The 45225-nt window shown below is 71.0% G+C and carries 45 protein-coding genes and 1 tRNA gene; 14 read left to right on the top strand and 32 right to left on the bottom strand.

All coding sequences use genetic code 11. The features are described from left to right. Positions 1–589 precede the first annotated feature (589 nt). A complete protein-coding gene (locus H2038_RS12340; protein WP_292113639.1) occupies positions 590–1705 on the top strand; it encodes a restriction endonuclease in 1116 nt (371 codons plus the stop codon). 24 nt (positions 1706–1729) lie between these two features. On the opposite strand, the gene H2038_RS12335 is transcribed toward H2038_RS12340, so the two are convergent. Both H2038_RS12335 and H2038_RS12330 read right to left on the bottom strand, forming a co-directional pair. Next, the gene (locus tag H2038_RS12335) at positions 1730–3202 is read right to left on the bottom strand and encodes a site-specific integrase (protein ID WP_292113636.1); all 1473 of its coding nucleotides are present in this window, start codon (positions 3200–3202) and stop codon (positions 1730–1732) included. Positions 3203–3255: 53 nt separating this feature from the next. Beyond that, positions 3256–3332, bottom strand: a tRNA-Arg gene (locus H2038_RS12330). A gap of 129 nt (positions 3333–3461) precedes the next feature. Between H2038_RS12330 and H2038_RS12325 the strand changes: the two genes are divergently transcribed. Continuing rightward, complete coding sequence (locus H2038_RS12325) at positions 3462–4748, top strand: hypothetical protein (RefSeq protein ID WP_292113633.1); 1287 nt, start codon at positions 3462–3464, stop codon at positions 4746–4748. Positions 4749–4754: 6 nt separating this feature from the next. Here the strand turns inward: H2038_RS12325 and H2038_RS12320 are convergent, their stop codons facing one another. Both H2038_RS12320 and H2038_RS12315 read right to left on the bottom strand, forming a co-directional pair. Further along, complete coding sequence (locus tag H2038_RS12320; protein ID WP_292113630.1) at positions 4755–5537, bottom strand: SDR family oxidoreductase; 783 nt, start codon at positions 5535–5537, stop codon at positions 4755–4757. Further along, entirely contained in the window at positions 5537–5833 is a 297-nt protein-coding gene (locus tag H2038_RS12315; RefSeq protein ID WP_292113627.1) for a 4a-hydroxytetrahydrobiopterin dehydratase, read from the bottom strand. Before H2038_RS12315 ends, H2038_RS12320 begins: the two co-directional genes overlap by 1 nt. A 128-nt stretch (positions 5834–5961) precedes the next feature. Here H2038_RS12315 and H2038_RS12310 point away from each other — a divergent pair, with 128 nt between their 5' ends. From H2038_RS12310 to H2038_RS12295, 4 genes are read left to right on the top strand one after another with little or no spacing between them, the layout of a single operon-like run. Continuing rightward, a complete protein-coding gene (locus H2038_RS12310; RefSeq protein WP_292113624.1) occupies positions 5962–6666 on the top strand; it encodes a Crp/Fnr family transcriptional regulator in 705 nt (234 codons plus the stop codon). Between the two features lie 57 nt (positions 6667–6723). Continuing rightward, positions 6724–7500 carry a class I SAM-dependent methyltransferase gene (locus H2038_RS12305; RefSeq protein WP_292113622.1) on the top strand — a complete coding sequence of 259 codons (777 nt, stop codon included), beginning with the start codon at positions 6724–6726 and terminating at the stop codon, positions 7498–7500. Then, on the top strand, positions 7488–9092 hold the full coding sequence (ubiB, locus tag H2038_RS12300; RefSeq protein WP_292113619.1) for a 2-polyprenylphenol 6-hydroxylase: 1605 nt from the start codon (positions 7488–7490) through the stop codon (positions 9090–9092). Before H2038_RS12305 ends, ubiB begins: the two co-directional genes overlap by 13 nt. A gap of 22 nt (positions 9093–9114) precedes the next feature. Further along, positions 9115–9552 (top strand): hypothetical protein, encoded by a 438-nt coding sequence (locus tag H2038_RS12295; protein ID WP_292113616.1) that lies wholly within the window; start codon positions 9115–9117, stop codon positions 9550–9552. Positions 9553–9555: 3 nt separating this feature from the next. Here the strand turns inward: H2038_RS12295 and arfB are convergent, their stop codons facing one another. The 7 genes from arfB to H2038_RS12260 all read right to left on the bottom strand — a co-directional run bounded on the left by arfB (position 9556) and on the right by H2038_RS12260 (position 15409). Then, the gene (gene arfB, locus H2038_RS12290) at positions 9556–9960 is read right to left on the bottom strand and encodes an alternative ribosome rescue aminoacyl-tRNA hydrolase ArfB (RefSeq protein WP_292113613.1); all 405 of its coding nucleotides are present in this window, start codon (positions 9958–9960) and stop codon (positions 9556–9558) included. After that, positions 9957–10415 carry a YaiI/YqxD family protein gene (locus tag H2038_RS12285; protein WP_292113610.1) on the bottom strand — a complete coding sequence of 153 codons (459 nt, stop codon included), beginning with the start codon at positions 10413–10415 and terminating at the stop codon, positions 9957–9959. The genes arfB and H2038_RS12285 overlap by 4 nt, the downstream gene beginning before the upstream one ends. Positions 10416–10498: 83 nt before the next feature. After that, positions 10499–11851, bottom strand: a complete 1353-nt coding sequence (locus H2038_RS12280; protein WP_292113607.1) for an amidohydrolase family protein — start codon at positions 11849–11851, stop codon at positions 10499–10501. Beyond that, on the bottom strand, positions 11851–13335 hold the full coding sequence (locus tag H2038_RS12275; protein WP_292113604.1) for an amidohydrolase: 1485 nt from the start codon (positions 13333–13335) through the stop codon (positions 11851–11853). Before H2038_RS12275 ends, H2038_RS12280 begins: the two co-directional genes overlap by 1 nt. A gap of 82 nt (positions 13336–13417) precedes the next feature. After that, positions 13418–13687 (bottom strand): DUF167 family protein, encoded by a 270-nt coding sequence (locus H2038_RS12270; RefSeq protein WP_366926502.1) that lies wholly within the window; start codon positions 13685–13687, stop codon positions 13418–13420. A 28-nt stretch (positions 13688–13715) separates the two neighbouring features. Continuing rightward, entirely contained in the window at positions 13716–14645 is a 930-nt protein-coding gene (locus H2038_RS12265) for an electron transfer flavoprotein subunit alpha/FixB family protein (protein ID WP_292113601.1), read from the bottom strand. Beyond that, complete coding sequence (locus H2038_RS12260; RefSeq protein ID WP_292113598.1) at positions 14645–15409, bottom strand: electron transfer flavoprotein subunit beta/FixA family protein; 765 nt, start codon at positions 15407–15409, stop codon at positions 14645–14647. Before H2038_RS12260 ends, H2038_RS12265 begins: the two co-directional genes overlap by 1 nt. A gap of 105 nt (positions 15410–15514) precedes the next feature. On the opposite strand from H2038_RS12260, the gene H2038_RS12255 reads away from it, so the two are divergent. Beyond that, positions 15515–15850, top strand: coding sequence for a hypothetical protein (locus H2038_RS12255; protein ID WP_292113594.1), 336 nt, complete (start codon positions 15515–15517; stop codon positions 15848–15850). Here the strand turns inward: H2038_RS12255 and H2038_RS12250 are convergent, their stop codons facing one another. Together H2038_RS12250 and H2038_RS12245 are read right to left on the bottom strand one after the other, a co-directional pair. Continuing rightward, complete coding sequence (locus H2038_RS12250) at positions 15851–16423, bottom strand: cob(I)yrinic acid a,c-diamide adenosyltransferase (RefSeq protein WP_292113592.1); 573 nt, start codon at positions 16421–16423, stop codon at positions 15851–15853. 4 nt (positions 16424–16427) lie between these two features. After that, positions 16428–16631, bottom strand: a complete 204-nt coding sequence (locus H2038_RS12245; protein ID WP_292113588.1) for a twin transmembrane helix small protein — start codon at positions 16629–16631, stop codon at positions 16428–16430. A 99-nt stretch (positions 16632–16730) separates the two neighbouring features. Between H2038_RS12245 and H2038_RS12240 the strand changes: the two genes are divergently transcribed. After that, positions 16731–17852: a hypothetical protein gene (locus H2038_RS12240; RefSeq protein ID WP_292113585.1), complete on the top strand. Its 1122-nt coding sequence runs from the start codon at positions 16731–16733 to the stop codon at positions 17850–17852. A gap of 66 nt (positions 17853–17918) precedes the next feature. Here H2038_RS12240 and ahcY read toward each other — a convergent pair whose 3' ends face one another. After that, positions 17919–19310 (bottom strand): adenosylhomocysteinase, encoded by a 1392-nt coding sequence (gene ahcY / locus H2038_RS12235; protein WP_292113583.1) that lies wholly within the window; start codon positions 19308–19310, stop codon positions 17919–17921. A gap of 187 nt (positions 19311–19497) precedes the next feature. On the opposite strand from ahcY, the gene H2038_RS12230 reads away from it, so the two are divergent. From H2038_RS12230 to dapB, 5 genes are all read left to right on the top strand, one after another. Beyond that, positions 19498–20976, top strand: coding sequence for a globin-coupled sensor protein (locus H2038_RS12230; protein WP_292113580.1), 1479 nt, complete (start codon positions 19498–19500; stop codon positions 20974–20976). A gap of 39 nt (positions 20977–21015) precedes the next feature. Beyond that, the gene (gene bioB, locus H2038_RS12225) at positions 21016–22008 is read left to right on the top strand and encodes a biotin synthase BioB (RefSeq protein WP_292113577.1); all 993 of its coding nucleotides are present in this window, start codon (positions 21016–21018) and stop codon (positions 22006–22008) included. A gap of 222 nt (positions 22009–22230) precedes the next feature. Next, positions 22231–24138, top strand: coding sequence for a molecular chaperone DnaK (dnaK, locus tag H2038_RS12220; RefSeq protein ID WP_292113574.1), 1908 nt, complete (start codon positions 22231–22233; stop codon positions 24136–24138). A gap of 169 nt (positions 24139–24307) precedes the next feature. Further along, positions 24308–25483, top strand: a complete 1176-nt coding sequence (gene dnaJ, locus H2038_RS12215) for a molecular chaperone DnaJ (RefSeq protein WP_292113570.1) — start codon at positions 24308–24310, stop codon at positions 25481–25483. A 19-nt stretch (positions 25484–25502) separates the two neighbouring features. Then, positions 25503–26252 carry a 4-hydroxy-tetrahydrodipicolinate reductase gene (dapB, locus tag H2038_RS12210; RefSeq protein ID WP_292113567.1) on the top strand — a complete coding sequence of 250 codons (750 nt, stop codon included), beginning with the start codon at positions 25503–25505 and terminating at the stop codon, positions 26250–26252. Here dapB and H2038_RS12205 read toward each other — a convergent pair whose 3' ends face one another. The 3 genes from H2038_RS12205 to coaBC all read right to left on the bottom strand — a co-directional run bounded on the left by H2038_RS12205 (position 26253) and on the right by coaBC (position 28383). Next, complete coding sequence (locus H2038_RS12205; protein WP_292113565.1) at positions 26253–26609, bottom strand: hypothetical protein; 357 nt, start codon at positions 26607–26609, stop codon at positions 26253–26255. Positions 26610–26693: 84 nt separating this feature from the next. Continuing rightward, positions 26694–27143, bottom strand: coding sequence for a dUTP diphosphatase (gene dut / locus H2038_RS12200; protein WP_292113562.1), 450 nt, complete (start codon positions 27141–27143; stop codon positions 26694–26696). Positions 27144–27156: 13 nt separating this feature from the next. Further along, positions 27157–28383 (bottom strand): bifunctional phosphopantothenoylcysteine decarboxylase/phosphopantothenate--cysteine ligase CoaBC, encoded by a 1227-nt coding sequence (coaBC, locus tag H2038_RS12195; RefSeq protein ID WP_292113558.1) that lies wholly within the window; start codon positions 28381–28383, stop codon positions 27157–27159. 119 nt (positions 28384–28502) lie between these two features. On the opposite strand from coaBC, the gene H2038_RS12190 reads away from it, so the two are divergent. After that, entirely contained in the window at positions 28503–29006 is a 504-nt protein-coding gene (locus tag H2038_RS12190) for an S-type pyocin family protein (RefSeq protein WP_292113555.1), read from the top strand. A gap of 3 nt (positions 29007–29009) precedes the next feature. On the opposite strand, the gene H2038_RS12185 is transcribed toward H2038_RS12190, so the two are convergent. The 15 genes from H2038_RS12185 to H2038_RS12115 all read right to left on the bottom strand — a co-directional run. Next, positions 29010–29423 carry a helix-turn-helix transcriptional regulator gene (locus H2038_RS12185; protein ID WP_292113552.1) on the bottom strand — a complete coding sequence of 138 codons (414 nt, stop codon included), beginning with the start codon at positions 29421–29423 and terminating at the stop codon, positions 29010–29012. A gap of 111 nt (positions 29424–29534) precedes the next feature. Continuing rightward, positions 29535–31097: an apolipoprotein N-acyltransferase gene (gene lnt / locus H2038_RS12180; RefSeq protein ID WP_292113549.1), complete on the bottom strand. Its 1563-nt coding sequence runs from the start codon at positions 31095–31097 to the stop codon at positions 29535–29537. Positions 31098–31116: 19 nt separating this feature from the next. After that, complete coding sequence (gene ybeY, locus H2038_RS12175) at positions 31117–31569, bottom strand: rRNA maturation RNase YbeY (RefSeq protein ID WP_292113546.1); 453 nt, start codon at positions 31567–31569, stop codon at positions 31117–31119. Then, the gene (locus H2038_RS12170) at positions 31566–32561 is read right to left on the bottom strand and encodes a PhoH family protein (RefSeq protein WP_292113543.1); all 996 of its coding nucleotides are present in this window, start codon (positions 32559–32561) and stop codon (positions 31566–31568) included. The genes ybeY and H2038_RS12170 overlap by 4 nt, the downstream gene beginning before the upstream one ends. Beyond that, positions 32561–33934 carry a tRNA (N6-isopentenyl adenosine(37)-C2)-methylthiotransferase MiaB gene (gene miaB, locus H2038_RS12165; protein WP_292113540.1) on the bottom strand — a complete coding sequence of 458 codons (1374 nt, stop codon included), beginning with the start codon at positions 33932–33934 and terminating at the stop codon, positions 32561–32563. The genes H2038_RS12170 and miaB overlap by 1 nt, the downstream gene beginning before the upstream one ends. A 41-nt stretch (positions 33935–33975) precedes the next feature. After that, positions 33976–34452, bottom strand: a complete 477-nt coding sequence (locus H2038_RS12160; protein ID WP_292113537.1) for a Fur family transcriptional regulator — start codon at positions 34450–34452, stop codon at positions 33976–33978. Between the two features lie 27 nt (positions 34453–34479). Then, a complete protein-coding gene (rimI, locus tag H2038_RS12155; protein WP_366926501.1) occupies positions 34480–34917 on the bottom strand; it encodes a ribosomal protein S18-alanine N-acetyltransferase in 438 nt (145 codons plus the stop codon). Next, entirely contained in the window at positions 34914–35570 is a 657-nt protein-coding gene (tsaB, locus tag H2038_RS12150) for a tRNA (adenosine(37)-N6)-threonylcarbamoyltransferase complex dimerization subunit type 1 TsaB (protein ID WP_292113643.1), read from the bottom strand. Before tsaB ends, rimI begins: the two co-directional genes overlap by 4 nt. Positions 35571–35607: 37 nt before the next feature. Beyond that, positions 35608–35991 (bottom strand): helix-turn-helix domain-containing protein, encoded by a 384-nt coding sequence (locus tag H2038_RS12145; RefSeq protein WP_292113535.1) that lies wholly within the window; start codon positions 35989–35991, stop codon positions 35608–35610. Between the two features lie 69 nt (positions 35992–36060). Next, a complete protein-coding gene (locus H2038_RS12140) occupies positions 36061–36648 on the bottom strand; it encodes a helix-turn-helix transcriptional regulator (RefSeq protein WP_292113532.1) in 588 nt (195 codons plus the stop codon). A gap of 63 nt (positions 36649–36711) precedes the next feature. After that, positions 36712–37269, bottom strand: a complete 558-nt coding sequence (locus H2038_RS12135; protein ID WP_292113529.1) for a NifU family protein — start codon at positions 37267–37269, stop codon at positions 36712–36714. Positions 37270–37323: 54 nt separating this feature from the next. After that, positions 37324–37794, bottom strand: a complete 471-nt coding sequence (locus H2038_RS12130) for a universal stress protein (protein WP_292113526.1) — start codon at positions 37792–37794, stop codon at positions 37324–37326. A 39-nt stretch (positions 37795–37833) separates the two neighbouring features. Continuing rightward, positions 37834–42699 carry an NAD-glutamate dehydrogenase gene (locus tag H2038_RS12125; RefSeq protein WP_292113523.1) on the bottom strand — a complete coding sequence of 1622 codons (4866 nt, stop codon included), beginning with the start codon at positions 42697–42699 and terminating at the stop codon, positions 37834–37836. A gap of 328 nt (positions 42700–43027) precedes the next feature. After that, positions 43028–44161, bottom strand: a complete 1134-nt coding sequence (locus H2038_RS12120; RefSeq protein WP_292113520.1) for an AI-2E family transporter — start codon at positions 44159–44161, stop codon at positions 43028–43030. Positions 44162–44228: 67 nt separating this feature from the next. Further along, positions 44229–45225, bottom strand: a 997-nt coding sequence (locus H2038_RS12115; RefSeq protein WP_292113516.1) for an MltA domain-containing protein, incomplete at its 5' end; no start/stop codon positions are given.

The raw sequence follows: 45225 nt of genomic DNA, 5'->3' as shown, positions 1-45225 counted from the left end.
GCTCCTCGGCATCAACATCGGACGCAGGAACGAAGTGGTCCAGCTTCCACACGTTGACCTTCTCCCCGCTGAAATCAGAGCCTCGGCGCCTCTTTCGTCGCCAGCCGCAGAGCCGCTCTGCTCCCATGGCCGACATCGACGATCAAGACGCTCCGTGCCTCGGCCGAGGGAGACCGTCAGGAGAGCGTCGCCACCGGACGACAGGATCGGTCGCAAGCGTCGAGAGATCGCCCTCCAGAGCGTTGACTGAATCGCTCTCCTGACGATGGCTGGGACGCTCCAGAACGATGGAGCGCGCTCTTGACCGACGACACCCAAATCCCGCAGAGCCAAGCCCACGCCCGGTCTCGTGTCGGGTGCGCCACTCCTCCTCCAATCGTTGAAAACGCTGCGGATTTACCGTCCGCACGACCGTCTTTGGACGATTGCTCCACAACGCTGCTCCACAACCCGGTCGCCGACATCGCGCTAACCTCGTGTGATCGTTCGGAAAAGCGCAAGCCCAGCGTCTACACAGGCCGTCTACACAGGCCGTCTACACAACAGTCGCTAGAAAACGATACTGGAGTGAAGGCGAGTGGGGGCAGCCATGACCGTTAACGACCCGAACATCTACCCACCCTTCCGCTGGGAGCCTGAACCATCACCGTCGATGGACGCGGCGATCGCGGCGTGGATGATAAGCCATCCAGAGACCATTTCACTGGGGTTCCAGCGGAGCGGGGGGCGAGATGGAATGCAGCGAGTCGCTCAAGATGTTTCGGCTTCGGCTCGCGCTCGCCTAAAAGCATCGAAAGTGTTCATCGGCTTCGGCGGCGAGATGGATAGACTTGCGGCCGCATTGAGCAGCTACACAGCCGAAGAGTCGATTCGAAAGTATTTTTTGATCCAACCCATCATAAGGCACCCCGAGACATTCTGGTCCACATACGGCAGAATTAGAAGCGAGGCACATGCGATAATTGGAAAGGAGATCGAGAAATCTATCGGCGTCGCTCCATACAGCCTCTGGAACACCGGAGATGAACTCATTGGTTTGGCAGCCGAGCCGAGCCTTGAGCATCACTTCGGAAGGCGTTTTCCGCACGGCGGCCCCTTGCCGGATGTTCTCGGGGATCAGATCGATCTGGGCGTCAGAAGTCTGTTGAGGCCGTGGCTGGTCATAGCCGAGATCGCCGACTTCTATCGGAGGAATAAGCTTCGGATCGGGTCCATAGTGTCGCGCTGCCAGAGTGACAGCTTCTGGGGCGAGCCAAACCACGACGGTCTAGCAAGAGAACTCTCGCGGTTTGCGCGGAGAGAGGCAGGTGCCGAATGGGGAGATGAACTCGCGCAGCTTGCGCTGTTGGAACGGGCACCAACGGCCTTGTCTGGGGGGACAGCGTTTGAGCAGAGTTGCCTAGAAACGATCCGCTCGTTCGGCTACCCTGCCGAGATAACTTCCGCTTCTGCGGATAACGGCGTGGACATCCTTTCCACAATCAATGGAAAGTTGATCGCCTTCCAATGTAAGAACCATAGACGGCCCATTGGTGTCACAGCCGTCCAAGAGGTGTTCGCAGGAGCACGATTCTACGGGGCTAGTTATGGTGCCGTGATTTCATCAAGCGGCTACACCAAAGCTGCCGAGAACTTGGCAGCGAAAACCGGTGTCCGCCTATTGCGAGACACCGATCTCGGCACCGCTTCGCGGCTTTTCGCGTGAGATGGGCGAAGGGTCTCCAAGAGGTCACCCCCTGATGGAGTCTGGATCGAACCCCGGATAACTAACCCGGTCGATCGCCTCTTTAAGGGTCGGCACCCGATAGCCACTGCCGTAGACGTCCGACACCGAAGCTGAACCACTCGGGCCAGTCCACCCGCCCAAGGCCAAGGCGATGTCCCGGTCGATCCGAGCTTCGCGCATGGCGTCTCGAAAGCCATGCCTGAAGCTGTGGAAGCAGGTTTTTCGTGAGTTGGCTCCAGCCTTCATCGCGAAGCGACGGAACCACGCGGAAAAGGTGGTTGAGCGATAGCCCGTCGCCCCCATTCCTACCTCGACGAAAAGCTTGATCTCTCCAGCGCGTCGCCGCTCTTCCACGAAGTCCAAGAAGCCGAGATCGATCAGCGTAGCGTGGATCGGGACGACCCTCTCGCTGGCACTTGTCTTGAGCCGCTTGTCGTTATCTTCCTCATCCGACCGCTCGGTGACGACGAAGCAGTCGATGTCCTCGATGCTGCGGATGTCGGCTACGTCCAGTTGGCAAGCTTCATTGAGGCGCAGCCCCCCGAACATCGACACCAGAGGAATCCAGAACCGCGCGTTCTTCGGGCGGTGTGGACCGGGCACGGCATAGCCGTGCCCGTCGTCGCGACAGCCGGTGTAGAGCGGCGCCGAAAAAATGGCGGTCAGTTGGGCTGGGGAGAATGGCAGTCGCTTGTCACGACGCGCCACGAGATCGGGCACCCGCAAGCCCGCGCAGGGATTGCGGTCGATCACCTCCTCCTTCACCGCCCAATTGAAGGCGGCGCCAAGCTTATTCAGGTAGGTGTTTATGTTAGCCGCATTGATCAGGTCTGTTCGCCCCTCGGCCTTGGCGCGATCCGCTATGTCCATCGGTGTGCTGTTCGGGAAGAGCTTCGAGGCGTTGCGCGGTTGCCACCGCAACACCTCGATCATCTCCCGGCACATGGCGCGCGTGACGGCCCGAGCCGGGGTGTCGCGACCAAGGATCGCCAGAACGATCCGCATCGTGGTCTGGTAGGCCATGCGCGTCGTTGGCGACCAGTTCCGGGTCGGGTCAGACATATAACCCTCATAGAGGTCGCCAAGACTGATGCCCGACTGCGGCCCGATCGGTGCTATTGGCTTGGCTGGAAATCCGTTGAGCACGATCTGATCGACCGGAAGACCGGCGTGTGATCGAGCGACCTCGAACTCTTGTTCGATCTCCGCAGCAATTCTCAAGGCGCGACGCTTGGCCACCGTGAGGCTGTCCGTGCCTAACGATCTCCAGACTTCGTTCTTCCCTACGATCTCCCGAAGCGCGTCGGGCACCCGACGCCGGTAGTGAAAGCGACCCCGCTTTTCGACCAGATGAGAGCGACTGTTGTGTAGACGGCCTGTGTAGACGCTGGGCTTGCGCTTTTCCGAACGATCACACGAGGTTAGCGCGATGTCGGCGACCGGGTTGTGGAGCAGCGTTGTGGAGCAATCGTCCAAAGACGGTCGTGCGGACGGTAAATCCGCAGCGTTTTCAACGATTGGAGGAGGAGTGGCGCACCCGACACGATTCGAACGTGTGACCTTTGCCTTCGGAGGGCAACGCTCTATCCAGCTGAGCTACGGGTGCGTGCGCCGGCCGGGGCCGGGAGGAATGGCCTCTACAGCAGGAGCGCGCCGCCCTCAATCCCGAATGCGTCCGGAGCGAACCCCGGGCGGGTCCGCGGGTTTGCAGGCTGGAAGCGGTGGGAGGACCTCTATGCGCGCGTTCCTGATCGGCCTTTGCGCCCTTGTCGGCGCCTGCGCCACGACCCCGACGGCGCCGGCCGCCCCGGGCGGCGACACGCTCGACGCCATCGCCCGCGACTACGTGGCCCTCACGCTCGAGATCGGAGAGCGCGAGCCCGGCTATGTCGACGCCTACTACGGCCCGGCGGAGTGGGCCGAGGCGGCGAAGGCGAACCCGCGCACCGTGCCGCAGCTGGTCGAGGGCGCCGCGACCCTGACGCAGCGGCTGGAGGCGATCTCCACGGCCGGCGCCGAACCGGCCGTCGTGCAGCGGAGGAAATACCTGCTGGCCCACGTCGCCGCGGCGGCGGCGCGCCTGCGCATGTTGTCGGGCGAGCGCATGGGCTTCGCCGACGAGGCCGAGGCCCTGTTCGGCGTGCGGCCCGAGCTGCCGCCGCTGTCCAGTTTCGATCCGGTGCTGGCCGAGATCGACGCCCTTCTGCCGGGCCCGGGCTCGCTGACCGAGCGGGTCACCGAGTTCAAGTCGCACTACGTCATCCCGAAGGACCGGCTGCAGGCGGTGATGGACGCCGCCATCGCCGAGTGCCGGGCGCGCACGGCGCGCCACATCACCCTGCCGGCGAACGAGAACTTCACCCTCGCCTTCGTCGGCGACAAGCCGTGGTCCGGGTACAACTACTACCAGGGCAATTCGCAGTCGAAGATCGAGATCAACGCCGACTTTCCGATCTACACCGAGCGGGCGATCGATCTGGGCTGCCACGAGGGCTACCCGGGGCACCATGTCTACAACGCCCTGCTGGAGCGGACCTTCGTGCGCGAGCGCGGCTGGGTGGAGATGAGCGTCTATCCGCTGTTCTCGCCGATGAGCTTCGTGGCCGAGGGCAGCGCCAACTACGGCATCGACCTGGCCTTCCCCGGCGACGAGGCGCTGGCCTTCGAGCGCCAGGTGCTGTTCCCGCTGGCCGGCCTCGATCCGGCGACGGCCGAGAGGAAGGCCGAGCTGCAGGGCCTGCTGCGCCGGCTGGCGCGGGCGGAGTACACCATCGCCGACGCCTGGCTGGCCGGCCGGATCGACCGGGACACGGCCATCGACCAGCTGATGACCTACAGCCTGTCACCGCGCGACAAGGCGGCCCAGCGGCTGCGCTTCATCGACACCTACCGCAGCTACATCATCAACTACGGCCTCGGCCGCGACGTGGTGCAGGCGTGGGTCGAGGAGCAGGGCGGCGACCGCTGGGACGCCATGGAGACGCTGCTGTCGAGCCAGATCCTGCCGGTCGACCTGCTCTGACGGCCGTCACTGCGCCAGCATGCCGCCGTCGATCTTGAACTCGGCGCCGGTGACGAATTTCGACTCGTCCGAAGCGAGGTAGAGGACGCAGTACGCGACATCGTCCGGTTCGCCGATGCGCTTCATCGGGATGCCCCGCGCCAGCTTCTCGTGGGCCACGCCCTCGTCGCCGCCGGCCATGGCCACGAAGGGGTCGAGGATCGGCGTCTTGATGAAGACCGGGTGCACCGAGTTGCAGCGCACGTTCCAGCCGGCCTTCGCCGCCTCGAGCGCCACCGTCTTGGTGTACATCCAGACGGCCGCCTTGGTGGCGTTGTAGGCCCCCATGCCGGGCGCCGCGGCCAGCCCGGCCACCGAGCTGATGTTGACGATCGAGCCGGCCCCCGAGGCGCGCAGGTGCGGCAGGGCGTGCTTGCAGCCCAGCATCACGCTCTCAAGATTGATCGCCTGCACCCGGCGCCAGTTGTCGAGGGTGTCCTGCTCGGCCCAGACCAGCGAGCCGCCGACGCCGGCGTTGTTGACGAGGATCGACAGCCCGCCCATCGCCGCGACCGCCTGGGCGACGACCGACGCCCACTGCGCCTCGTCGGTGACGTCGTGGGCGAAGGCGAAGGCGGCGCCGGGATGGTCGGCGTTGATCGCGTCGGCCAGCGCCTGCGCGCCCGTCAGGTCGATGTCGGTGAGGGCGACCCGCGCCCCCTCCCGCGCCAGCATCCACGCCATGGCCTGGCCCAGACCGCCCGCCGCGCCGGTGATCAGGGCGGCCTTGCCGGCGACGCGCCCGCCCATCACCGGGCCTCCCGGCCGGCGGCGGCCGCGTCGATGAACCGCGCCATGGCGAGGTCCCGCTCCGTCACCCCGCCGGCGTCGTGGGTGGTGAGCAGGATTTCGACCCGGTTGTAGACGTTCGACCACTCCGGATGATGATCGACCTTGTCGGCGTGCAGGGCGACCCGGGTCATGAAGCCGAAGGCCGCGTTGAAATCGTCGAAGACGAGGGAGCGGGCGATGGCCGGGCGTTCGTCCTCCGCCCGCGACCAGGCGGGCAGCTGCGCCAGCACGGCGTCGATCTCAAGCTTCTGCATCAGGCGTCCTCCACGCCTACCGCCTATCCCGCCGCCGGGACCGCCACAAGACGGTGATTTCCCACACAGGAACGCAGCGCGAAGCTTGGGCGTTAGCGAGCGTGACCGTTTTGGCAGGGAGTTGTTCGATGGAGAACTTGTGGCTCGGCGCCCTGTCGCCGGATGACCGCGCGGGGATAGAGCCGCACCTCGAGCAGCGGACCTTCTCGCAGGGGCAGACCCTGTACGACGCCGGCGAGGAGGTCGACGCCGTCTGGTTCCCGCTCAGCGGCGTGGTGTCTCTGATGACCCTGCTGGCGGACGACCGGATGGTGGAGACGGCGGTGATCGGGCGGGAGGGCCTGGTCGGGGTGACCTGCGGACCCCTCAACGCCCGCGCCTCCAGCCGGGCCATCGCCCAGATCGACGGCGCCGCCGCCTGCTGCCCCTCAGAGGCCTTCTCCGAGGTGCTGTCGGAAAGCGAGGACATGCGTTCGGCCCTGTCGCGCTTCACCGAGAGCCTGCTGGCCCAGGTCCAGCAGAACGCCGCATGCAACGCCCAGCACCGGCTGGACGAGAGGCTGGCGCGCTGGCTGCTGGCGGTCCACGACCGCGCCGGCGACGACCGCTTCTCCCTCACCCAGGCCGACATCGCCGGCATGCTGGGCGTGCGCCGCGCCACGGTGAGCGAGATCGGATCCGACCTGGAGGGCAAGGGGCTGATCCGCCGCGGCCGCGGCTGGGTCGAGGTGCTGGACCGCCCGGGGCTCGAGCGCGCCGCCTGCGGCTGCTACGCCATGACCCGCAGCGTGATGAAGGATCTCGGGGTGCCGAACCCCAAGAGCCGCCGCTGAGGCCGTGCGGCCATGCGGACGGATGACGCCGCTCCCGCGAGCGGCTAGACCGCCGGTATGAGCGACACCGCCCCGCCTTCCGGCAAGACCTCCTCCTTCGGCTTCCGCGACGTCGATGCGCGCGAGAAGGTGCAGCTGGTCCGCGGCGTGTTCGACAGCGTGGCGTCGAACTACGACCTGATGAACGACCTGATGAGCGCGGGCGTGCACCGGCTCTGGAAGGACGCGGCGGCGGCGAAGCTCAATCCGCGGCCGGGCGAGACCATCCTCGACGTGGCCGGCGGCACCGGCGACATGGCCCGGCGCTACGCCCGCATGGCCCGGCGGGCGCAGGAACGCCGCGGCGGTCCCGACGCTTCGGTCATCGTGCTGGATTACAATGCCGAGATGATCATGGCCGGCGTGAACAAGGGCGGCGAGCCGGAGATGAGCTGGACGGTCGGCGACGCCATGGCCCTGCCGCTGCCCGACGCCTCGGTGGACGCCTATTCGATCAGCTTCGGCATCCGCAACGTCGCGGACGTGCCGCAGGCGCTCGCCGAGGCGCGGCGGGTGCTGAAGCCCGGCGGCCGCTTCCTCTGCCTCGAGTTCTCGCGGCCCGTCGCCGGGCCGATCCGCAAGGCCTACGACGCCTGGTCCTTCCATGCCATTCCCCGCATCGGCGAGTGGGTGGCGAAGGATCGCGACAGCTACCAGTACCTGGTCGAGAGCATCCGCCGCTTTCCCGACCAGCAGACCTTCCGGGGCCTCATCGAGGCGGCCGGCTTCAGCCGGGTGACGGTGACCAACCTCTCCGGCGGCGTCGCCGCCATTCACCACGGGTGGGCGATCTGACCGCACGCATCGATCCCGCGACGCCGCCGCCGCCGCCGGCGACCCTGCCGGTGCGCCGCCCGGCCGAATCCCTGCTGCGCCTGCTCGGCTGGCTGGGCGTGCTGGTTCGCCACGACGCCCTGATCCCGCGCGAGATCACCCCGCTGCTGCCGGTCTGGGCGCGCTGGATCGCCCATCTGCTGCACCTGTTCGCCGGCCGCGAGGGCCGGGACGGCCGGCCGGGCCAGCGGCTGGGCAAGGCCTTCGAGCATCTCGGGCCCGTCGCCATCAAGCTGGGCCAGGTGCTGGCGACGCGCGCCGACATCTTCGGCGTGGAGTTCGCCCGCGACCTCGGCCGACTGAAGGACGCCCTGCCGCCCTTCCCCGTCGACCAGGCCCGCCGCGAGGTCGAACGGTCGCTCGGCCGGCCGGTGGAGAGCCTGTTCACCGACTTCGGTCCGCCGGTGGCCGCCGCCTCGCTGGCGCAGGCCCACCCGGCGGTGCTCGCCGACGGCCGGCGCGTGGCCGTCAAGATCCTGCGGCCGGGCGTGGAGCGTCGCGTCGCCCAGGGGCTGGACGCCATGCGTCTGGCGGCGCGGCTGGCGGTCCGCTTCGTGCCGCTGGCGCGGCGGCTCGAGCCGGCGGCCTTCGTCGAGACCATCGCCCGCGCCCTGACCCTCGAGCTGGACATGCGGCTCGAGGCCGCGGCCGCCTCCGAGCTCGGGGAAATCATGGCCCGCAGCGCCGCCGCCGGCGACATCGGCGGCCACATGACCGCGCCGGGGGTGATCTGGGACGGGGTCGGCAAGCGGGTGCTGACGCTGGAGTGGGCCCGCGGCCTGCCGTTGACCGATCCGGCCGCCGCCGAGCAGCCCGGCATCGACCGCGACGCCCTGGCCGACAACGTCGTCCGCGCCTTCCTGAGCCAGGCGCTGGACCACGGCGCCTTCCACGCCGACCTGCACGAGGGCAACCTGTTCTGCCACGCCCCGGCCGAGCTGACGGCGATCGACTTCGGCATCGTCGGACGGCTGGGGCCGGCCGAGCGTCGCTACCTGGCCGAGATCCTCTGGGGCTTCATCAGCCGCGACTACGACCGCATCGCCCGGGTCCACTTCGAGGCGGGCTATGTGCCCCCCGAGCACTCGGTCGAGGCCTTCGCCCAGGCGCTGCGCGCCGTGGGCGAGCCGGTGATCGGCAAGCAGGCGTCGCAGGTGTCCATGGGCCGCCTGCTGGGCCAGCTGTTCGAGATCACCGACCTGTTCGACATGCACCTGCGGCCGGAGCTGATCCTGCTGCAGAAGACCATGGTCTCGGTCGAGGGCGTGGCGCGGCGGCTGAACCCGGATCACGACCTGTGGGCCGCAGCCCAGCCGGTCGTGGAGCGCTGGATCCGCCGCGAACTGGGACCGCAGGCCCAGGTGCGGGACGCGGTCAACGAGCTGCGGACGACGCTGAAGGCGCTGTCGAAACTGGTGCAGGATCCGCCGCGGACCCACACGGTGGTGATCCGCGAGGAGCGCCTGCCGGGCTGGGCGGCCTTCGCCCTCGGCTTCGTCGCCGCTGCGGCCGGAGCCGCCCTTGTTCTGTCGCTTTGGCCCGCCATCGTCTGAAGTCGACAACGGAGACGACCCCATGAAGCCGCTTCTGCTCGCCGCCGTCCTGGCCGCCCTCCCCGCCGCCGCCCAGGCCCAGGTCGCGGCCGGCGCCGTGCCCGACCCCTTCGCCCGGCAGGGCCAGGCCGCCGCGCCCGAACCCGCGGCCCCCGCGGCGCGCGAACCGCTGAACGCCGCATCGGAGGAGACCCTGCGCGCCATCATCGCCGGCGCCCAGGCCGGCGCGATGGACTATTCGCTGATGTCGGAGGACCTCGCCGGCAAGGTGCGCGAGCAGGAGGCCCAGGTGACGCCGCTAATCCAGGGCTTCGGCGCGGTGCAGGCGATCGACTTCGTCGGCAGCCAGGACGGGGCGGACCTGTTCGCCGTCACCTTCGCCAACGCCGACACCCAGTGGATCATCGGCTTCGACGCCGCCGGCAAGGTCGCCGCCCTGCTGTTCCGTCCGGCGGAATAGGACTCAGTCCGTCAGACGGGGCTTGCCGCGGGCGCTCTTGATCGAGGCGCGCTTCGCCTTGCCTTCCAGCCGGCGCTCCTTCGAGGCGCGCGTGGGGCGGGTGGGCACCCGGAACACCGGCCTGATCGAAGCCTCGTCGACCAGGGCCTGAAGCCGGGCGATCGCGTCCGCCCGGTTCCGCTCCTGGGTGCGGAAGCGCACGGCCGTGATCAGCACCTCGCCCGCCTGGGTCGCCCGGCTGCCGGCGAGCTTCAGCAGCCGTTCCTTGACCGCCTCGGACAGGGACGGCGAGTTGACCACGTCGAAGCGCAGCTGGACGCTGGTCGAGACCTTGTTGACGTTCTGGCCGCCCGGGCCGCCGGCGCGGAAGAAGCGGAACTCCAGCTCGTCCTCGGGGATGACGGTCATCGCGCCGCCCGCCGCGCCGCGACCACGGCCCGGTCCAGCGCCTGCAGGAAGTTCGAACGGTCCTTCGGCCCGAACGGCGGCGGGCCGGAGGTGGCCACCCCCATGGAGCGCAGGTGCTCGCCGACCATCCGTCCGGCGAGGGCGGAGCCGATGGAGTCGGGCGTGAACGGCTGGCCGTTGGCCTTCAGCGCCTGCGCCCCCGCCTTCAGGCAGCGGTCGGCCAGCGGGATGTCGGCGGTGACTACGATGTCGCCCGGCCCCGCCCGTTCGGCGATCCAGTCGTCGGCGACGTCGGGGCCGGCGTCGACCACCACCTGCTCGATCCAGGGCTCGCGCCGCGTGTTGATCCAGCCGTTGGACACCACGAACACCTTCAGCCCGCAGCGCTCCGCCACCCGGTAGACCTCGTCCTTCACCGGGCAGGCGTCGGCGTCGATGAAGATGCGGGGGGACATGAAGGTTCTAGGGATCAGGTTCTAGGTGCTAGGGAAGAGGAAGCCCTCCCTAGCACCTAGAACCTAGAACCTAACACCTGGCCCTACCGGCCGTAGGCGGGCGGCATCGCCCCTTCGCCACCCTGCGCATAGCGGTCGCGCAGCAGGAACTGGCGGCTGGTCGGGGCCTGCTCCTCGCCGTTGACCCAGATGCGCTCGGCGATGCTGAGCGGCTCCAGCGGATCTCCGGACCAGACCACCACGTCGGCCGCCGCGCCGGGGCGCAGCTCGCCGAACTGGCCGGCCATGCCGAAGATGCGGGCCGGGTTGACGGTGATCGCCTCGATCGCCGCTTCGTAGGGCAGGCCGTGCGACACGGCGTTGCCGGCGTTGTAGCGGGTCTCGCGGGCGCGATGAATCGAGCCCTCGTTGCCCTTGATGGCGATGGTCACCCCGGCGGCGTCCAGCGCCGCGGCGTTCTGCATCCGCGCCGCCCGGGTCTCGAGGCTGCCCGGCAGGTTGGAGATCGGGTTCAGCAGCACCGGCACGTCGGCGGCGGCGATCTGCGACGCCACCAGCCAGCCCTCCTCGGCCCCGTCGAGGATGATTTTCACCCCTTCCTCGCGCGCCAGACGCAGCACCTGCAGGATGTCGGCGGCGCGGCGCACCGTGACGATCAGCGGCATCTGGCCGTTCGCCACCGGGATCAGGGCTTCCAGATCGGCGCGTGAGAGGCTGAGGTCGCGCAGGCCGGCGCGGTCGTAGGCGGCCTTGTTGCGGGCGTAGAGGCGGACCTCGGCCAGGGTTTCCTTGAACTGGACGAACTGGGCCCCGCGGGCGCCGCCGGCGACGCCCGCCCCGGCCTCGCCGAACGGGGCGACCATGGCCACGCGCGGCTTGACGAGGATGTCGGTCCCGGCGGCGAGGTGGATGACCGCCGCCTGGCCGGCGAACAGGCTGGGCGACTGCAGGCCGCCGTGCCCGACGCCGGCGAAGTCGGAATCGTCATGGGCGTGGCCGCCGCCCCCGCCGCCCGGGTGGTTGGGCACGACCACCGCGCGGGTGATGCCGCCCAGCCGGGCCACCGGCAGGGTGATCGACCACGGATCGAGGCCGTAGCTGACGTCGAACGAGGCGCTGATCGAATTGGCCCCGTTGCGCAGGTCGTCGGAATCGCCGACCGAGGAGATCTCCGAGCCGCCGAGGCCGGAGTCCACCGCCACGAAGCCGGGCGAGACCACCTTGCCGCGGGCGTCGATCACCGTGGCGCCGGAGGGGGCGGCGCCGGCGCCGACCGAGACCACGCGGCCGTCGCGGATGACCACCGTGCCGTTCTCGATCACCGAGGTTCCGGTCAGCACCCGGCCGCCGGTGATGGCGGTCAGTTGCTGCGCCGCGGCCGGGAGGGCGAAGGCGGCCGCGCCGGCCGCCGCGAGGATGAGGGTCCTGAGGCGCATCAGCGGGCTCCCTGCGGAACGTTGGCGGCGGCGAGGCCGTAGCCGGGCTGGCCCAGCTCGAAGTCGGACAGCGGCTGGTAGGCCGGGTTCATGCGGTCGAAGGCCAGGCCGCCGTCGATGAAGACCTGGTCGGCGCGGGCGTAGACGCTGAGCGGATTGGCGCTCCAGATCACCACGTCGGCGCGCTTGCCGGGCTCCAGAGAGCCGGTCTGGTCGGCGATGCCGAGTGACCGGGCCGGATTCAGGGTGATCCAGCTGATCGCCCGCTCCTCGGGAATGTCCATGCCCATGCGGCGGCCGGCGGCAAGGGCCGCGGCGGCCTCCTGGTTGAGGCGCTGGGTCAGTTCCGCGTCGTCCGAGTGGATCACGGCGCAGCTGTTCGGCGGGGCGTCGACGAGGGCGGCGTTGGCCTCGACGGCGTCCAGCGCCTCCATCTTGAAGCCCCACCAGCCGGTCCACATGTCGGCGCAGATGCCTTCCCGGGCGAGGGTCGGGGCCAGCTTGTAGGCCTCGATGGCGTGGTGGAAGGCGGTGATGCGGAAGCCGAACTCCTTCGCCAGATCGATCATCTGGGCCATTTCGTCGGCCCGGTAGCAGTGGTTCTGCACCAGGATCGAGCCGTCCAGCACGCCGGCGAGGGTCTCGTTCTGCAGGTTGCGGGTAGGCGGCGAGCCCTCGCCGTCCTCGCGCCACTTGTCCCACTTGGCCTTGTACTCGCGCGCGGCGATGAAGGCGGCGCGGTAGCCGGCCATGTTGCCCATGCCGGTGGCCGGCGACTGGTTGCGCGAGCCGTAGACCCGCGACGGGTTCTCGCCGCAGGCCATCTTCAGCCCGTAGGGGGCGCCGGGCATCTTCATGCCCTGCATCGTGACCGAGGGGACGTTGCGGACGGTGACGCCGCGGCCGCCGAACAGGTTGGCCGAGCCGGGCAGGATCTGGAGGGTGGTCACGCCGCCGGCGCGGGCGGCGTTGAAGCCGGGATCCTGCGGCCACAGCGAGTGCTCGGCCCAGACCTGGGCGGTGTTCGGGCTGGTCGCCTCGTTGCCGTCGCTCATCCCCTGCACGCCCGGCGAGGGATAGACGCCGAGGTGGGAGTGGACATCGATGATGCCCGGGGTGACGAAGCGGCCGCGGGCGTCGACCACCTGGTGGCCGGCCGGAACCGGCGTCGAGGCGTCGCCGACCGCGGCGACGCGGCCGTCGGTGACAATGACCACGCCGTTCTCGATGCGCTGCCCGGCGCCGGTGAACACCACGCCGCCGACGATCGCCATGTTCTGGCGCGGCAGGCCTCGGTAGGTGGACGGGAAGGGATCCGGGTTGGCGGCGGCGTCCAGGCCCGGCGCCAGGGCGGCGCGCCCGGAGTCGCCGGACGAGGCGGCCTCGTCGCCGTTCGAACCGTTGCTTCCTGTCGTGGCGCAGGCGGCCAGCGCCGCGCAGGCGAGGGCGGCGAGGCTGGCGCCCCGCAGGCGGTGAAGTCTCATCGAAGCATCCCCTGGTGCGCCCGAGGCGCCGGTCGGCGCGGATTACAAATGGCTCCGCGCCGCCGCGACAAGGCCGGAAACATTACAAGTCGGTAAGGCGGCTTCGCAGATCATCGATCGTCAGCCCCCGGACGAGGATCATCTTCATCCGCGACTGTCCGCCCCGATCCAGCGCGACGGCGGATTTCGGCGCGCCCAGCGCCTTCGCCAGCAGCTTGAGGAGGGCGGCGTTGGCCTCGCCCTCGACCGGCCGGGCGCGCACCCGGACCCTCAGGACGGGACGCCCGTCGGCGTCCACGTCCCAGCCGTCGACGCGATCGACGGCGGCGCCCGGCGTCAGCCTGACGGCCAGCCGGGCCGCGCGATCCCCGGCCAGGATCCTACCCCAGCGCCGCCATCAGCTCGGGCACGGCGGTCTTGTAGTCGGCGACCAGGCCGTAGTCGGCGACCTGGAAGATCGGCGCGTCCGGGTCCTTGTTGATCGCCACGATGACCTTCGAGTCCTTCATCCCGGCGAGGTGCTGGATGGCCCCCGAGATGCCGATGGCGATGTAGAGCTGCGGGGCGACGACCTTGCCGGTCTGGCCGACCTGGTAGTCGTTCGGCGCATAGCCGGCGTCGACGGCCGCGCGCGAGGCGCCGACGGCGGCGCCCAGCTTGTCGGCCAGCGGGTCCATCACCGCGTGGAACTCCTCGGCGGAGCCGAGCGCCCGGCCGCCGGAGACGACGATCTTCGCCGCGCCCAGCTCCGGCCGGTCCGACTTGACCATCTCCTCGCCGACGAAGGTCGTCTTCGGCGCCTCGCCGCCGGCGACGGTCTCGACCGACGCCGAGCCGCCCTCGCCGGCCGCCGCGAAGGCGGTCGAGCGGACGGTGATGACCTTCTTCGCGTCCGAGCTCTGGATCGTCTCCAGCGCGTTGCCGGCGTAGATCGGTCGCACGAAGGTGTCGGGCGCGACCACCTCGACGATGTCCGAGATCGGGGCGACGTCCAGCCGCGCGGCGATGCGCGGGGCGTAGTTCTTGCCGTCCGTGGTGGCCGGGGCGAGGATGGCGTCGTAGCCCTCCGCCAGCGACAGGACGGTGGCCTCGACGGCCTCGGCCAGCGCCTTGCCGAGGCCGGCGCCTTCCGCGAGCAGCACCTTGCGGACGCCGTCGATCTTCGCCGCGGCGTCGGCCACGGCGCGCGCGTCCTGGCCGACGACCAGCAGGTCGACGTCGCCGCCGAGGGCGCGGGCGGCGGTCACGGTCTTGTGGGTGGTGTCGCGGACGGTCGAACCGTCGTGATCGGCGATGACGAGAACGGCCATTACAGGACTCCCGCGGACTTGAGGGTTTCGACCAGCTGGGCGGCGCTCTCCACCTTGACCCCGGCGGCGCGCTTCGGCGGCTCGGTGACCTTCTGGACCTTCAGGCGCGGCGCGACGTCGACGCCGTAGTCGGCGACCGCCTTCATGGCGATCTCCTTCTTCTTGGCCTTCATGATGTTGGGCAGGGAGGCGTAGCGCGGGGTGTTGAGGCGCAGGTCGACGGTGACCACGGCCGGCAGTTCGGCGGCGATCGTCTGCAGGCCGCCGTCGATCTCGCGCGTCACCGTGGCCTTGCCGCCGCCGATCTCGATCTTCGAGGCGAAGGTGGCCTGGGGCCAGCCCAACAGGGCGGCGAGCATCTGGCCGACGGCGTTGTTGTCGCCGTCGATCGACTGCTTGCCCATCAGCACCAGATCGGGCTTCTCCTCCTCGACCACCGCCTTGAGCAGCTTGGCGACGGCCAGCGGCTCGAGGTCGGAGTCGGACTGGATCAGCAGACCGCGATCGGCGCCCATGGCCAGGGCGGTGCGGATCGTCTCCTGGGCCTGGGTCACGCCGATGGACACGACCACGATCTCGGTCGCGGTGCCGGCGGCGTGATGCTCCTTGCCTTCCTTCAGGCGCACGGCCTCCTCGACGGCGATCTCGTCGAAGGGATTCATGCTCATCTTGACGTTGGCGAGGTCGACCCCGGTCTGGTCCGCCTTCACGCGAGCCTTGACGTTGTAGTCGATCACCCGTTTGACGGGGACGAGAACCTTCATTGCGCTATCCACAAAGTCGCCGGAATGTTGGGTCAGGCAATAGGTACCCCTCGCCCGGCCTGTCAACGTAACGCGGCGTCAACGCGCCAGCCTCCGGATCGTCCCATGCACCGACTCCTGACCATGAAACGGCTCAGCGTCCTGTTCCTGTGCACCTTCGCGGTGGCGGTCGGACTGACCTTCGCCTGGCAGGGACTGGTCAAGGCGCCGGAGGAGCGCTGCGAGGCCGGCGGCAAGTGGTGGGATCCCCAGGGCCGGGTCTGCGCCCAGCCGATCTCGATCGCCGAGATCACCGGGCGGCCCCTCGGCGTCAGCCGGGCCGAGGCCTCGGACGCCAAGAACCGCGAGCTGATCGCCATCGAGGACCAGCTGCAGGCCCGCAAGGCCGCCCGCGACGCCGACGCCGCGCGCCAGCGCGCCGCCCTCGCTGAACAGCGCTGATCAGCGGGTCGCGCCGGGGACCCACTTCACATCGTCGGCGCCGTGGGCGTTGGCCCGGCGCGCCGCGACGAACAGGTGGTCCGACAGCCGGTTGAGGTAGCGCACCGCCGCCGGCGTCACCGCCTCCCCCGCTTCCATCAGCCGCACCGCCTCGCGCTCGGCGCGGCGGCAGACGGTGCGGGCCAGATGAAGATGGGCCGACAGCGGCGACCCGCCCGGGAGGATGAAGCTGTCGAGCGCCTTCTGGCTCTCGTTCATCCAGTCGATCTCCTGCTCCAGCCGCTCCACCTGGCTGTCCAGCACGCGCAGCGCCTCCCACTTCGGCGCCGGGTCGAGCGGGGTCGCCAGATCGGCGCCGAGGTCGAACAGCTCGTTCTGGATGCGGCCCAGCATGGCGTCGATGCGGTCGTTCTGGCCCGAATGCAGCCGCGCCACCCCGATCACCGCGTTGAGCTCGTCGACCGCGCCGTAGGCCTCGACCCGGGCGTCGCTCTTGGACACCGGGGCCCCGGAGGCCAGCCGGGTCCGCCCGTCGTCGCCGGTCTTCGTGTAGATCCGGTTCAGCACGACCACCGGCTCAGGCCCCGTGCGTGGATTTCCACCACATCCCGATGACGAGGAGCGCCACCGCCAGCGCCTGCAGCGCGACCCGCAGCCGCATCAGCTTGTTGGACCGCGAGCGCGCCTCGGGGCCCTCCTGGTAGAGCGAGCGTATGCCGAAGCCGAGGGTGATCGCGACGGCGGCGATGGCCAGCAGGATGAGGATGTCGAAGACGGTCATGACTTCACTCTAGGCCGCGCCGGGCGGGGAAACCAGCGGGCGCGGCGCTAAGGCAAAGGTTACGCTTCCGTGCTTTGGTGGGCGGGACGAGGGGGCCCGATGACCGACCGCGCTATCCGCAATCTGGCCCACCTGCGCCGATCGGCGTCGACGGCGCGCGTGCTCAACCTGCTGCGGGTGGCCGAGACGCACGAACGCGATCCGGAATGGCGGGCGCGTCCCGTGTTCCGCACGCCGGCGCTCAATCGCGGCCTGGTCATCAAGCACCGGCTGCGCCGCGACGAACTGGACCTGTTCCACCTGCGCCGGCACGTCGCCACCAAGGTGGTCGTGCCCATCGACACCACCGACCTGTCCAGCGGCGGACGCTCGATCCTCGTCGACCAGCGCGGATTCGAGCGCAGCATGCGGGAGGCCTTCGGGCTCGACTCCGATCACCCGGACCTCGCCACGCTGAGGCTGATGGACGCCCTTCCCTCCCTCGACCCCTTCCTGCTGCGCGAGCAGCTGCGCCGCAACGGCGTGGAGCCGGCGTCCTTCTACTTCGCGGTCAGCGACGCGGACCTCACCCGCATGGTGCAGTTCGTCGAGGCCGAGATCCGGCCCTTGGTCACGCTCAGCATCGGATCCGATCTCGAGGCTGTCGGCTCGACGCGGCGCTTCGCCGGCAAGATCCTGTCGAACGAGGCGGGCGGGCAGCTGGACGCCCTTCGCGACACGCTCCAGCTGCGCCCCGAGGACTACGAGGAGGGCGTCTTCTGCTGGAAGGGCTTCCTCTACTACAAATGGGTGCTGACCAGCCTCAGGCCCCAGGCCGCCGAGGTCGCCGCCGCGGTCGGCGTCGCCCGGCCGGCGGGGCGGTGCGACCGGGAGACCCGCGCCGAGCTGGATCGCTGCCGGCGCATCCTCACGGACCGGATCGCCCGCACCTGCGCCGAGGCCGAGCGCACCCTCGAGGTCTATGACGAGGCCTACGCGGGTCTGACGCGGCGGGCGGACCCCGGCGCCTTCCGCGACTTCCTGCTGCGCGCGCCGCGCATGTTCATCCGGCTGGGCGAGCAGCTCGGGGCCGTCCAGCACATCATCAGCTTCTGGCGGTTCCGCTTCGCCCCGGGCGCCGTGCCCGTGGGGCCCGAGGAGCTGATGGACATCTTCATGGATTTCGAGACCGGCCTGGCGGATCGCGACGCCGATCACGGACAGTCGCAGCTCGCCGCCTGATCTCCGGGCCGGACATGCGAAAGGCCGGCGGTTCAGCCGCCGGCCTTCGCCTCCTCGATCCGCGCCCTAGTACCGGTAGTGGTCCGGCTTGAAGGGGCCTTCGACCGGCACGTTGATGTACTTCGCCTGCTCGTCCTTCAGCACGGTGAGCTTCGCGCCGAGCTTGCCGAGGTGCAGGGCCGCGACCTTCTCGTCGAGGTGCTTGGGCAGGGTGTAGACGCGGTTCTCGTAGGCGGCGCGGTTGGTCCACAGCTCGATCTGGGCCAGCGTCTGGTTGGTGAAGCTGGCCGACATCACGAACGACGGGTGGCCGGTGGCGTTGCCCAGGTTCACCAGCCGGCCCTCGGACAGCAGGATGATCTTCTTGCCGTCCGGGAACTCCACATGGTGGACCTGCGGCTTGATCTCGTCCCACTTGAAGTTCTTCAGGCCCGCGACCTGGATCTCGCTGTCGAAGTGGCCGATGTTGCAGACGATGGCGTTGTTCTTCATCGCCCGCATGTGATCGACGGTGATCACGTCCTTGTTGCCGGTGGCGGTGACGAAGATGTCGGCGTCGGCGGCGGCGTCCTCGAGGGTCACGACCTCATAGCCTTCCATCGCCGCCTGCAGGGCGCAGATCGGGTCGATCTCGGTGACCTTCACCCGGGCGCCCCCTTGGCGCAGCGAGGCGGCCGAGCCCTTGCCCACGTCGCCATAGCCGCAGACCACGGCGACCTTGCCCGAGAGCATGACGTCGGTGCCGCGGCGGATGGCGTCGACGAGGCTCTCGCGGCAGCCGTACAGGTTGTCGAACTTGGACTTGGTGACGCTGTCGTTGACGTTGATGGCGGGGAACGGCAGCTCGCCGCGCTCGGCCATCTGATACAGGCGGTGCACGCCGGTGGTGGTCTCTTCCGAGACGCCGCCGATGGCGTCGCGGATGGCCGAGTAGAAGCCGGGCTTCTCCTTCAGATACCGCTTCATCACCGAGAAGAGCGCCTCCTCCTCCTCGTTCTGCGGATTGTCGAGCACCGAGGCGTCCTTCTCCGCCTTGGGGCCCAGCACGCACAGCAGGGTGGCGTCGCCGCCGTCGTCGAGGATCAGGTTCGGATAGCCGCCGTCGGCCCATTCGAAGATCTTGTGGGCGTAGTCCCAGTACTCGACGAGGGTCTCGCCCTTGATGGCGAACACCGGCGTGCCGTTGGCGGCGATCGCCGCGGCGGCGTGGTCCTGGGTGGAGAAGATGTTGCACGAGGCCCAGCGCACCTCGGCGCCGAGGGCCTCCAGCGTCTGGATCAGCACCGCCGTCTGGATGGTCATGTGCAGGGAGCCGGCGATCCGGGCGCCCTTCAGCGGCTGGTCCTTCCCGAACTCCGCCCGCAGCGCCATCAGGCCCGGCATTTCGGTTTCGGCGATGGCGATCTCCTTGTTGCCGTAGTCGGCCAGGGAGATGTCGCGGACGATGTAGTCGGTCATGGTTCGGTTCCGGTCGGCTGTTCAGGCGGCCTTTAGACCGCCTGCCGCTGCGGAGCAAGAAAACATATAAGGATGTCTTTATGTCTTATACGCGAGATACGGGAAACTACGCACGTCACGGTTAACCCCGCGCCAGCGCCTGCGCTTCAGTGTGGCCTTCAAAGAAGAGGCAGACCCCGGAGCGCCAATGTCAGGTCACGAACTCGAACGCCGGGCGGCTTTCATGGGGCTGTCGGAGCCCTCGCCGTCGTACCGCGCCGTCAGCGACGTTCTGCGCGAGGCCGTCCCGGTGGGGCTGGACGCCTTCTACGCCCGGGTCCGGGAGTACCCCGAGACCCGCCGCTTCTTCCGCGACGACCAGCACATGTCCGCCGCCAGCGCCGCGCAGCGCAAGCACTGGGACGCGATCATCGACGGCCGGCTGGACCATGGCTACGCCACATCCGTCCGCACGATCGGCGAGATTCACGCCCGCATCGGCCTGGAGCCTCGCTGGTACATCGGCGGTTACAGCGTTCTGCTCGCCCATCTGGTGGAGCGGGTCGCGAACCGTCGACGGTCCCGGTTTGCCGGCGCCGAGCACGACCGGATCACGGCCGAAGCCATCGCCGAACTGACCCAGCGGGTCATGCTCGACATGGATCTCGCCATCTCGATCTATCTCGAGGTTCTCGCCGCAGAGAGGGACCGCAGCGAGGCCGCGCGCGCCGAGGCGGAAGCGCGCCAGACGCGGGTCGTGTCCATCGTCGGCAAGAGCCTGGCCGGTCTCGCCCAAGGCGACCTCGTCTCCTGCATCGACGATGATTTCCCCGAGGAGTACCGGGGCCTCAGGAACGATTTCAACGCCGCGGTCGGCGCGCTTCGCCAGGCCATGAGCCGTGTTGCGGAGAACGCGGGCGTGATCCGCTCCGGCTCCGACGAGATCAGCCAGGCTTCGGACGACCTGTCCCGCCGCACCGAGCAGCAGGCCGCCAGTCTTGAGGAGACGGCGGCGGCGCTCGACGAGATCACCGCCACGGTCAAGAGGACAGCCGCAGGCGCGCGCCTCGCGGCGGACGTCGTGCTCGGCGCCCGCGGCGACGCGGAGACCTCGGGGGTGGTCGTCCGCGACGCCGTCGCCGCCATGAGCGCGATCGAGCAGTCGGCGCAGCAGATCAGCCAGATCATCGGCGTGATCGACGAGATCGCCTTCCAGACCAACCTGCTGGCCCTGAACGCCGGGGTCGAGGCGGCCCGGGCGGGCGACGCCGGCCGCGGCTTCGCGGTGGTGGCCTCGGAGGTGCGGGCCCTGGCCCAGCGCTCGGCCGAGGCGGCGCGCGAGATCAAGACCCTGATCTCCGCCTCGACCGCCCAGGTCGGCTCGGGCGTCAGCCTGGTCGGCCAGACCGGCGAGGCGCTGCAGCGGATCGTTGACCGGGTGGCCGAGATCGACAGCCTGGTCTCCGAGATCGCCGCCTCGGCCCAGGAACAGGCCACCGGGCTCCAGCAGGTCAACACCGCCGTCAACCAGATGGACCAGGTGACCCAGCAGAACGCCGCCATGGTCGAGGAGGCGACCGCCGCCAGCCATTCGCTGCGCCAGGAGGCGGAGAGCCTTTCGGCCTCGGTGGCCCGCTTCCGGCTGGAAGACGCGGGTCCGGCCGTTCGCCTGTCCCGGGCCGCCTGACGCCTTGCACCGCGGGTCCGGGGCGGGCAGGAACGCCCCATGGCCCAGGATCCCTCCACCCCCCGCCACGACTGGACCCTCGAAGAGGTCGAGGCCCTGTTCGCCCGGCCGTTCATGGAGCTGGTCTACGCGGCCGCCACGGTGCACCGGCGCTGGTTCGACCCGTCGGAGGTGCAGCGGAGCCAGCTGCTGTCGATCAAGACCGGGGGCTGCGCCGAAAACTGCGGCTACTGCTCCCAGTCCGCCAGCTTTGACACCGGCCTCAAGGCCGGGAAGCTGATGGACGCCCAGGCGGTGCTGGCCGAGGCCATGGCGGCCAGGGCCGGCGGCGCCGACCGCTTCTGCATGGGCGCGGCCTGGCGTGAGCTGAAGGACCGCGACACGCCGAAGCTGGCGGCGATGATCGCCGGGGTGAAGGCGCTGGGCCTGGAGACCTGCGCGACCCTGGGGATGCTGACGGCGGACCAGGCCCGCCAGCTGAAGGCGGCGGGGCTGGACTACTACAACCACAACCTCGACACCGGACCGGAATACTACGCCGAGGTGGTGACCACCCGGACCTGGGGGGACCGGCTGGAGACGCTGCGCCACGTGCGCGAGGCGGGGATGAGCACCTGCTGCGGCGGCATCGTCGGCATGGGCGAGAGTCGCCGCGACCGGGCCGGCCTGCTGCACGCCCTGGCCACCCTGCCGGAACACCCCGACAGCCTGCCGGTCAACGCGCTGGTTCCGGTGACCGGCACGCCGCTGGGCGACCGGGTGAAGCGGGACGGGGAGATCGACCCGATCGAGTTCGTGCGCACCGTGGCCGTGGCCCGGCTCGTCTGCCCGAAGGCGAGGGTGCGCCTGTCGGCCGGACGCGAGACCATGAGCCCGGAGATGCAGGCCCTGTGCTTCCTCGCCGGGGCCAATTCTATCTTCATCGGCGGCAAGCTGCTGACCACGCCCAATCCGGAGCAGGACGAGGACGCCCGTCTGTTCGCCCTGCTGGACCTGAAGCCGACGGAGACGGCGGCCCAGACGGCCGCCTGAGCCCGAAACGGCCCGGCGGCGCGGCCCACGGAATCCGCGCCGGGGCCTTGCGGGCGGGGGGGTGTTTCCCATATCGGCGACAACCGCCGGAAAACCCCGCGTTTCGTGGGGCTATCGGGCGAGACGACATCAACAGATCGGACCCTTGATCGGGGGCGGTCACGCGCGGCGCTCCCTGTGAGGCCGCCGCATCGCCCGCTGAACGGAGAGAAGAACAAGCCCATGGCCAAGATCATCGGCATCGACCTCGGCACCACCAACTCGTGCGTGGCCGTCATGGACGGCAAGAACCCGAAGGTCATCGAGAACGCGGAAGGCAACCGCACCACCCCCTCGGTGGTCGCCATCCAGGACGGCGGCGAGGTTCTCGTCGGCCAGCCGGCCAAGCGCCAGGCGGTGACCAACCCGGCCAACACCTTCTTCGCCATCAAGCGCCTGATCGGCCGCAACTTTGACGATCCGGTGGTGGCCAAGGACAAGGGCATGGTGCCCTACGAGATCGTCAAGGGCCCGAACGGCGACGCCTGGGTGCGCGCCCACGGCAAGGACTATTCGCCCCAGCAGATCTCGGCCTACACCCTCGGCAAGATGAAGGAGGCCGCGGAGGCCTACCTCGGCGAGAAGGTGACCCAGGCCGTCATCACCGTCCCGGCCTACTTCAACGACGCCCAGCGTCAGGCCACCAAGGACGCCGGCAAGATCGCCGGCCTCGAGGTTCTGCGCATCATCAACGAGCCGACCGCGGCCGCCCTCGCCTATGGCCTCGACAAGAACGACGGCCAGAAGATCGCCGTCTACGACCTCGGCGGCGGCACCTTCGACGTCTCCATCCTCGAGATCGGCGACGGCGTGTTCGAGGTGAAGTCGACCAACGGCGACACCTTCCTCGGCGGCGAGGACTTCGACCTGCGCCTGGTCGACTATCTGGCCGACGAGTTCAAGAAGGAGCAGGGCGTCGACCTGCGCCAGGACAAGCTGGCCCTGCAGCGCCTGAAGGAAGAGGCCGAAAAGGCCAAGAAGGAGCTGTCCTCGACCACCCAGTACGAGGTCAATCTGCCGTTCATCACCATGAACGCCTCGGGCCCGCTGCACCTGAACATCAAGCTGTCGCGCGCCAAGCTGGAGGCCCTCGTCGAGGACCTGGTCCAGCGCACCATCGAGCCGTGCCAGAAGGCCCTCAAGGACGCCGGCCTCAAGGCCTCGGACATCGACGAGGTGGTTCTCGTCGGCGGCATGACCCGCATGCCCAAGGTGCAGGAGGCGGTGAAGGCCTTCTTCGGCAAGGAGCCGCACAAGGGCGTCAACCCGGACGAGGTCGTGGCGCTGGGCGCCGCGGTCCAGGCCGGCGTGCTTCAGGGCGACGTCAAGGACGTGCTGCTGCTGGACGTGACCCCTCTGACCCTGGGCATCGAGACCCTGGGCGGCGTGTTCACCCCGCTGATCGAGCGCAACACCACCATCCCGACCAAGAAGAGCCAGGTGTTCTCCACCGCCGACGACAACCAGTCGGCCGTGACCATCCGGGTCTTCCAGGGCGAACGCCCGATGGCGGCCGACAACAAGATGCTGGGCCAGTTCGACCTGATGGGCATTCCGCCGGCGCCGCGGGGGATGCCGCAGATCGAGGTCGCCTTCGACATCGACGCCAACGGCATCGTCCACGTCACCGCCAAGGACAAGGCCACCAACAAGGAGCAGTCGATCCGCATCCAGGCCAACGGCGGCCTGTCGGACGCCGACATCGAGAAGATGGTCAAGGAAGCCGAGGCCAACGCCGCGGCCGACAAGGCCCGCAAGGAGCTGGTCGAGGCCCAGAACTCGGCCGACGCCCTGATCCACTCGACCGAGAAGGCGCTGGCCGAGCACGGCGACAAGGTCGGCGAGACCGAGAAGGCCGCCATCCAGACGGCCCTCGACGACCTCAAGTCGGCGAAGGACGGCGCGGACCCGGAGGCCATCCGCCAGAAGACCAACACCCTGGCCCAGGCCTCGATGAAGCTCGGCGAGGCGATGTACGCCGCGCAGCAGGGCTCGGGCGAGGCCGGCGCGGCGGACCAGCCGGCCGATGACGGCGTGGTCGACGCCGAGTTCGAGGAAGTCTCGGACACGGACGAAAAGAAGAGCGCCTGACGACGGCGCCGAGCCTTGAGGCCCCGCTTGCCTTTCCGGCAGGCGGGGCCTTTTCATGAAACTTGCATCACGGGATCGGGCGCCCATGTCAGCCCGGTCAACGCCCCAGCTTCAGACGCCCGGCACAAGGGCGCGCGGCGGGGCGGGAGAGTAAGAGGACGAACGCCGGATGGCGCGGGACTATTACGAAATTCTGGGAGTCGAGCGGACGGTCGACGCGGCCGGCCTGAAGTCGGCCTACCGCAAGCTGGCCATGCAGCACCACCCCGACCGCAACGGCGGCTGCGAGGAGTCCATGGCGCGCTTCAAGGAGATCTCCGAAGCCTATTCGGTGCTCTCCGACGAGCAGAAGCGCGCCGCCTATGACCGCTTCGGCCATGCGGGGGTGAACGGCGGCGGCGGCGGCAATCCCTTCGGGGCCGGCGGGGCCGGCTTCGCCGACGTCAACGACATCTTCTCCCAGGTCTTCGGCGAGGCGTTCGGGGACGTGTTCGGCGGCCGCACCGGCCGCGCCCAGGCGGGCCCCCGCCGCGGCTCCGATCTCCGCTACGACCTCGAGATCACCCTGGAGCAGGCCTACAAGGGCGCCGACGTCGAGATCGGCGTGCCCACCACCGCCGCGTGCGAGACCTGCGAAGGCTCGGGCGCGAAGCCGGGCACGAAGCCGGTCACCTGCACCACCTGCCAGGGCGCCGGGCGCATTCGCACCGCCAACGGCTTCTTCCAGGTCGAGCGCACCTGCCCCCGCTGCGGCGGCCAGGGCCAGATGATCGCCGAGCCGTGCGGGACCTGCCACGGCCACGGCCAGGTTCGGAAGACCCGCAAGCTGCAGCTCAAGGTCCCGGCCGGGGTCGACGACGGCTCGCGCATCCGCCTGTCGGGCGAGGGCGACGCCGGCCAGCGCGGCGGTCCGCGGGGCGACCTCTACGTCTTCGTCTCGGTGACGCCGCACGAGCTGTTCGAGCGCGACAACCTCGACCTGCTGGTGACCGTGCCCGTGCCGATGACCGTGGCCGCCCTCGGCGGCGAGATCGAGGCGCCCTGTCTGGTCTCCGACGCCTGCGACGGCCGGTGCAAGCAGCCGGTGGCGGTGCCCGCCGGGGCCCAGACCGGCAAGACCGTCCGCATCAAGGGCAAGGGCATGCCCCACCTGAACGGCCGCCAGCGCGGCGACCTGGTGGTGGAGCTGTTCGTCGAGACGCCGACGGACCTGACGCCGCACCAGAAGGCGCTGCTCGAGGAGCTGGCCGCCTCCCTAGGCGAGAGCCAGACGCCGCGAAACACCAGCTTCGCCGGCAAGGCCAAGCGCTTCTGGGCCGACATCCTCGGGGAAACAGCCCAGTGATCACGCCGGGGGGCAGGACTTGAGCGCCATCTTTCACGCCGGAATCTCCGGCGCCCGCGGCCGGATGGGCCGGGCCGTCTCCGCCGTGCTGGACGCGCGGGAGGACGTGGTCGTCGCGGCCCGCTTCGACCGCGGCGAAACCCCCGACCTGTCGCTGTGCGACGTGATCATCGACTTCTCCACCGCCGACGCCTCGGTCGAGCTGGCCCGCGCCTGCGCCGACAACGGCGGACCCGCCCTGGTGATCGGCTCGACCGGCCTGTCGCCGGAGCAGGAGGCCGAAATCCTCCGGGCCTCCGAGCGGATCGCCATCGTTCGCAGCGGCAATTTCTCGCTCGGCGTCAACATCCTGATCGGCCTGGTCGAGCACGCCGCCCAGCGGCTGGACGGCCGGGAGTGGGACATCGAGATCGCCGAGGCGCACCACCGGCGCAAGGTGGACGCCCCGTCCGGGACCGCGCTGATGCTGGGCGAAGCCGCCGCCAACGGTCGGGGCGAGGACCTGTCGGCCCTGCGCGCCGCGCCGTGGGACGGGATCACCGGACCGCGCCCGGAAGGCCGGATCGGCTTCTCCTCGATCCGCGCCGGCGGGATCATCGGCGAGCACACGGTCCTGTTCGCCTCGGCGGACGAGGTGCTGACCCTCAGCCACTCCGCCATCGACCGCTCGCTCTTCGCCAAGGGCGCGGTCGCGGCCGCGGCCTGGGTGCGCAGCCGCAAGCCCGGCCTCTACGACATGCAGGACGTGCTGGGCTTTCGCCAGGCGTGATCAGTGCGCGTGACGCCGACGGACATGCAGTCCGCCGGTGAACAGGGTGCGGATCAGGAAGAAGACGGCGATGACGATCGCGTAGCCCAGGAACAGGGCCAGCACAGTCATCCAGAAGCCGAGGCTCAGCAGGGGCGGCAGGGCCAGCGCCCCGCCGTCCAGCACCGGGCGGAGCACGCCGATCAGAATGTGGGCGAAGGCCGCGCCGAGCGCCGTGGCCCAGAGGCGGCTCCACCCTGGCATCAGCAACGCGCCGATGACCGCGATCAGCAAGCCCGTGACCTGGTTGACGCCGTCGAACCCGCCTTGGGCGAGCTCGAACAGACCCGCAAGGATTGCTCCCGCAGAATCGAACATGGACTCCATACGCGACCTCCCTCTGCAGCTGCGGCCAGCTTGGCCGTGAGGCAGGGTTAACGCGCCTGCGCCCCGTTCCGCTCCCTAGCGGCCGGTCGAGCCGAAACCGCCGGCGCCGCGGGCGGTGGCGTCCAGGGCCTCCACCTCCACCAGCGTCGCCTGCTCGTGGCGGGCGACGACCATCTGGGCGATCCGCTCCCCCCGGCGGATCACGAACGGCTCGCGCCCGTGGTTGACGAGGATCACCCCTACCTCGCCCCGGTAGTCGCTGTCGATGGTGCCCGGCGCGTTCAGGCAGGTGATCCCGTGCTTCAGGGCCAGGCCCGAACGCGGCCGCACCTGGGCTTCGAAGCCGGGCTCCAGCGCGATCTTCAGCCCGGTGGGGACCAGCGCCCGCCCGCCCGGCTCCAGCGTCAGCGGCGCGTCCTCCGGCAGGGCCGCGCGCAGGTCCATCCCGGCCGATCCGGAGGTTTCGTAGGCGGGCGGCGGCAGTCCTTCGGCGGACGGCAGACGTTCGACGCGGACGGTCGTCATGGGGCGGAAATCCTCAGGCGCTGAAATGACCGGCGATGCGGGCCGCCAGCCGGCGCGCCACCTCGGCCTTGGACAGGGGCGGCCACGGTTCGGCGGCGCCGCCGCGGGTGAACAGGGTGACGGCGTTGTCCTCGGCGCCGAAGACGCCGGCGGAGACGTCGTTGCCGACGATCCAGTCGCAGCCCTTGCGCGACAGCTTGGCCCGGGCGTTGGCCTCGAGGTCCGCGGTCTCGGCGGCGAAGCCGACCACCAGCCCCGGCCGCTTCTTTCCGGGGGCGGAGACGCCGGCGAGGATGTCGGGATTCTCGATCAGGGCCAGGGACGGCGGCCCGCCGGGGGCCTTCTTGATCTTGCCCGAGGCGACGCCGTCCACGCGCCAGTCGGCCACGGCGGCGCTCATCACCGCGATGTCCGCGGGCAGGGCGGCGTCGACCGCCGCCTGCATCTCCCGGGCGGTCTCGATCCACACCCGCTCGACCCCCGGCGGCGCCTGCAGCGCCACGGGGCCCGACACCAGCGTGACCCGCGCCCCGAGATCGGCCAGGGCTCCGGCGATGGCGTAGCCCTGCTTGCCGCTGGAGCGGTTGGTCAGGCCGCGCACCGGGTCGATCGGCTCGAAGGTGGGCCCGGCCGTGACCACGGCGGTCCGTCCGGCGAGCGGCCGCCCCGCCGGGCCGGCGACCAGCGCCTCGACCGCGGACAGGATCGCCGCCGGCTCGGCCATCCGGCCGGGACCGAACTCGCCGCAGGCCATCTCGCCCTCGTCCGGTCCGACGAAGGCGCCCGCGTGCAACCCGTCAAAGGCGCGCAGACGCTCGACGTTCGCCTGCACGGCCGGGTGCAGCCACATGCGCACGTTCATCGCCGGGGCCCACAGCACGCGCTTGTCGGTGGCCAGCAGGGTGGTCGAGGCGAGATCGTCGGCGAGGCCGTTGGCGGCCTTGGCCAACAGGCCCGCCGTGGCCGGGGCCACCACCACGAGATCCGCCCATCGCGACAGCTCGATGTGGCCCATGGCCGTCTCGTCGTCGGGCAGGAACAGCGACTGCCGGACGGGATGGCCGGTCAGGGCCGCGAGCGACATCGGGGTGACGAACTCCGCCCCCGCCGCCGTCAGCACGCTCATCGTCTCCGCCCCGGCCTTGCGGAGCAGGCGCACGAGCTCCAGCGCCTTGTAGGCGGCGATGCCGCCCCCGACGATGAGCAGGATCCGGCGTCCGGAGAGCGTGCCTGGGGTCATGTCGCTGGTCTAGCGACGCCGTGCTTTGCCGTCGAGGGCCGACACTACGAGAACATTGCGCGAACATCCCACCTGTGATTAACCTTTGCCGGGGTCGTTCCCGATGGAGGGAGGGAGTGATGTCGAACCTGCGTGCGATCACGGCCGCCGCCGTGCTTCTGGGATTGTCCGCCTGCGGCGACGGCGGCTCGGCGGTGGAGACCCGCGAGCGGCCGACCGGCGAGGCCGCGGCTCCGCCGCTGGCCGCCGATGCGGGACCGCCGACGGCGACGCCCGCGACCGGCGCGGCGCCGCGGCTGACGGCCAGCCGGCGGGAGACGGTGGACGAGAAGGTGATCCGCCTGTTCGAGCGCAACGGCGCCGATTTCGGCGCCCGGACGCCGGCCGAGTATCTGGACAAGGTCGAGGCCTTCACCCGCCGTCCGCCGGCGGGGACGGAAAGGGCCGAGCGGCCCAACGGCGACGTCCTGCTCTACGAGGCGTCGACCAACACCTTCGCCGTGGTCTCCCGCGACGGCGCGCCGCGGACCATGTTCAAGCCGCGGGAGGGCGCCGCCTACTGGGCCGAACAGAAGGCCGCCGCCCCGACCTTCGGGCGGGCGCGAAACGACGCCGGGGGCTGACGCTCAGGCCTCGTCCGCGTCGTCGCGGCCGGCCATCTCGCGGATCAGCTCCAGCGCCAGCTTCTGCTGTCGGGTGGGCAGCTGCGGCGCCAGGCGGCCGATCTCGATCGTGTAGCGGGTCGAGGGAAAGTCGTGCTCGTACGTCCCGCCGCCCTCGGCCACGCCCGCCTGGGCGCCGGCCAGGCCTTCGAAGAAGTAGCCGATGTCGACCTTGAAGAAGCGGGCGATGTCCCAAAGCTTGGAGGCCGAGATCCGGTTCGCGCCCTTCTCGTACTTCTGGATCTGCTGGAAGGTCAGGCCCAGCGCGCGCCCGAGATCGCTCTGGTTGTAGCCCAGCGCCAGCCGCTTCTCGCACACGCGGCGTCCCACGTGCCGGTCGACCGGGTGGGGGCCGTCCTCGCCCTTGCCTCTAGCCATGGTGTTCGTCCTCACGACACGGAACCCGCAGCGCCTGAATGCGCCGAGCTTGAGCTTATGTCATCCAATTTTTGCACTGCGGCGGCGCAGCGGGGATGACGGCCCCCGCCCTCAGGCGGCCCGCCGGCGGCCGCGGAGTCGCCGCCAGGGAATCCCGGCGGCCAGGGCGGCGATGACGCCCAGCCAGAACAGCAGGTCCCCGACCCGACCGTAGAGGGTGATCGCCGCCGGTTGCGGCAGGCGCGCGTCGATCACGCCGCTTTCGCCCGGGTCCAGGCGCTGGCCGTCGACCACCCGCCCCCAGGGATCGATGACCGCCGAGACGCCCGTCGGCGTGGAGCGCACCACCGGCAGGCCGGTCTCGATCGCCCGGTAGCTGGCGAGGTTCAGGTGCTGGACCGGACCCGAGGTGCGGCCGAACCAGGCGTCGTTCGAGATGTTGACGATCCAGCCCGGCCGACCCGCCGCGCCGGGCGTGAACCCGGGATAGAGGCTCTCGTAGCAGATCAGCGGCTGGGCGGAGGGCGCGCCGGGGATGGAGACCGGCGCGGGCCGGGGGCCGGGGCTGAAGTCCAGCGGCATGTGCGTGAGGCTGCGCACCCCGAGCGCCCCCAGCACGCCCCCGGCCGGCAGGTACTCGCCGAAGGGCACCAGCCGGTGCTTGTCGTAGACGGCGGCGATGCGCACGCCGGCGGCGCCGGCGTCGGTGAGCACGAAGGCGCTGTTGTAGTAGCGCGCGCCCTCGGGGCTCGACGGGTCGGGCTCGCCGCGGCCGAGGCCGGCGATCAGCGTCTGGCCCGGCTGCAGGGCGCGGGTGATGGCCGCCGCCTCCCAGGCGCCGGGCGCGAAGACCTGGTTGGCCGAGGCCGGCAGGGCGCCCTCCGGCCAGACCACGATGTCCGGCCGGGCGGCGCCGGGCCGGGCGGTGAGGTTCACATAGCGCTGGACGATGCCCCGGTAGGCCTCCGGCGACCACTTTGACTCCTGCGGCACGTCGGCCTGGACGACGCGCACCAGCGGCCCGGTCGCCTCGAGCCGGGCCCCGGCCAGCCGGACCTGGCCGCCGACGACGAGGGCCGCCAGCGCGAGGCCCCCGGCCACGGCCGCGCCGATCCGCCGCCGCCGGTCGCCAGGGGCGAGCAGCGGCGCCAGGGCGGAGACCGAGGCGACGGTGACGAGGCTGAGGCCGTAGACGCCGGCGACGGCGGCGAACTGGGACGCCCCCGAGCCCGCCTTCCAGCTGGCCCCGGCGGGGTTCCAGGGGAAGCCGGTCAGCACATGGCCGCGCAGCCACTCCATCAGGCAGAACAGGGCGGCGAAGACGAGCACGCGCCGGACGCCGCCGGGGCGGAAGCGGCGGTACAGGGCGGCGGCGGCCCCCCAGAACAGGCCCAGTCCGATCGGCAGCAGGGAGGCGGCGAAAGGCGCCATCCAGGCCTGGGCCGGGTTGACGAGGAAGGCCTCGGCGACCCACCAGCAGCTGATGAAGAAGTAGGCGAAGCCGGCCAGCCAGCCCATCCAGAACCCCCCGCGGGGGCCGGCGGCGCGCTCGGCGAGGAGCATCAGCAGGGGATAGCCGAGCAGGCCCGGCAGCAGGCCGAACGGGGGGTGCGCCAGCGCTGCGCCGGCGCCGGCGAGCAGCGCCAGGGCGATGCGCCCGAAGCGGGCGGCCATGCGTCGGCGACGGGCGGGATCAGGCGTCAACGCCGTCCCCCCGGTACGGATCGGCGACGCCGAGGCCGGCGAGGATGCGACGCTCCTCCGCCTCCATGGCCTCGGCCTCGGCCTCGTCCTCATGGTCGCGACCCAGCAGGTGCAGCACGCCGTGCACGGTCAGGTGGGCGAGGTGATCGGCCAGCGACTTGCCCTGCGCCTCCGCCTCGGCGGCGCACACGCCATGCGCCAGCACGAGGTCGCCCAGGTGCGGCGCGGCGCTGGCCGCGGCCGGGAAGGACAGGACATTGGTCGGCCGGTCGCGGTCGCGGAAGCGGGCGTTCAGCGCGCGGACGGCCGCGTCGTCGGTCAGCAGCACGACGAGGTCGCCCTCGGTCCCGCCCAGGGCCGCCGCCGCGGCGCGCTCGACCGTCTGCGCGGCCCCGGGCAGGTCCGCCGTCCAGGCCGGCGCCTCGATCTCGACCTCGATCACCGGTCGGGGTCCTCCAGGTCGGCCCGCGGCCGCTGCTGCGAGGCGTCGGCGTCATAGGCGCGCACGATGCGCTCGACCATGGCGTGGCGGACCACGTCCGAGGCCTCGAAGCGGAGCATGCCCACGCCCTCCACCCCGTCGAGGATGCGCAGGGCGTGGCCGAGGCCGGAGTCGCGGGGATTGAGCAGGTCGACCTGCGACGGATCGCCGGTGACCACCATCCGCGCCCCCTCGCCCAGGCGGGTCAGGACCATCTTCATCTGCAGCCGCGAGGTGTTCTGGGCCTCGTCGACGATGATGAAGGCGTGGCTGAGAGTGCGGCCGCGCATGAAGGCGATCGGGGCGGCCTCGATCTCGCCCTTGTCGCGGCGACGGCGCACGTCGTCGACGCCGAGGATGTCGTTCAGCGCCTCCCAGATGGGGGCGAGGTAAGGGTCGACCTTCTCGTTCAGGTCGCCGGGCAGGAAGCCGAGCTTCTCGCCGGCCTCGACGGCCGGCCGCGTGATGACCAGCCGGTCCACCTGGCCCCGCCGCAGCAGGGAGGCGCCGTAGGCGGCGGCGAGGAAGGTCTTGCCGGTGCCGGCCGGGCCGACGCCGAAGCTGAGCTCGCAGCGCGACAGCATCTCCAGATAGCGGGCCTGGGCCGCCGTCTTCGGCGCGATGGCGCCGCGTCGGCCGACCGGCAGGGCGACCGCGTCCGGCACCGTGCGGCCCTGACCGGGACGCGGCGTGGCGACCGCCGCGCCCAGCGCGGTGCGGACGTCCGCCTCGGTGATCTCGGCACCCGTGTCGGCCCGGTCCGACAGGGTCTGCACCACCCGTCGGGCCTGGGCGCGGTCCTTGGGCGAACCGTTGATGGTGACGCCGCCGCCGGGGGCCTCGATCAGAACCTTGAAGGCGTCCTCGATCAGGGCGACGTGGCGGCTGTTGGGACCGATCACCGCGCGCAGCGCCGCGTCGTCGAGGGCCAGGAACTCGGTCTCACGCGCCATCAGGCCGCCTTCTGCTGCATCAGGCGTCCCGTCAGGCTGTTCTGCTGGCCGCGCTCGATCGCCACGGGAACGATCTGGCCGATCAGATGATCCGCGTCCTCGACGTGGACCGACTGCAGCCAGGGCGAACGCCCGATGGCCTGGGCGCCGTGGCGGCCCTTGCGCTCGAACAGCACGGGCACGGTGAGGCCGGCGCGGGAGGCGTTGAAGGCGGTCTGCTGCTCGGTGAGCAGGGCCTGCAGGGCGTGCAGGCGGGCGCGGGCGACCTCGTCGGGGACCTGGGCGGCCATGGTCGCCGCGGGCGTGCCGGGGCGCGGCGAGTACATGAAGGAGAAGGCCGAGGCGTAGTTCACCCGCCGCACCAGATCGAGGGTGTCCTCGAAGTCGCGGTCGGTCTCGCCGGGGAAGCCGACGATGAAGTCTCCCGACAGGGCCAGGTCGGGTCGGACCGCCCGGATGCGGTCGACCAGTTCGAAATAGGCCTGCCGCCCGTGCTTGCGGTTCATCAGCCGCAGGATGCGGTCCGAGCCCGACTGCACCGGCAGGTGCAGGTAGGGCATCAGGGCGTCGAGCTCGCCATGGGCGGCGATCAGCTCGTCCGACATGTCGTTCGGGTGGCTGGTGGTGTAGCGGATCCGGTCGAGACCCGGGATCTCCGCCAGGGCCCAGGCCAGCCGCGCCAGGGACGACGGCTTTCCGTCCGGCCCTTCGCCGTCGTAGGCGTTGACGTTCTGGCCCAGCAGGGTGACCTCGCGCACGCCCCGGGCGGCGAGCTCGCGCGCCTCGGCCAGCACGGCGGCGACCGGTCGCGACCACTCGGCGCCCCGTGTGTAGGGCACCACGCAGAAGGTGCAGAACTTGTCGCAACCCTCCTGCACGGTGAGGAAGGCGGTGACGCCGTTCACGCCGCGGGCGGCCGGCAGGGCGTCGAACTTGTCGACCGGAGCGAAGTCGGCGCCGATGCGCTCGCCGCGCGCCCGGGCCGTGCGGGTCAGCAGCTCGGGCAGCTGGTGATAGGCCTGCGGGCCGACCACCAGGTCGACCGCCGGCTGGCGGCGCATGATCTCCTCGCCTTCGGCCTGGGCGACGCATCCGGCGACGGCGATGGTCATCGCCCCCTGCCGCTCCTCCTTCATCAGGCGCAGCTTGCCCAGCTCGGAATAGACCTTCTCGGCCGCCTTTTCGCGGATGTGGCAGGTGTTGAGGATGACGAAGTCGGCGTCCTCGGCCGTGTCGGTCGGGGCGTAGCCGAGCGGCCGCAGCACATCGGCCATGCGCTCCGAGTCGTAGACGTTCATCTGGCAGCCGTAGGTCTTGATGAACAGGCGCTTCGGCGCCGGTTCGACCGCGGGCTTCGCGAGGGTGTCGGTCATCCTGCGGCTTATGATCGCCGAAACCGGCGACGGCAAGGCGATCAGGTCGCCGCGTCGTCCCCGCGCTGGGCGTGGCGCTTGAAGATCAGCCCTTCCCGCTTCGAGGGCTCCGCCCCCTCGATCGGCTTGCCGTAGAGTTCGAGCTTGTGGCCGACCAGTTCGAAACCGAGGCGCTCGGCGATCTCGGTCTTGAGACGCTCGATCTCGGCGTCGAAGAACTCGATCACCTCCCCCGACCGGGTGTCGATCAGGTGGTCGTGGTGGTCGTCGCCCGCCTCCTCGTAGCGGCTGCGGCCGTCGCCGAAGTCATGCTTCTCGACGACCCCGGCCTCCTCGAACAGGCGCACCGTCCGGTAGACGGTGGCGATCGAGATGTGCGGATCGATCGCCGAGGCGCGCCGGTAGAGCTCCTCGACGTCCGGATGGTCCTCCGCCGAGGAGAGCACGCGGGCGATCACCCGGCGCTGCTCGGTCATCCGCATGCCGCGCTCGGCGCAGAGTTTCTCGATCCGGTCCATGACGTCAGAATAGGGGGCGTCGTCGCCCTAGGGAAGCGCGGCCGGGAAGTTGAGTGTCAAAAGCAGGGCGTCGCGGCGTCCGCCGTCCGCCGCCGGATAGTAGCCGCGCCGGCGGCCGGCCTCGACGAAGCCGAAGCCGGCGTAGAGGGCGCGGGCGGCGGCGTTGTCCTCCGCCACCTCGAGGAAGACCCGCTCCGCGCCCGACGCCCGCGCCCGCGCCAGGCCTTCGGCGACGAGGCGGGCGCCCAGGCCGCGGCGCCGGGCCCCGGGCCGCACGGCCACGGTCAGGAGTTCGGCCTCGTCGACGACCCGCCGGAGCAGCGCGAATCCGTCCTCCGCCGCGACCACGAACACGCCCGGTTGCGACAGCAGGCTGGCGAGCGCCGCGGCGTCCCACGGCTCCGCAAAGGCGCTGGCGTGGATTTCCGCCAGCCGTTCCGGGTCCATCGGCGGCAGGTCGCTCACGTCCGGGGCGGCCGGGCCTGGCCGGGCAGCCGGCTGGGCGGGGTGGCGTCGGGGGCGCGCAGGTAGAGCGGCGCAGGCCGCTCCGCCGCCGGGTCGCCTTGGGCGGTCAGGCGGGCGAGCGCCGCCGGGTCGGGGCCCGCCAGCTCCAGCCGCCGACGCCCGTCGTCGGGGAACAGGGCCGCGCCCGACCCGACCAGCACCGTGCCCGGCGGGCAGGCGTCGAGGCGGCGCCCGGCCTCCTCCAGCGACAGGGCCTGGGGTCCGCCGTCCGGCGAGCCGTCCCGCCAGAAGCGCGCGTAGACCTGCCCGCGCCGGGCGTCGATCAGGGCGGCGACGTCGGGGGCGCCGGCGGACGCGGCGAGGGCGTCGAGCGTCGAGATCCCGACGACCGGCCGCCCCAGCGCCGCGCCGAGGCCCTGGGCGAAGGCGAGCCCGACCCGGAGGCCGGTGAACGACCCCGGACCGACCGTCACGCCGATCCGCTCGATGCGGTCGAACCCGCCGGCCTCGGCCGCGGCGTCCCGGGCCAGCCCGCCCAGCCGCTCCTGGTGCCCCTTGGCCATCGCCTCGGACCGCACGCCGAGGGGCGCCGCCCCGGCGCCGACCTCGAACACGCCCGCCGTGCACAGGCCGAGGGCCGTGTCGATCACCATCACCCGCACGGCGCGCTCCTGGCCCGATCGGGCGTTTTCAGTCCCGCGCCAGGGCGGCGACGATCCGCGCCACCGCCTGCCGCAGGGCCGGGTCGGGAATGCGGGGAAAGGCGGAGGCCAGCACGCGCCCGTCCCGGGTCGCCGTGATCGCGCGCAGGGTCTGCACGCCCCCCGCCTCCATCTCGCGCCCCTCGGCGGTCGGGAAGAAGGTCTCGACGGAGGTTCCAAGAACCCGGGCGACCCGATGCAGCCGCGAGGCGGAGATGCGGTTCTGCCCGCTCTCGTACTTCTGGACCTGCTGGAAGCTCACGCCGATCCGCTGCGCCAGCGCCGCCTGCGACAGGCCCAGCGCGGCGCGGCGCAGGCTGATCCGCGCGCCGACATAGGCGTCGACCTCTTCCGCCGGGCTGCTCCTCCCCATGGCGCCTGCTCCCCGATGTCCAACGCCAATGTTTCATCTTTTTGGAGCCATGGCAACAATATCGTTTCATCAGGTTTCGATCCGCGCCACCACCGCCGCCACCCGCCGCGCCTCCGCCCGGGGCAGCCGCTCCTCCGCCTGCAGGCCGCCGGGCCCGCCGCGCAGGACCAGCAGATCGGCCTCGGCGCGCTCGAAGAGTCGCACCAGCCGCCGTCCGTCCGCGGTTTCGATCACGCAGCCCTGGTCGCGGCGCGGCCACTGCCCGGGGGCGTACTCCAGAATCACGCCGGACGCCGCCCACGGCGCCAGTTCGTCGGTGGAGAGCTGAAGCCTCTGCCGCGCCGCCGGCGGCGGACCTTCCCAGACCGCCGCGTCGCTGCGCACGCCGGGAAGGCCGGCCTCGCCTTCGGGCGCGTCGGCGCCCGCGGCGAGCGCCTGGAGCGCCTCGGGCGTCGAGGCGAGGGCGGCCGTCATCCGGCGCTGCACGTCCGGACGGAACAGGCCCGGGCGCTTGCCGGCCTCGTAGAGGCCCCAGCCCTGGCTGGTCATCCCCAGGCGCGCGCCCGCCTCGGCCTGGCTCAGGCCGCGCGCGCGCCGCAGGGCGGCGAGCGCGTCGCCCAGCCGGCGGGCCTCGTCGTCGGTCTCAAATCGCGCCATCGGCCGCATCATGGCCGACGGCGGCGAGGCTGGCGAGGACGAATCCGTTTCAGCCCGCCCGGCTCAGAGCACCTGCTCGACCCGCGTCACCTCGGGCACGTAGTGCTTCATCATCTGCTCGACCCCGGCCTTCAGGGTGGCGGAGGAGGAGGGGCAGCCGGCGCAGGCGCCCCGCATGCGCAGGCTCAGCACGCCGCTGGCCTCGTCGAAGGAGTCGAACAGGATGTCCCCGCCGTCCTGGGCCACGGCCGGTCGGATGCGACTGTCGAGCAGGGCCTTGATCTCGGCGACGACCTCGCTGTCCTCGCCGCCGGCCTCCGCGCCGGCCGCAGCGCCGGCGCGGAGCAGGGGCGCGCCCGACATGAAATGGTCCATCAGCACGGTGAGCACAGGCGCCTTGAGCGCCGGCCAGCCGGGTCCGTGGGCCTCCCGGGAGACGGAGACGTAGTCGGCCCCGAAGAAGACGCCGCTGACCCCCTCGAGCTCGAACAGGGCCTCGGCCAGGGGCGAGGCCGCCGCCTCGTCGATCGTCCGGAACTCGCACGGCTCCGCCGCCACGGCGCGGCCGGGCAGGAACTTCAGGACGTTCGGGTTCGGCGTGGGCTCGGTCTGGATGAACATGGCGCACAAGTGCGCCCGGCGCCGGCCCGGTTCAAGGGGCCCGCCCGCCGCGGCTCAGGCGAGGTCCTCGATGTCCTTCTCGGTCAGTTCGCCCGGCACGATGGTGACCGGCAGCTTGCGCCCGGTGAAGGCGGCGCCCTGCTTGACGAGGGCGGTGACCAGCGGGCCCGGGCCGCGGCCGCCCTCCCCCGACGCGAGCACGAGGATCTTGATGTCGGCATCCTCGCCGACGACCTTGCGGATGCAGTCCTGCGGCTCGCCGCGCTCGATGAGCAGCATCGGCGTCGAGCCGGCGCGCTCTCCCGCCTCGGCGGCCCAGCGGTTGAGGATGGCCTCCGCCTCGGCCCGGGTCTGCCGCTCGATCTCCTCCCGCACCCCGGACCAGTGGGCGTCCGGGGCGGCGGGCGGGATCACCCGCAGCATGACCAGCCGCCCGCCGGTCGAGCGGGCGCGGCGCGCGGCGTAGCGCAGCGCACCCTCGAACTCGGGGCTGTCGTCGACCACGACCAGAAACTTGCGCGGCATAGGCCCTCTCCTGTTCCCGTCCGTGACCGGCCGCCCCCCTCAGGCGGCGACGGCCGCGATCTCCCGGATCGCCGCATTGGCGATGGTCAGCTTGGCGAAGGTCCAGCCGGCGCCGGAGGTCTCGATCTCGTCGACCGAGCTCCGCACCCCCTCGACGATCTCCAGCCGGTGGCCGATCCAGGCGTCGACCGCCGCCTCGGCCGCGGCCTCGGTGGCGCCGACGGCGGCGTCGGACGCCCGCGCCACCGCCCGGGTCAGCACCGTCTGTTCGGACATCAGGTCCTCGATCAGCCGGCGCACCGCGAGGCGGTCGAAATGGTCGGCGGCGGGCACCGCGCCGGCGGCGGCCCGGAGCCTGTCGAGATCGAAGGCCGCGCCGACCTGGTGGTAGAGCATGGCCATGGCCGGCTCCGGCCAGCCGGCCTCGCGCGCCAGATCGGCGATGTCGGCGGTCGCCACCAGCGGACGCAGCATCGCCAGGTCGCGGGCCATCGCCTCGTCGGCCCCGAGGGCGACGAACTGCTGGACCCGGCCCTCCAGCTTGCCCTGCTCGAAGCGCGACAACACGGCGCCGCCGGCCGCCCGCAGGGTGTCCGCGGCCGAGCGATAGGCGGCGATCAGCCCGTCGACCGTCGCGCCGCCGCGGGTCGCCCGCCGCGCCAGCCAGAAGGTCTGCCGGCGGAGCACGGTGGCGATCTCCTGGTAGAGCGCCGTCTGCGCCTCGGCGCTGATCTTCAGGTCGAGGGCCGAGACCGCGTCCCACGCCTCGTCGAGGCGGAAGATCTGCCGCGCCGCCTCGAAGGCGATGACCATGGCCCCGGTGTCGCAGCGGGCCGACTGCCGCAGGCGCTCGGGGAAGGTCGCGCCGCACATGTTGACGATCTCGTTCGACAGGATGGTCGAGATGATCTCGCGGCGGAGACGGTGGCCCTGCATCTCGGTCTCGAACCGCGCCAGCGGCCCCGGGAAGTACCGCACCAGGGTCTGGCGGAAGAAGGGATCGTCCGGCGCGGTCGAGGCCACGATGTCGTCGAACAGCTCGATCTTCGAATAGGCGGTGAGCACCGCCAGCTCGGGCCGCGTCAGCGGCATGGCCGAGGCCTTCATCTCCGCCAGCCTCAGGTCGTCGGGCAGGCCCTCGACCTTGCGGTCCAGCCGGCCCTTGGCCCCCAGCCACTGCATGAAGCGCTGCTGGGCGTCGAGCGCCTCCGCCCCCTGGGCCTGCTGCAGGGTCAGGGCGAGGGTCTGGTCGTAGTTGTGGGCCAGCACCTTCAGCCCGACCTCCTCGGTCATCGAGGCCAGCAGGGCGTTGCGGTCTTCGACCTTCAGCGCGCCCGAGGCGATGGCCGATCCGGTCAGGATCTTGATGTTGACCTCGTGGTCCGAGCTGTCCACGCCGGCGGAGTTGTCGATCGCGTCGGTGTTCACGCGGCCGCCGTTGCGGGCGAAGCCGATGCGGCCGGCCTGGGTGAGGCCGAGATTGGCCCCCTCGCCGATCACCCTGGCGCGCAGCTCGATCCCGTCGACGCGGATGGCGTCGTTGGCCTTGTCGCCGACCTGGGCGTCGGTCTCGTGCGCCGCCTTCACATAGGTGCCGATGCCGCCGAAGTAGAGCAGCTCGGCCGGCGCCTTGAGGATCGCCTTCATCAGCCCGGCCGGGTCCAGGGCCTCGTCGGCGATGTCCAGCGCGGTCCGGATCTCCGGGCTCAGCTCGATCGACTTGGCCGAACGGGAGAAGACCCCGCCGCCCTTCGAGATGAGGGACCTGTCATAGTCCTGCCAGCTCGAGCGGGGGAGCTCGAACAGGCGTTTGCGCTCGGCCCAGGAGGTGGCCGGATCCGGATCCGGATCGATGAAGATGTCGCGGTGGTCGAACGCCGCCACCAGCCGGATGGCCTTGGACAGCAGCATGCCGTTGCCGAACACGTCGCCCGACATGTCGCCGACCCCGACGACGGTGAAGGGCTCGGTCTGGATGTCCTTGCCCATCTCGCGGAAGTGGCGCTTCACCGCCTCCCAGGCGCCGCGGGCGGTGATCCCCATCTGCTTGTGGTCGTAGCCGGCCGAGCCGCCGCTGGCGAAGGCGTCGTCCAGCCAGAAGCCGTAGTCGCGCGACACGCCGTTGGCGATGTCGGAGAAGGTCGCCGTGCCCTTGTCCGCCGCCACCACCAGATAGGGGTCGTCCCCCTCCCAGCGGACCACCGCGGCCGGCGGCACGACGCTCCCGTCGCGCACGATGTTGTCGGTCAGGTCGAGGAGGCCGGACAGGAAGGTCCTGTAGGCCCGGATCGCCTCCTGCTGCTGGGCGTCGCGGTCGCCGCCCGCGCGGACGATGGCCGGCAGGTGCTTGGGATAGAAGCCGCCCTTCGAGCCGACCGGCACGATGACCGCGTTCTTGACCTGCTGCGCCTTGACCAGGCCGAGCACCTCGGTGCGGAAGTCGTCGCGGCGGTCGGACCAGCGCAGGCCGCCCCGCGCCACCGGCCCGAAGCGCAGGTGCACGCCCTCGACGTGCGGCGCCCAGACGAAGATCTCGCGGAACGGCTTCGGCAGCGGCAGGTCGTCCAGTTCGCGCGAGGCGATCTTGATCGAGATGTACGGCTTCGCCGTCCCGTCGGCGGCCGGCTGGTAGTAGTTGGTCCGCTTCACCGCGCCGACCAGCAGGGCGAGGCGGCGCAGCGCCTTGTCGTGGTCGAGGCTCTTCACCGCCTTCAGCAGCTCGACGATGCGCCGGTCCAGCTCCGCCACCGCGGCTTCGCGGGCGGCGGCGTCCAGGCCGGAGGCCGGGTCGAACTTGGCCGCGAACAGGGCGAGGATGGCCCGCGCCACGTCCGGATAGTCGCGCAGCGCCTCTTCCTGCACCGCCTGGCTCGGATCGAGCCCGGTCTGCTGCCGGTAGCGGGCGAGGGTGCGGATCAGGGCCGCCTCGCGCCAGCTGACGCCGAGCTCCAGCACGAGACGGTTGAAGCCGTCGCTCTCGGTGCGGCCGTTCCACACGGCCACGAAGGCGTCCTCGAACGGACCCCGCACGTCGGCGAAGTCGAGGTCGCCGCCGCGCGGGTCCTCGAGCAGGAACTCGTGCACATGGATCTCGGGATCGCCGGCCGGCTTCAGCGCGTGGCCCCATTCCTCCAGCGTCTTCAGGCCCATGTCGGCGAGGACCGGCAGCACGTCCGACAGCGGCACCGCCGAGCCCCGGCGGTAGAGCTTGAAGCGGAAGTTCAGCGGGCCGTCGCGGTCGGTGCGGAAGGCGCGCACGGCCACCGGTTCGCCGTCCCCGACCTGGCCGGAGGCGTTCAGTGCGTCGATGGCGCGGTAGTCGCGCACCGCCTCGGCCGCGTCGTAGCGGTCGCGGTAGGCGGCCCCGAAGGCCTCGGCCCAGCGGGCGCTGACGGGCCCGACCGAGACCTCGTCGATGTCCACGGCGCGCAGCGCGCTTTCGAAACGGTCGACCCAGCTGCGCCCCGCCTCGGCGATCTCGGCGGCGAGCGCCGCCTCGTCCGGGCAGGGGTGGTCCCCCGGGGTCACGCCGATGATGTAGTGGATGCGCACCAGCGGCTGGTCGGTCAACTGGGGGTACCAGGCCGACACCCGGCCGCCCCAGGCGCGGGCGAGGATGGCGCCGATCCGCTCGCGCACCGAGGCGTGGAAGCGCTCGCGCGGGATGAAGGCCAGTACCGAGACGAAACGGTCGAACGGGTCGCGGCGGGTGAAGGTCTTGATCCGCGGCCGGTCGTGCAGGTGCAGGATGCCGAGGGCGATCTCGAGCAGCTCCTCGCCGGACACCTGGAAGAGCTCGTCGCGCGGATAGTTCTCGAGGATGTTCTTCAGCCGCTTGTAGCTGTGGGTGCCCTCGGTCTTGCCGGCCGCGGCCAGGGCCTGGCGGACCTTGCGCCGGATCAGCGGCACCTCGCCGGCGACCTTGTCGTAGGCCTCGGCGGTGAACAGGCCGACGAAGCGGATCTCGCCCGAGGCCTTGCCGTCCGGCCCGAAGCGCTTGACCCCGACGTAGTCCATGTAGGCGCGGCGGTGGACGCGGGAGCGGACGTTGGCCTTGGCCACGGTCACCGGCTCGGACAGGTTCAGCTGCGCCTTCATCGAGCGGGTCAGCACCGCCGGCTCGTTGGTCCGGCGCAGCACGGTGCGGTCCGGATCGGCCAGCACGCCGAGACCGACCCCGGACAGCGACAGCGGCGCCTCGGCCTCGTAGCCGCCGTCGGCGGTGCGCGGGAACTCGTAGGCGCGGGCGCCCAGGAAGACGAAGTGGTCCGACGCCAGCCAGCGCAGGAAGGCGAGATTCTCGGCCAGCACTTCCGGGTCGACGGCCGGCGCCGAGGCCTCGAGCTCGGCGATGGAGCGCTCGATCAGGGCGTGCATGGCGCCGTGGTCCGCGACGGCGGCGCGGACGTCCGCCATGGTCGCCGCCAGGGTCTCGCCCAGGGCGTCCCGCCGCTCCTGCGGCAGGGAGTCCATCACCACGATGATCAGGGAGATGCGGCCATCGGGGCGGTCGACGACCGGGTGGTACATGGCGCGGACGCTGACCCCGGCCTCGGCCAGTTCGCCCATCACGCTGTCGACGAGGAAGGGCTTGTCGTCCTGGACGATCCACAGGACGTCATAGCCGGTCGGATGCCCCTGCGCGCCGGTATGGGGACCCACGCTGATCAGCGCCGCGCCGCCCGGCTCCCGGTCGCGGGACGAGCGCCACACCGCCGCCAGCAGGGCGCACAGGTCGGTCAGATCGAGCTCCGGGGTCTCGTCCGCCGCATAGTCGTCCAGCACCTGGGCGAGGAAGGAAGTCTCCGCCGGGCCGGGGGGCTGGCCCATCACCCTCGCGAAAGCGGTCTCCAGCGCCTCCAGCGTGATCGCCTGAGGGAGCTTGGGGGCCGTTTCGCCGGACATGAGGGCTCTCTTGGATGTGGTTGCGGACCGCTGCGGGTCCGTCAGTGGGCGCCAGACTAGGCTGCTTCTCCGCCCGGACAAGCCGCCTCCGGCGGTCCTAGGCCAGCCCGTCGCCCACGGGAAGCCCCGGCGGGGTTCCGGGTCGATCGGCGGCGCGCTGCGGCGGGGGGCCTGCCGGAAACGACAAGGCCGCCGGGCTTTCGCCCGGCGGCCTCTTCGGACCGGCGCCCAGGAGGGGAGGGGTGGCGCCGATCAATTCCGCCACGGCCTTGGGGGAGGGGGAGGGGGCCGCGGCGACAGGATGCAGATAGGCGCCGCGTGTGGCCGATCAATGGCCGGATTCCTCCGGCGCGGCCGGAAGGCTGCGGCGGGTTGACGCGGCGTCGGAGGGCTTCGCGCCGTCGCCATAGGGCTCCCCGTCCCCCGACAACAGCACGGCCATCCACCGGGAGCCCTTGAACTCGGCGAGGATGGCCATGGCCATGACGGCCAGGGGCGTCGACAGGAACATGCCGACCACGCCCCAGACCTTGCCCCAGAAGGCGAGCGCCAGCAGCACCACCACCGGATCGATGTTCTGGTTCTCGCCCTGCATGCGGGGCTGGATGAAGTTGCCGCTGACGAACAGGATCGCCTGCAGGCCCACCAGCAGCACCGTGGCCTGCCAGTAGGTCTCGAACTGGACCAGGGCGAACAGCGGCGGCACCAGACCGGCCACGGCCCCGCCCAGCACGGGGATGAAGCCGACCACGAAGATGACGAAGGTCCAGAACTCCGCGTTCTGCAGCCCGACCGCCCGCATCAGCACCCAGGCGAAGGCGCAGATCAGCGCGCCCGTGACTGCCTGCACCCAGAGGTAGCCCTCCACGCCGCTGCGCACCCGCTGGAACACCTCCAGGGCTTCGCCGCGCGCCTCCCGCTCCGGGAACATGCTGACCAGCTTGCGCTTGAACCCGGCCCGCGAGGCGAGCAGGAAACCGAGGTAGATCAGCACGAAGATGGCGCCCGACACCGCGCCCTGCGCCTGCAGGGCGAAGGCGGTCAGGTAGTTCCGGATGTCGAGCTGGGCGATCAGCTCCGAGGCGGTCGGCGCGGTCCTGACCCCGATCAGCCCGGACACGTCGCGGATGATCTGGTCCAGCCGCGGGCCGATCCGGGTGGTCACGCCCGAGGCTGCGTCGAAGAAGTTCAGCGCCCCGTTGGCGATGATGGCGATCGAGGCGAAGAAGCCGAGGGTGACCACGATCAGCGCCGCCGCCCCGGCCAGATGCGACGGCACCGGCGTGCGGTCCTCGATGAACCGCTGCAGGCCGTCGATCATGATCAGCAGGAAGATGGCCATCGCCAGCGGCGTCAGGATGTCCGCCAGCCAGTAGAGCGCGCCGCCGCAGGCGACGATGGCGATGGCCACCAGCGCGTTGCGCGCCACGGTCGAGGTGGGGACGGTGATCGGCGGCTTCATCGATCCATGGTCAAGCCGCCGCGCCCCGCCGTCAATCGTCCGCGGAAGACGCTGCGCGCCTTCGCGCTCAGTCCCGCGGCGTCAGCCGCCACATGCGCAGCGGATGCCGGACCGCGCCGGCCTCGGCCCCGGCGTCCGGGCCGCGCCCCATGTAGAGGTCGGCGCGCACCGGGCCGCGGATGGCCGAACCCGTGTCCAGGGCGACCACCAGGCCGCTGTAGCTGCCGCGCGCGCCGCGGAGGTCGCCGCCGTCGGCGGCGATCCACACCAGATCGCCGTAGCGCCAGTGGGCGGGATCGACGGCGATGGCGCGGCGGGGCGGAAGCGGCGTGTTGGCGGCGCCGGCGGGATGGCCGCCGTCGTCGGCGTCCAGCCTGAAGAAGATGTAGCGGGGATTGAGCGCCATCACCGCCCGCGCCTCTCCGCCGCGGCGGGCGGCGAGCCAGGCCCGGATCGCCTCTCCCGAGGTCCCGTCGGGCGGCAGCAGCCCCTGTTCCGCCATGGGCCTGGCGATGCCCACGAACGGTTGGCCGTTGTCGGCGGCGTAGGCCGCCCGGGCGCGGCCGCCATCCTCGAAGGTGAGGTAGCCGGAGCCCTGGATCTGCAGGAAGAACAGGTCCTCGGCCCGCATCCAGGCCAGGACCGGCCCCGGAGGCGCGGCCTCGATCTGCGCGCGGGGCGGCAGCACGTCCCCGGGCCGCCAGTCCGGCGGCGGGGCCAGCACCGGGGCGTCGAACTCCGCGTCGGGCGCCCGACGGGCCGCATACTCTGGCGCGAAATAGGCGGTCAACCGACCGGGCCCGCCGTCGGCGGTCTCCGCCGGCGCCACCACGAAGCCGGTCTCGAAATAGGCCCGGGCGAGGGTCGGCGTCACGGGTCGTGAGGTGCGCTGCAGGTCCCGGGCGCGGCGGCACTGGCGCTCGGCCGCGGCGCCGCGGGCGACCCCGCAGGTCTGCGCCCACGCCTCGAAGGCGGCGAGGTGGTCCTCGTCGGCCCAGCCGGGGAGGGTGGCGGGGCCGACGAGGACCACCTCGCCGCCTTCGAGGCGTGGGCGCAGACCTGCG

This window comes from Brevundimonas sp. (genome assembly GCF_013912005.1).
Classification (GTDB): domain Bacteria; phylum Pseudomonadota; class Alphaproteobacteria; order Caulobacterales; family Caulobacteraceae; genus Brevundimonas.
The sequence above is the reverse complement of the archived record's forward strand: the minus strand, read 5'-3'. Positions and strand labels throughout refer to the sequence as shown.

Bases quoted from the DNA above. Each gene is read 5' to 3' on its own strand.
- H2038_RS12340 (WP_292113639.1), top strand. From the start codon at position 590: ATGACCGTTAACGACCCGAACATCTACCCACCCTTCCGCTGGGAGCCT.
- H2038_RS12140 (WP_292113532.1), bottom strand. From the start codon at position 36,648: ATGGCGCGATTTGAGACCGACGACGAGGCCCGCCGGCTGGGCGACGCG.
- H2038_RS12240 (WP_292113585.1), top strand. From the start codon at position 16,731: ATGACCGACCGCGCTATCCGCAATCTGGCCCACCTGCGCCGATCGGCG.
- H2038_RS12325 (WP_292113633.1), top strand. From the start codon at position 3,462: ATGCGCGCGTTCCTGATCGGCCTTTGCGCCCTTGTCGGCGCCTGCGCC.
- tsaB (WP_292113643.1), bottom strand. From the start codon at position 35,570: ATGGTGATCGACACGGCCCTCGGCCTGTGCACGGCGGGCGTGTTCGAG.
- lnt (WP_292113549.1), bottom strand. From the start codon at position 31,097: ATGGCCGCCCGCTTCGGGCGCATCGCCCTGGCGCTGCTCGCCGGCGCC.
- H2038_RS12145 (WP_292113535.1), bottom strand. From the start codon at position 35,991: ATGGGGAGGAGCAGCCCGGCGGAAGAGGTCGACGCCTATGTCGGCGCG.
- coaBC (WP_292113558.1), bottom strand. From the start codon at position 28,383: ATGACCCCAGGCACGCTCTCCGGACGCCGGATCCTGCTCATCGTCGGG.
- H2038_RS12275 (WP_292113604.1), bottom strand. From the start codon at position 13,335: ATGAGACTTCACCGCCTGCGGGGCGCCAGCCTCGCCGCCCTCGCCTGC.
- dut (WP_292113562.1), bottom strand. From the start codon at position 27,143: ATGACGACCGTCCGCGTCGAACGTCTGCCGTCCGCCGAAGGACTGCCG.
- H2038_RS12185 (WP_292113552.1), bottom strand. From the start codon at position 29,423: ATGGCTAGAGGCAAGGGCGAGGACGGCCCCCACCCGGTCGACCGGCAC.
- H2038_RS12260 (WP_292113598.1), bottom strand. From the start codon at position 15,409: ATGAAGGTTCTCGTCCCCGTCAAACGGGTGATCGACTACAACGTCAAG.
- H2038_RS12120 (WP_292113520.1), bottom strand. From the start codon at position 44,161: ATGAAGCCGCCGATCACCGTCCCCACCTCGACCGTGGCGCGCAACGCG.
- bioB (WP_292113577.1), top strand. From the start codon at position 21,016: ATGGCCCAGGATCCCTCCACCCCCCGCCACGACTGGACCCTCGAAGAG.
- H2038_RS12255 (WP_292113594.1), top strand. From the start codon at position 15,515: ATGCACCGACTCCTGACCATGAAACGGCTCAGCGTCCTGTTCCTGTGC.
- ahcY (WP_292113583.1), bottom strand. From the start codon at position 19,310: ATGACCGACTACATCGTCCGCGACATCTCCCTGGCCGACTACGGCAAC.
- H2038_RS12205 (WP_292113565.1), bottom strand. From the start codon at position 26,609: ATGTTCGATTCTGCGGGAGCAATCCTTGCGGGTCTGTTCGAGCTCGCC.
- dnaJ (WP_292113570.1), top strand. From the start codon at position 24,308: ATGGCGCGGGACTATTACGAAATTCTGGGAGTCGAGCGGACGGTCGAC.
- H2038_RS12130 (WP_292113526.1), bottom strand. From the start codon at position 37,794: ATGCCGCGCAAGTTTCTGGTCGTGGTCGACGACAGCCCCGAGTTCGAG.
- dnaK (WP_292113574.1), top strand. From the start codon at position 22,231: ATGGCCAAGATCATCGGCATCGACCTCGGCACCACCAACTCGTGCGTG.
- H2038_RS12315 (WP_292113627.1), bottom strand. From the start codon at position 5,833: ATGCAGAAGCTTGAGATCGACGCCGTGCTGGCGCAGCTGCCCGCCTGG.
- H2038_RS12285 (WP_292113610.1), bottom strand. From the start codon at position 10,415: ATGTCCCCCCGCATCTTCATCGACGCCGACGCCTGCCCGGTGAAGGAC.
- H2038_RS12310 (WP_292113624.1), top strand. From the start codon at position 5,962: ATGGAGAACTTGTGGCTCGGCGCCCTGTCGCCGGATGACCGCGCGGGG.
- H2038_RS12245 (WP_292113588.1), bottom strand. From the start codon at position 16,631: ATGACCGTCTTCGACATCCTCATCCTGCTGGCCATCGCCGCCGTCGCG.
- H2038_RS12160 (WP_292113537.1), bottom strand. From the start codon at position 34,452: ATGGACCGGATCGAGAAACTCTGCGCCGAGCGCGGCATGCGGATGACC.
- H2038_RS12305 (WP_292113622.1), top strand. From the start codon at position 6,724: ATGAGCGACACCGCCCCGCCTTCCGGCAAGACCTCCTCCTTCGGCTTC.
- H2038_RS12320 (WP_292113630.1), bottom strand. From the start codon at position 5,537: ATGGGCGGGCGCGTCGCCGGCAAGGCCGCCCTGATCACCGGCGCGGCG.
- H2038_RS12295 (WP_292113616.1), top strand. From the start codon at position 9,115: ATGAAGCCGCTTCTGCTCGCCGCCGTCCTGGCCGCCCTCCCCGCCGCC.
- H2038_RS12135 (WP_292113529.1), bottom strand. From the start codon at position 37,269: ATGTTCATCCAGACCGAGCCCACGCCGAACCCGAACGTCCTGAAGTTC.
- H2038_RS12190 (WP_292113555.1), top strand. From the start codon at position 28,503: ATGTCGAACCTGCGTGCGATCACGGCCGCCGCCGTGCTTCTGGGATTG.
- arfB (WP_292113613.1), bottom strand. From the start codon at position 9,960: ATGACCGTCATCCCCGAGGACGAGCTGGAGTTCCGCTTCTTCCGCGCC.
- H2038_RS12265 (WP_292113601.1), bottom strand. From the start codon at position 14,645: ATGGCCGTTCTCGTCATCGCCGATCACGACGGTTCGACCGTCCGCGAC.
- H2038_RS12125 (WP_292113523.1), bottom strand. From the start codon at position 42,699: ATGTCCGGCGAAACGGCCCCCAAGCTCCCTCAGGCGATCACGCTGGAG.
- H2038_RS12230 (WP_292113580.1), top strand. From the start codon at position 19,498: ATGTCAGGTCACGAACTCGAACGCCGGGCGGCTTTCATGGGGCTGTCG.
- H2038_RS12280 (WP_292113607.1), bottom strand. From the start codon at position 11,851: ATGCGCCTCAGGACCCTCATCCTCGCGGCGGCCGGCGCGGCCGCCTTC.
- miaB (WP_292113540.1), bottom strand. From the start codon at position 33,934: ATGACCGACACCCTCGCGAAGCCCGCGGTCGAACCGGCGCCGAAGCGC.
- H2038_RS12170 (WP_292113543.1), bottom strand. From the start codon at position 32,561: ATGGCGCGTGAGACCGAGTTCCTGGCCCTCGACGACGCGGCGCTGCGC.